At 72.7% G+C, this 55,972-nt stretch carries 52 protein-coding genes and 1 pseudogene (2 of these 53 cut by a window edge); 29 read left to right on the top strand and 24 right to left on the bottom strand.

Annotated elements, in window-relative coordinates; genetic code table 11:
• Window positions 1-3,285, top strand: the 3' portion of a protein-coding gene (locus ACIPSC_RS24965; RefSeq protein ID WP_400828281.1) for an NACHT domain-containing protein. Its footprint begins 177 nt before the window's first position; the window shows 3,285 of its 3,462 coding nt (coding positions 178-3,462); its start codon lies off the left edge, out of view; it ends in the stop codon at window positions 3,283-3,285.
• Here the strand turns inward: ACIPSC_RS24965 and ACIPSC_RS24960 are convergent.
• From ACIPSC_RS24960 to ACIPSC_RS24945, 4 genes and pseudogenes are all read right to left on the bottom strand, one after another.
• Window positions 3,279-3,656: a hypothetical protein gene (locus ACIPSC_RS24960; RefSeq protein WP_400828280.1), complete on the bottom strand. Its 378-nt coding sequence runs from the start codon at window positions 3,654-3,656 to the stop codon at window positions 3,279-3,281. The genes ACIPSC_RS24965 and ACIPSC_RS24960 overlap by 7 nt on opposite strands.
• Window positions 3,657-4,517: 861 nt before the next feature.
• A pseudogene (locus tag ACIPSC_RS24955) lies at window positions 4,518-5,645 on the bottom strand (diguanylate cyclase domain-containing protein); the annotation flags it as partial.
• 488 nt (window positions 5,646-6,133) lie between these two features.
• Complete coding sequence (locus ACIPSC_RS24950) at window positions 6,134-7,258, bottom strand: adenylate/guanylate cyclase domain-containing protein (RefSeq protein WP_400828279.1); 1,125 nt, start codon at window positions 7,256-7,258, stop codon at window positions 6,134-6,136.
• A gap of 168 nt (window positions 7,259-7,426) precedes the next feature.
• On the bottom strand, window positions 7,427-8,320 hold the full coding sequence (locus ACIPSC_RS24945) for a biotin--[acetyl-CoA-carboxylase] ligase (protein ID WP_400828278.1): 894 nt from the start codon (window positions 8,318-8,320) through the stop codon (window positions 7,427-7,429).
• A 266-nt stretch (window positions 8,321-8,586) separates the two neighbouring features.
• Here ACIPSC_RS24945 and ACIPSC_RS24940 point away from each other — a divergent pair, with 266 nt between their 5' ends.
• The 6 genes from ACIPSC_RS24940 (at window position 8,587) to ACIPSC_RS24915 (ending at window position 14,331) form a co-directional block, all read left to right on the top strand.
• Window positions 8,587-10,176 carry an acyl-CoA carboxylase subunit beta gene (locus ACIPSC_RS24940; RefSeq protein ID WP_400828277.1) on the top strand — a complete coding sequence of 530 codons (1,590 nt, stop codon included), beginning with the start codon at window positions 8,587-8,589 and terminating at the stop codon, window positions 10,174-10,176.
• A 41-nt stretch (window positions 10,177-10,217) separates the two neighbouring features.
• Complete coding sequence (locus tag ACIPSC_RS24935) at window positions 10,218-10,439, top strand: acyl-CoA carboxylase subunit epsilon (RefSeq protein WP_238862883.1); 222 nt, start codon at window positions 10,218-10,220, stop codon at window positions 10,437-10,439.
• A 193-nt stretch (window positions 10,440-10,632) separates the two neighbouring features.
• On the top strand, window positions 10,633-10,758 hold the full coding sequence (mmpB, locus tag ACIPSC_RS24930) for a morphogenic membrane protein MmpB (protein WP_400828276.1): 126 nt from the start codon (window positions 10,633-10,635) through the stop codon (window positions 10,756-10,758).
• Between the two features lie 34 nt (window positions 10,759-10,792).
• Complete coding sequence (locus ACIPSC_RS24925; protein ID WP_400828275.1) at window positions 10,793-11,392, top strand: nucleoside triphosphate pyrophosphatase; 600 nt, start codon at window positions 10,793-10,795, stop codon at window positions 11,390-11,392.
• Window positions 11,393-11,579: 187 nt separating this feature from the next.
• Window positions 11,580-12,335, top strand: a complete 756-nt coding sequence (locus ACIPSC_RS24920; protein ID WP_400828274.1) for a hypothetical protein — start codon at window positions 11,580-11,582, stop codon at window positions 12,333-12,335.
• A 220-nt stretch (window positions 12,336-12,555) separates the two neighbouring features.
• Window positions 12,556-14,331 (top strand): acetyl/propionyl/methylcrotonyl-CoA carboxylase subunit alpha, encoded by a 1,776-nt coding sequence (locus ACIPSC_RS24915; protein WP_400828273.1) that lies wholly within the window; start codon window positions 12,556-12,558, stop codon window positions 14,329-14,331.
• A 162-nt stretch (window positions 14,332-14,493) separates the two neighbouring features.
• Here ACIPSC_RS24915 and ACIPSC_RS24910 read toward each other — a convergent pair whose 3' ends face one another.
• Window positions 14,494-15,456 carry a DeoR/GlpR family DNA-binding transcription regulator gene (locus ACIPSC_RS24910; protein WP_400828313.1) on the bottom strand — a complete coding sequence of 321 codons (963 nt, stop codon included), beginning with the start codon at window positions 15,454-15,456 and terminating at the stop codon, window positions 14,494-14,496.
• A 235-nt stretch (window positions 15,457-15,691) separates the two neighbouring features.
• The gene (locus tag ACIPSC_RS24905; RefSeq protein WP_400828312.1) at window positions 15,692-17,167 is read right to left on the bottom strand and encodes an NAD(P)H-quinone dehydrogenase; all 1,476 of its coding nucleotides are present in this window, start codon (window positions 17,165-17,167) and stop codon (window positions 15,692-15,694) included.
• A gap of 77 nt (window positions 17,168-17,244) precedes the next feature.
• Between ACIPSC_RS24905 and ACIPSC_RS24900 the strand changes: the two genes are divergently transcribed.
• From ACIPSC_RS24900 to ACIPSC_RS24890, 3 genes are all read left to right on the top strand, one after another.
• On the top strand, window positions 17,245-17,682 hold the full coding sequence (locus ACIPSC_RS24900) for a gamma-glutamylcyclotransferase (RefSeq protein WP_400828272.1): 438 nt from the start codon (window positions 17,245-17,247) through the stop codon (window positions 17,680-17,682).
• A 218-nt stretch (window positions 17,683-17,900) separates the two neighbouring features.
• Complete coding sequence (locus ACIPSC_RS24895) at window positions 17,901-18,722, top strand: purine-nucleoside phosphorylase (RefSeq protein ID WP_400828271.1); 822 nt, start codon at window positions 17,901-17,903, stop codon at window positions 18,720-18,722.
• A gap of 131 nt (window positions 18,723-18,853) precedes the next feature.
• The gene (locus ACIPSC_RS24890; protein WP_400828270.1) at window positions 18,854-20,575 is read left to right on the top strand and encodes a phospho-sugar mutase; all 1,722 of its coding nucleotides are present in this window, start codon (window positions 18,854-18,856) and stop codon (window positions 20,573-20,575) included.
• Between the two features lie 171 nt (window positions 20,576-20,746).
• Here the strand turns inward: ACIPSC_RS24890 and ACIPSC_RS24885 are convergent, their stop codons facing one another.
• On the bottom strand, window positions 20,747-21,418 hold the full coding sequence (locus ACIPSC_RS24885; protein WP_400828269.1) for a PH domain-containing protein: 672 nt from the start codon (window positions 21,416-21,418) through the stop codon (window positions 20,747-20,749).
• Between the two features lie 140 nt (window positions 21,419-21,558).
• Here ACIPSC_RS24885 and deoC point away from each other — a divergent pair, with 140 nt between their 5' ends.
• From deoC to ACIPSC_RS24860, 5 genes are all read left to right on the top strand, one after another.
• A complete protein-coding gene (gene deoC, locus ACIPSC_RS24880; protein ID WP_400828268.1) occupies window positions 21,559-22,545 on the top strand; it encodes a deoxyribose-phosphate aldolase in 987 nt (328 codons plus the stop codon).
• Window positions 22,546-22,550: 5 nt separating this feature from the next.
• Window positions 22,551-24,032, top strand: coding sequence for an aldehyde dehydrogenase family protein (locus ACIPSC_RS24875; protein ID WP_400828267.1), 1,482 nt, complete (start codon window positions 22,551-22,553; stop codon window positions 24,030-24,032).
• On the top strand, window positions 24,025-24,927 hold the full coding sequence (locus ACIPSC_RS24870) for an aldehyde dehydrogenase family protein (RefSeq protein ID WP_400828266.1): 903 nt from the start codon (window positions 24,025-24,027) through the stop codon (window positions 24,925-24,927). Before ACIPSC_RS24875 ends, ACIPSC_RS24870 begins: the two co-directional genes overlap by 8 nt.
• Window positions 24,928-25,158: 231 nt before the next feature.
• The gene (locus ACIPSC_RS24865; protein ID WP_400828265.1) at window positions 25,159-25,569 is read left to right on the top strand and encodes a hypothetical protein; all 411 of its coding nucleotides are present in this window, start codon (window positions 25,159-25,161) and stop codon (window positions 25,567-25,569) included.
• A gap of 47 nt (window positions 25,570-25,616) precedes the next feature.
• A complete protein-coding gene (locus tag ACIPSC_RS24860; RefSeq protein WP_400828264.1) occupies window positions 25,617-26,255 on the top strand; it encodes an ATP-binding protein in 639 nt (212 codons plus the stop codon).
• Window positions 26,256-26,491: 236 nt separating this feature from the next.
• Here the strand turns inward: ACIPSC_RS24860 and ACIPSC_RS24855 are convergent, their stop codons facing one another.
• Window positions 26,492-27,484, bottom strand: a complete 993-nt coding sequence (locus ACIPSC_RS24855; RefSeq protein WP_400828263.1) for a SigE family RNA polymerase sigma factor — start codon at window positions 27,482-27,484, stop codon at window positions 26,492-26,494.
• 270 nt (window positions 27,485-27,754) lie between these two features.
• Between ACIPSC_RS24855 and ACIPSC_RS24850 the strand changes: the two genes are divergently transcribed.
• From ACIPSC_RS24850 to ACIPSC_RS24835, 4 genes are all read left to right on the top strand, one after another.
• Entirely contained in the window at window positions 27,755-28,432 is a 678-nt protein-coding gene (locus tag ACIPSC_RS24850; RefSeq protein ID WP_238862898.1) for a response regulator transcription factor, read from the top strand.
• Window positions 28,433-28,516: 84 nt separating this feature from the next.
• Window positions 28,517-30,076, top strand: a complete 1,560-nt coding sequence (locus ACIPSC_RS24845; protein WP_400828311.1) for an ATP-binding protein — start codon at window positions 28,517-28,519, stop codon at window positions 30,074-30,076.
• On the top strand, window positions 30,073-30,489 hold the full coding sequence (locus ACIPSC_RS24840) for a hypothetical protein (protein ID WP_400828262.1): 417 nt from the start codon (window positions 30,073-30,075) through the stop codon (window positions 30,487-30,489). The genes ACIPSC_RS24845 and ACIPSC_RS24840 overlap by 4 nt, the downstream gene beginning before the upstream one ends.
• A 139-nt stretch (window positions 30,490-30,628) precedes the next feature.
• Window positions 30,629-31,183, top strand: coding sequence for a VanZ family protein (locus tag ACIPSC_RS24835; RefSeq protein ID WP_400828261.1), 555 nt, complete (start codon window positions 30,629-30,631; stop codon window positions 31,181-31,183).
• Here ACIPSC_RS24835 and ACIPSC_RS24830 read toward each other — a convergent pair.
• Window positions 31,150-32,955, bottom strand: a complete 1,806-nt coding sequence (locus ACIPSC_RS24830; RefSeq protein WP_400828260.1) for a regulator — start codon at window positions 32,953-32,955, stop codon at window positions 31,150-31,152. The genes ACIPSC_RS24835 and ACIPSC_RS24830 overlap by 34 nt on opposite strands.
• Before the next feature lie 33 nt (window positions 32,956-32,988).
• Complete coding sequence (locus tag ACIPSC_RS24825) at window positions 32,989-33,630, bottom strand: PhzF family phenazine biosynthesis protein (RefSeq protein WP_400828259.1); 642 nt, start codon at window positions 33,628-33,630, stop codon at window positions 32,989-32,991.
• A gap of 168 nt (window positions 33,631-33,798) precedes the next feature.
• Here ACIPSC_RS24825 and ACIPSC_RS24820 point away from each other — a divergent pair, with 168 nt between their 5' ends.
• The gene (locus ACIPSC_RS24820; protein ID WP_400828258.1) at window positions 33,799-34,170 is read left to right on the top strand and encodes a hypothetical protein; all 372 of its coding nucleotides are present in this window, start codon (window positions 33,799-33,801) and stop codon (window positions 34,168-34,170) included.
• 140 nt (window positions 34,171-34,310) lie between these two features.
• On the opposite strand, the gene ACIPSC_RS24815 is transcribed toward ACIPSC_RS24820, so the two are convergent.
• Entirely contained in the window at window positions 34,311-34,511 is a 201-nt protein-coding gene (locus ACIPSC_RS24815; protein WP_400828257.1) for a DUF397 domain-containing protein, read from the bottom strand.
• A 10-nt stretch (window positions 34,512-34,521) separates the two neighbouring features.
• Entirely contained in the window at window positions 34,522-35,412 is an 891-nt protein-coding gene (locus tag ACIPSC_RS24810) for a helix-turn-helix domain-containing protein (RefSeq protein ID WP_400828256.1), read from the bottom strand.
• Between the two features lie 248 nt (window positions 35,413-35,660).
• On the opposite strand from ACIPSC_RS24810, the gene ACIPSC_RS24805 reads away from it, so the two are divergent.
• Genes ACIPSC_RS24805 through ACIPSC_RS24790 form a run of 4 tightly spaced genes read left to right on the top strand, consistent with a single transcriptional unit; the run spans window position 35,661 to window position 36,779 of the window.
• Window positions 35,661-36,026, top strand: a complete 366-nt coding sequence (locus tag ACIPSC_RS24805; RefSeq protein ID WP_400828255.1) for an ATP-binding protein — start codon at window positions 35,661-35,663, stop codon at window positions 36,024-36,026.
• A 40-nt stretch (window positions 36,027-36,066) separates the two neighbouring features.
• Complete coding sequence (locus ACIPSC_RS24800; protein WP_400828254.1) at window positions 36,067-36,306, top strand: hypothetical protein; 240 nt, start codon at window positions 36,067-36,069, stop codon at window positions 36,304-36,306.
• Window positions 36,303-36,443, top strand: a complete 141-nt coding sequence (locus tag ACIPSC_RS24795; RefSeq protein WP_400828253.1) for a hypothetical protein — start codon at window positions 36,303-36,305, stop codon at window positions 36,441-36,443. The genes ACIPSC_RS24800 and ACIPSC_RS24795 overlap by 4 nt, the downstream gene beginning before the upstream one ends.
• Before the next feature lie 30 nt (window positions 36,444-36,473).
• Window positions 36,474-36,779 carry a hypothetical protein gene (locus ACIPSC_RS24790; RefSeq protein WP_400828252.1) on the top strand — a complete coding sequence of 102 codons (306 nt, stop codon included), beginning with the start codon at window positions 36,474-36,476 and terminating at the stop codon, window positions 36,777-36,779.
• A 152-nt stretch (window positions 36,780-36,931) separates the two neighbouring features.
• Here ACIPSC_RS24790 and ACIPSC_RS24785 read toward each other — a convergent pair whose 3' ends face one another.
• The gene (locus ACIPSC_RS24785) at window positions 36,932-37,765 is read right to left on the bottom strand and encodes a MerR family transcriptional regulator (protein ID WP_400828251.1); all 834 of its coding nucleotides are present in this window, start codon (window positions 37,763-37,765) and stop codon (window positions 36,932-36,934) included.
• Between the two features lie 304 nt (window positions 37,766-38,069).
• Between ACIPSC_RS24785 and ACIPSC_RS24780 the strand changes: the two genes are divergently transcribed.
• Complete coding sequence (locus ACIPSC_RS24780; RefSeq protein WP_400828250.1) at window positions 38,070-38,252, top strand: PspC domain-containing protein; 183 nt, start codon at window positions 38,070-38,072, stop codon at window positions 38,250-38,252.
• A gap of 113 nt (window positions 38,253-38,365) precedes the next feature.
• On the opposite strand, the gene ACIPSC_RS24775 is transcribed toward ACIPSC_RS24780, so the two are convergent.
• From ACIPSC_RS24775 to ACIPSC_RS24765, 3 genes are all read right to left on the bottom strand, one after another.
• Entirely contained in the window at window positions 38,366-38,719 is a 354-nt protein-coding gene (locus ACIPSC_RS24775; protein WP_400828249.1) for a hypothetical protein, read from the bottom strand.
• A gap of 262 nt (window positions 38,720-38,981) precedes the next feature.
• Window positions 38,982-40,130 carry an adenosine deaminase gene (locus tag ACIPSC_RS24770; protein ID WP_400828248.1) on the bottom strand — a complete coding sequence of 383 codons (1,149 nt, stop codon included), beginning with the start codon at window positions 40,128-40,130 and terminating at the stop codon, window positions 38,982-38,984.
• A gap of 181 nt (window positions 40,131-40,311) precedes the next feature.
• Window positions 40,312-41,277: a LysR family transcriptional regulator gene (locus tag ACIPSC_RS24765; protein WP_400828247.1), complete on the bottom strand. Its 966-nt coding sequence runs from the start codon at window positions 41,275-41,277 to the stop codon at window positions 40,312-40,314.
• Between the two features lie 107 nt (window positions 41,278-41,384).
• Between ACIPSC_RS24765 and ACIPSC_RS24760 the strand changes: the two genes are divergently transcribed.
• Window positions 41,385-42,692, top strand: coding sequence for an MFS transporter (locus ACIPSC_RS24760; protein WP_400828246.1), 1,308 nt, complete (start codon window positions 41,385-41,387; stop codon window positions 42,690-42,692).
• Window positions 42,693-42,835: 143 nt separating this feature from the next.
• Window positions 42,836-43,390 (top strand): Uma2 family endonuclease, encoded by a 555-nt coding sequence (locus ACIPSC_RS24755; RefSeq protein ID WP_400828245.1) that lies wholly within the window; start codon window positions 42,836-42,838, stop codon window positions 43,388-43,390.
• A gap of 27 nt (window positions 43,391-43,417) precedes the next feature.
• Here ACIPSC_RS24755 and ACIPSC_RS24750 read toward each other — a convergent pair whose 3' ends face one another.
• From ACIPSC_RS24750 to ACIPSC_RS24715, 8 genes are all read right to left on the bottom strand, one after another.
• Entirely contained in the window at window positions 43,418-44,695 is a 1,278-nt protein-coding gene (locus tag ACIPSC_RS24750) for a thymidine phosphorylase (RefSeq protein ID WP_400828244.1), read from the bottom strand.
• 98 nt (window positions 44,696-44,793) lie between these two features.
• Window positions 44,794-45,195: a cytidine deaminase gene (locus ACIPSC_RS24745; RefSeq protein WP_400828243.1), complete on the bottom strand. Its 402-nt coding sequence runs from the start codon at window positions 45,193-45,195 to the stop codon at window positions 44,794-44,796.
• Complete coding sequence (locus tag ACIPSC_RS24740; RefSeq protein WP_400828242.1) at window positions 45,192-46,457, bottom strand: ABC transporter permease; 1,266 nt, start codon at window positions 46,455-46,457, stop codon at window positions 45,192-45,194. The genes ACIPSC_RS24745 and ACIPSC_RS24740 overlap by 4 nt, the downstream gene beginning before the upstream one ends.
• Entirely contained in the window at window positions 46,454-47,608 is a 1,155-nt protein-coding gene (locus ACIPSC_RS24735) for an ABC transporter permease (RefSeq protein ID WP_400828241.1), read from the bottom strand. The genes ACIPSC_RS24740 and ACIPSC_RS24735 overlap by 4 nt, the downstream gene beginning before the upstream one ends.
• Before the next feature lie 4 nt (window positions 47,609-47,612).
• Window positions 47,613-49,133: an ABC transporter ATP-binding protein gene (locus ACIPSC_RS24730; protein WP_400828310.1), complete on the bottom strand. Its 1,521-nt coding sequence runs from the start codon at window positions 49,131-49,133 to the stop codon at window positions 47,613-47,615.
• A gap of 341 nt (window positions 49,134-49,474) precedes the next feature.
• The gene (locus ACIPSC_RS24725; protein WP_400828240.1) at window positions 49,475-50,530 is read right to left on the bottom strand and encodes a BMP family protein; all 1,056 of its coding nucleotides are present in this window, start codon (window positions 50,528-50,530) and stop codon (window positions 49,475-49,477) included.
• A gap of 282 nt (window positions 50,531-50,812) precedes the next feature.
• A complete protein-coding gene (locus ACIPSC_RS24720; protein WP_400828239.1) occupies window positions 50,813-52,066 on the bottom strand; it encodes an amidohydrolase in 1,254 nt (417 codons plus the stop codon).
• A 191-nt stretch (window positions 52,067-52,257) separates the two neighbouring features.
• Window positions 52,258-53,847 (bottom strand): methylmalonyl-CoA mutase, encoded by a 1,590-nt coding sequence (locus ACIPSC_RS24715; protein ID WP_400828238.1) that lies wholly within the window; start codon window positions 53,845-53,847, stop codon window positions 52,258-52,260.
• A 140-nt stretch (window positions 53,848-53,987) separates the two neighbouring features.
• Here ACIPSC_RS24715 and ACIPSC_RS24710 point away from each other — a divergent pair, with 140 nt between their 5' ends.
• Complete coding sequence (locus tag ACIPSC_RS24710; protein WP_400828237.1) at window positions 53,988-54,728, top strand: SDR family oxidoreductase; 741 nt, start codon at window positions 53,988-53,990, stop codon at window positions 54,726-54,728.
• 67 nt (window positions 54,729-54,795) lie between these two features.
• Window positions 54,796-55,972: the 5' portion of an alpha/beta hydrolase gene (locus ACIPSC_RS24705; RefSeq protein ID WP_400828236.1), read on the top strand. Its footprint extends 482 nt past the window's final position; the window shows 1,177 of its 1,659 coding nt (coding positions 1-1,177); the start codon lies at window positions 54,796-54,798; its stop codon lies off the right edge, out of view.

The raw sequence follows: 55,972 nt of genomic DNA, 5'->3' as shown, positions 1-55,972 counted from the left end.
CCGGCCACCTGGTCTTCCTGGCGGAAACGGCTGACCTCGATTCCGGCCGTCGCATTCCTGGCGTTCATCGGCTGGTCCGCCTACATTTTCGCGCGCGGCAACAAAGGGTGGTTCGAGAACCGCTGCAGCGAGAGCGGAGCCTGCGGTGTCCTGCTCGGATTCATCACGCCCTTCCTCTCGCTGGCGCTCGCGGCATTCGTCTTCCTGGTCTACCGGAGACAGCGGATCCGTGCGCCGATCGTCCGCAAGGCCCGGCGCGCGCCGCACAAGCTGGTGCCCACCGCCCACACCGCCGTGGACCAGGTCGTCGGCCGGGAGCAGCTCTGCGAGGTCATCTGCCGCTCGTTGGACGACCACGCCGGCCGCCGCCCCTACGTGCTGGTCGGAAGCGTCGGCGCCGGGAAGACCGCCGTGCTCGTTCAGCTCACCCACATGCTGGCACGTCAGCACCGCGTCCCCGTGCCGGTCCGGCTCCGCGACATCGACAAGGACGGTGCCGAGCTGGACTTCCGCGAACTGGCGCGGAAGCGGTTCGCCGAGGAGGCCGACCCGGGCAGCTTCCTCTCCTCCGAGCAGACCGCCAAGGTCTGGCGGCAGCTCTGCGAGGACGGCCAGGCCGTCGTCCTCGCGGACGGCCTGGAGGAGGCCATGGCTTCGAACGGCAACAGCCGGGACCGGGACAACGCCATCCGGAACGCCATCAAGAAAGCCAAGCGGCAGAACCTCCCGCTGGTCATCGCCTCCCGGCCGCACGCGCCGCTGGAGGCGACCGTGGCCTCGATCATCGATCTGGAACCGCTCTCCGAGGAGGCCGCACTCGACTTCCTGGCCCGCGACGATCCCCAGCCCGACACCAAGCGGCTGGACTGGATCGTCGAGACGGCCGTGGTCAGCGAGTCGCCGCTGTACATGGAGATAGCCCGGGAGCTGGGCCGGCACCGCCAGCTGACGCATCTCGACAAGGACAGGGCGGGGAGCCGGCTCGACACGCGCAGCCGGGACCGCTCGAAGCTGCGGCTGGGACTGCTGAGCAGTTGGGAGACCGCTCTCGTCGACGGGCACCTGCGCGACGAGGTCGCCCTGACCGCAGAGGAACGACGGGACACCGTCGACGTGATCTCGATGCTCGCCGCCCTGGGCCTGCTCGGTGACCGCCTGGAGGTTGACTTCGCGGACCTGCTCGGCGGACCGGGCGGGCGGGACGACCCGGCGCGCATCCTCCGGCGAAAGCTGACCGGCATCAACGCCTCCGTGACCGCGGACTGCGAGAGCGTCCTCGCCCTCCACGCCACCCGGGGCGAGCTGCTCGGCCTGGTCGAGACGCGCGGCGAACGGGTGCGTTTCCCGCACAGCATCGTCCAGGCCTATCTCGGCTCGCGGCACCTCGACAGGCTCTGGCCCGCGGTCGGCAATGCCCTTCGCAGCGACCAGCTGGGGCGGGAGCTGCTCATCGCCCTCGTGCTGCGCGCGGCGAACGGCTGCGACGCCCCGGCGCAGACCGCGAGGTGCTCCTCGGAGCTCGCCGTGGCGGCAAGGTCGCGGACCGACCCCAAGGCCCTCGACCTGTTCGCAGCGGCCCTGGAGGTGGACCTGCACGCGCAGCAGGCCTGCCCCACGGCGAGGATCAGCGAGCACCGCAGCATCGCACAGCAGGTCAACGACAGGTGGCTGAAGATCCACTCGCAGGACCGCCGGACCCTCGACGAGGCCAGGGAACGGCTGGTCCACCGCTTCGGCGAGATCCTTCGCGAGATCAGCCGCCTCCAGGAGGACGGCCGCTGGCCGACCGACGTGGCTCCCGCCTACGAGGAGTTCTTCGAGATCGCGATCAAGGAGCGGTCCTACTCCCTGCGGCTGGCCGTCACCCAGGAGATCGGCGCGGGCGGTGATCCGGCCTTCCACGCGGTCCGCGAGCTGGCCCGCGCGCACGATGCGGAGGACAAGGACCCGGTAGCGGCCTACCGGAAGAAGATGGACGTGGAACGCGATCGCGAGCACGCGGCCAGTGATGCGTCGGTCGGCCGGGGCGGCGATCCGAAGCAGCGAAGGCAGAGATACGCGGAGGACGAGGTCAAGCGGGCCTACGAGGCCAAGCAGGCCATCTGGCGCGAGTACGCCACCCGGGCCTGGCTGATCCCCATGCTCGTGGGGTCGGTCAGTATCGAGCGCCGGGCGGACGCCCAGGAGCGGCTGAACGCCTGGCTCGGCCACCTCGACCCGGCGAACGCCCACGGCCGTGCCGACCTGCCGCTCTCCTTCGAGGTCGCCCTGGCCCAGGGGTTCAAGCGCGCGGCCAACCGCCGACTGCGCCACCCCCACACGAACAACGAGACCCGTGGCTTCCTCATCGCCCAGGCCGAGTCCATGCTCGCGCGATCGCGATTCTGGTTCTCCCAGCTCACCCTGATCCACGCGCTCTGCCTCTGGGAGCTGCCCGACCGTTCCGGCCCGGTCTCCGACGACGAGCACGAGGCCGACGAGCAGTCCCCGCCGATCGCCGACGCCCCGCGGGCAGCCGTGCAGCGCTGGCTCCGTCTGGCCGGCAGCGAACGTGCACCCGCCGACCGCCGGCCGGAGGACCAGAGTCGCCACGACACCCGCGAGCGCCTGCACCCCTTCGTGGCCCGCGCCGCCCACCTCGCGGTCCTGGCACTGGAGACCGGGCGCCCCGAGCAGTACATCTGGATCGACGAGAAGGGGGCGATGGAGAAGGTCGGCTCCGATTCGGGCGATCCGCGCTTCTACCGCCGGCACAACCTCTGGATCCCGCCGTCGGTCGGTTGGAGCACACTCGACCCGCGGGCCCAGCAGTTGCTCGCCGACGTCCTCCTGCTACTCAACCTCGCCGAGCGCTGCGGCGAGCCGGACGAGGTGGAGGGCAGGCTCGAGCGTGCCCGCCGCAACTCCCTGCCGCCCTGCCTGACGGACGACCGCGCACCGCTCCAGCCGGGCCACACCGTCGGCAGGGCCAAGTACGCCGAACCCGGCAGCACCTGTCCTCGCGACTGTCCGTTCGAGCTGTGCCCCTACCCTCCGAAGGGCGAACTGCCCCGCGCCGAGCTGACCGAGGTCTTCTGTCTCCAGCAGCAGGCGTTGGTGCGCTGGCGCCGCGGGTCGTTCTACGCCCTCACCCGCAAACGCGCCCCCTGGCAGGGCATGACGGGCAAGGACCTGCAGCTGTTCTGGAGCGGCATGGCGGCCCGGACCCGCACGCCCGAGCCCCGACCGGTCGTCAAACCCCGCTCGGCGCAACGACTCCACCGGGAGCGCCAGAAGAATCACTGACGGTTGCGGCGGCGGATCATGACGATCACCGCGATGATCACGGCGATCACCACCAGCACCGCCACGATGCCGATGATCACGCCGAGCAGCTTGCCGAGACCCTTCTTCTTCTTCTTCTTGGACTTGTCCTTGGAGGCGGCCAGCCGGGTGCCGTCGTGCCGGTCCGCGGCCACCCCGGCGACCGGGGCCGCCTGCGCGCCCGCACCGGCGGTGCCCGCCTGGACCGATCCGGCCGAGGTGGCCGAGGTGGCCGAGGCTGCACCGACCGCGGCCGCGCGCGGCGCGGCCTGGGCCGCCGGAGCGGCGGCGAGCGCGGTGCCGCCGAACGCAAGCACCGCGGAGAGGACAAGGCCCGTCAGACGAGCGCGCATGCTGTGAACCCCTATCCGGTCCGGCCCCCGTGGCCCGCCGACCGCCGAACACCATCCCACGCCCGCCCCCCGCCGCCCAGCCCTGCGGCAAGGTCCGCCCCGGACCGCGACCCGCTCGGAACACCCTGGTCACCGAACCGACACAACCCGCCGGGGCGGCTCCGGGGTGCACGCGTCGCGAGGCGGAGGTGGGGGCACCTCCCGGCCGTCAGGTGTGGGGCGCGTCGCCCGCCGGTGGGAGTTCCGAGGACGGCCCCGGTGCCGCCGTCAGGCCGGCGGAGCGGAGGAGGGGCCGGCGAGGGCGACCGAGACCAGGGCACGCAGCCCGGAGGCCACCTGGCCGAGCGGCAGGGTGGCGTCGTCGGCGAACAGCTCGACCAGCCAGCCGCCCGCCGGGTTCTGGCCGCCGGCCGCCAGCATGCCGCGGTAGCCGGAGACCACCAGCACGGCCTCCTCCGCCGGGTCGTTCCCGGCCGCGCCCGCCCGCAGCGCGAAGGCGCCGCCGCGGACCGCCCCCCGGGTCAGCGGGTAGTGCCGCAGGTCGAAGACCGCGTCCGGGGCCTCGATCTGCGCCCGCTGGGTCTCCGCGCGCGAGCTGCTCGGGCCGCTGGTCATCCGGTACACCGCGTGCTGGACGGTGCGCATCAGCGGCGAGCCGGGCGGGACGTACGACACCCACCAGCCGACCGCGTCCAGCAGCCGGGCCGAGGTCTCCGCGACCACCACCAGCTTGCCGATGGTGTCGGCCGGGTGGACCGAGCGGGCCTCGCCGTGCCGGTCGAGCGCGGCCAGCACCGCGGTGAGCAGCTGGCCGGGGTCGGCGCTGTGCGCCGCACCGCGGAACCGCCGCCGGTCGCCGGCGCCGGCCCGGCCGCTGCGGCCCCGGGCGTCGGCCCGGTGGTGCGGGTCGGCGGCGTCGGCGAGCAGCACGGTCGGGTCGGGGGCGAAGCCGGGGCCGTGGCTGCGCCCGGCGACCACGGGGTGGGCCGAGCGGGCGGCCTTGGCCCGGTACTGTGCGGCGTCGGCGAGCCGGAACAGCCGGTCGGGCGTGGTGACCGGGCCGATCGAGTCCCCGGTGGAGGCGACCCCGCAGGCCACGCCCTCGCCCTCGGCCAGCGCCAGCGCCCGCGCGCACAGCTCCTCGGCGACGGCGACCACCTCGTCCGCCTTCTGGCCCTCGACCAGCAGGCAGAACTCGTCACCGCCGAGCCGGGCGGCCAGGCTGCCGGGCAGCCGGGCGGCGGCCAGCGAGAGCTGGTGGGCGAAGCGCTCCAGCAGCCGGTCGCCCATCTCGTGGCCGAGCTGGTCGTTGACCCGCTTGAGGCCGTTGACGTCGCAGACCACCAGCGAGACGACGGTGTTGTCCCGGTTGTGCGCCTCCAGCGCGCCCTCCAGCCGGGCGTCCACCGCGCGCCGGTTGGCCAGGCCGGTCAGCGGGTCGGAGAAGGCGAGCTTGCGCAGGTCGGCGAGGCGCTCGGTCTGGGCCAGACCGGCCGAGATCTGGGCCGCCAGCAGGGTGGCGTAGTCGGCGTCGGCCTCGGTGAACTCGGGCATCCCGACGAACCGGGCCAGGTAGAGCTCGCCCCAGGCCTGCCCGTGCAGCACGATCGGGGCGACCACGCAGCAGGCCCGCCCGCGCCGGCGCAGCGCCGCGGCGCGCTCCTGGCAGTACGCGCCGGCGGTCGGGTGCGAGTGACCGGCGTGCGGCTCGGATTCCTCGGCCGTCTGCACCCAGGCGCGCGGCAGCCGGCCGGTGGTCCAGCGCTCCTCCAGGTAGGTGACGATCTCGGGGAAGTCGGCGACCGGGTAGGACTCGTCCTCCGGCAGCTCCTCCTCCCCCGGCGCCAGTGCACCGTGGTTGACCAGCACCCGCAGCCGGCCGGACTCCCGGTCCCAGACCGAGACGGCGGCCATGGCCGCGCCGAGCGCCGCGGTGGCGCGGGCGGCGGCGGCCCGGACGGCCTCCAGCGGGGTGAGCGCGGCCGACATGTCCTGGGCGAGCTCGACCACGGACTTCAGCCGCAGGTCGGGGGCGGCGGGCGGCTGATCCGACCGGTCGCAGTCGCAGCCGCGGTCCGCCATGGTCGCCTCACTGCTCACCGGCTCGCCTCGTTCCCTGTGCCCGGTCCTGCCCGGTCCCGCGCAGCGCCGCCCACCGGGGGCGCCCGCTCCCCGCCCGGGCCTGCAGCCACCACCGGGGGCTCGGACCACGCCGGGGCCGTACCGCTCGCATCCGCTTGCACCAAGACTATGGCGGTTTCGTTCGGTTATGCCCCGTTTGCCGGGATCGATCCGTGCCGCTGGACGGGTTTCCACCGTTCGGCCACGGTTCCACCACGTACGCCGGCGTACGCCCCACGCCGGGCGGCAACCGCGCGGCCGGGCGGCCCCGCGGCGGGGCCGGGGCGGGGCGGGGGCGCGCCGGGCCGAGTGCGCCGGGCGGGCACGCCCTGCGCCGGGCGCGGGCAGCGCGCGGGCTACTCCGTACGCTGCCGCCGCGACAGCAGCCAGGGCTCGACCAGGCCGAGCCCGCGGACCGGACGGCGCCACATCGGCTGGAGGTTGAAGCGGTGCCCGGCGTCCGGCCCCGGCACCGGCAGGCCGGAGGCCGGCATCCCGGCGGCCGCCGACAGCGCGTCGGCCAGCCCGGGACCGTCCGCGTCCGCCGGGGCGACACTGCCGTTCTGCTCCAGCGCGATGGCGAACTCGCCGTCGATCAGCACCGCGTCCTTGGGTGCGATGGAGGTGAGCCGGCTGGCCAGGTTGACGGTGGTGCCGAAGACGTCGCCCATCCGCGAGGTGACGGTGCCGAAGGCCATGCCGACCCGCAGGGCCGGGATGGTGTCGTCCTCGGCCAGCGCCTCGATCAGCCCGAGCGCGATCTCGGCGGCGGTCACCGGGTCCTCGGAGACGTAGAGGATCTCGTCACCGAGGGTCTTGATCACCCGGCCGCCCTGGCCGGCGATCAGGTCGGAGCAGGTGTTCTCGAAGGTCTCGACCAGCTCGCCGAGCTCCTCCTCCTCCAGCCGGCGGGAGAGCCGGGTGAAGCCGACCAGGTCGGCGAAGCCCACGGCCAGCCGGCCGCTGGTGATCTCGGTGTCCTCGGCGGCCTGCACCACCCGGCCGGTGACGGCGGCCAGCTGCCGGCGCCAGACGTAGACCAGGAACTGCTCCAGCTCCGGCAGCAGCAGCTCGACGAGCGGGTACGCCACCTCGGCCCGGGTCAGTCCCGGCTCGACGGACTGGGTGAGGTTCTCCAGGAAGGTGTCCATCTGCCAGCCCGCCAGCCGGGCGGTGGTCTGGCCGGTGGAGCGCGCCACCTGGATCGCCATCGACTCGCTCAGCAGGCCCGACTCCACCAGGCCGGCCAGTCGGCGCAGCGCGATCACGTCGCCGTCGGTGAGGGCCCGGGACTGCCCGATGTCGGGGAAGCCCATCGCCCGCCAGAACCTGGTGGCCAGCTCCATCGGGACGTCGGCGGCACGCGCGGCCTGGTACGGGGTGTAGCGGCGCGGCGCGTCCAGGATCAGGCGTTCGAGGTCGAGCGCGACCGTCTGGTCGTGGGTGCCCGCCGCTGCGCCCTTGCTGCCGTCCTCTGCCACCGGTCCGTCCCCGTGCGGTCGCCGCACTTGCCTCGTGTCCTGCGTGTCCGGGCGCGCCCGCCGCCCGCGGGCAGTGGCGCGCCTCACACTCCTGCCAGGTGGAATATTCGCACGGAATCCCGCGATCCGGGGCATCCGCCCGGGTCAAGGGGAGGTGAAGAGTGCCGTTCAGCGCGCCTCCGGGCGCACGTGGACGACGTCCCCCGCGCCCACCGCCCGCCGGGCGCCGTCGGGCGTGCGGACCACCAGCCGGCCGTCGCCGTCCACCGCCACGGCCTCGCCCAGCAGCTCGCGGTCGCCCGGCAGGTGCACCCTGACCTGGCGGCCCAGCGTGGTGCAGCGGTCCAGGTAGGCCGGCAGCAGACCGCTGGCCTGCGGGTCGCCGGCGGCGGCCGTCCACTCCTCGTACAGCCCGGCGAACTCGCGCAGCAGGGCGCGCAGCAGGATGGACCGGTCGGTCACCGCGGCGCCGGCCAGCGCCAGCGAGCCGGCGGTGGGGACGGGCAGCTCGGCCTCGCGCAGCGAGACGTTGAGGCCGAGGCCGGCCACCACCGCTCCGCCGCTGAGCTCGGTGAGGATGCCGCCGATCTTGCGCTCCGCGCCGGCGATCTCGACCTGGAGGTCGTTGGGCCACTTCAGGCCGACCTCGACCTCGGCGACCCGGTTCAGCGTGCTGGCCGCGGCGACGCCGACCAGGATCGGCAACCAGCCGTACCGCTCGACGGGTACCCCGTCCGGGCGAAGCAGGACGGAGAGGAAGAGACCGGAACGGGCCGGGGCCGTCCACTGCCGCTCCAGCCGCCCGCGGCCGGCGTTCTGCTGCTCGGCGACCAGGACGGCACCCTGCGGCGCCCCCTCCCGGGCCCGCGCGGCCAGGTCGCTGTTGGTGGAGCCGGTCTCGGTGACGACGTCCACCGAGGTCCAGAGCCCGCCCGGAACCATCAGGTCGTGCCGGAGCGCCGCAGTGTCCAGCGGGGGCCGGTCCAGATCGGTCCAGGGCGACGGCCCGGCGTGGCCGAAGCCGCGCAGTCCACTACGACGGGGGGTGACGGGTTCGGTCATGGTCCCGAGCCTAGGCGGTGTCGGGCGGTGTGTCGGGGATTGCCGGACGCGCCCAGAACGGCGTAGTCCGCCCCATCGTCCCGCAGAACGCGCGTTAACACACTGTGTCGCTGACCATAACGGCAGGACATTACGTCTGGCCCTCCGTGCTGGCTACGCTACTCAACGGTAGTTCGTTGCGCCGCCCTGCCCTCGTGCGCGGTCCCCCTTCCGGTCCGCGCAGCACTCAACAGGTCGCGGCCCATGGATCAGGGAGAGCCCACCGGATGACCGAGGCGCCGTACGACCCCCACACCACTGCCGGAAAGCTCGCCGACCTGCGCCGCAGGATCGACGAGGCGGTGCACTCCGGCTCCGCCAAGGCCGTGGAGAAGCAGCACGCCAAGGGCAAGCTGACGGCCCGCGAGCGCGTGGTGGAGCTGCTGGACGAGGACTCCTTCGTCGAGTTCGACGAGTTCGCCCGGCACCGCTCGACCAACTTCGGGCAGGAGAAGAACCGCCCGTACGGCGACGGCGTCGTCACCGGCTACGGCACCGTCGACGGCCGCCAGGTCGCGGTCTTCGCCCAGGACTTCACCGTCTTCGGCGGCTCGCTCGGCGAGGTCTTCGGCGAGAAGATCGTCAAGGTGATGGACTTCGCGCTGAAGACCGGCTGCCCGGTCATCGGCATCAACGACTCCGGCGGCGCCCGGATCCAGGAGGGCGTGGTCTCGCTCGGCCTGTACGGCGAGATCTTCCGCCGCAACGTGCACGCCTCCGGGGTGATCCCGCAGATCTCGCTGATCATGGGCCCCTGCGCGGGCGGCGCGGTCTACTCCCCCGCGATCACCGACTTCGTGGTGATGGCCGACCAGACCTCGCACATGTTCATCACCGGCCCGGACGTCATCAAGACCGTCACCGGCGAGGACGTCGGCATGGAGGAGCTGGGCGGCGCGCGCACCCACAACACCAAGTCCGGCAACGCGCACTACCTGGCCACGGACGAGAAGGAGGCGATCGAGTACGTCAAGAGCCTGCTCTCGTACCTGCCCTCCAACAACCTGTCCGACGCGCCCTCCTTCCCCGAGGAGGCGGACCTCTCGGTCACCGACGAGGACCTCGAACTCGACACCCTGGTGCCGGACTCGGCCAACCAGCCGTACGACATGCACAAGGTGATCGAGCACGTCCTGGACGACGGCGAGTTCCTGGAGACCCAGCCGCTGTACGCGGGCAACATCATCACCGGCTTCGGCCGGGTCGAGGGCCACTCGGTCGGCATCGTCGGCAACCAGCCGATGGACCTGGCCGGCTGCCTGGACATCGCCGCCAGCGAGAAGGCCGCCCGGTTCATCCGCACCTGCGACTCCTTCAACATCCCGGTGCTGACCTTCGTCGACGTGCCCGGCTTCCTGCCCGGCACCGAGCAGGAGTGGGACGGCATCATCCGCCGCGGCGCCAAGCTGATCTACGCCTACGCCGAGGCCACCGTGCCGCTGATCACCGTGATCACCCGCAAGGCCTTCGGCGGCGCGTACGACGTCATGGGCTCCAAGCACCTGGGCGCCGACCTCAACCTCGCCTGGCCGACCGCGCAGATCGCCGTCATGGGCGCGCAGGGCGCGGTCAACATCCTGCACCGGCGCGAGATCGCCGAGGCGGACGCCGCCGGCAACGTCGAGGAGAAGCGGGCCGAGCTGATCGCCTCCTACGAGGACACCCTGCTCAACCCGTACCTGGCGGCCGAGCGCGGCTACGTGGACGCCGTCATCGCCCCGAGCGACACCCGCCGGCACATCGTCCGCGGTCTGCGGGCGCTGCGCGGCAAGCGCGAGGTGCTGCCGCCCAAGAAGCACGGCAACATCCCGCTGTGATCGCCCCCACCCAGCAGCGGCCGTCGCGAGAGGATTGAGCCATGGCCCCGATCCACGTGCTGCACGGGCAGCCGACCCCCGAGGAGCTGGCCACCGTCCTGGCGGTGGTCCAGTCCCGGGCCGCCGCCGCACAGGCCGCCGCCGAGGCGGCCCGCCGCGCAGGCGCCGGCCCGGACTCCCCCTGGAACGACCGCGCCCGCCGGCTGCGGGCCACCCCGCGCCCCGGCGTCAACGTCTGGCGCACCTCGGGCTGGGCCGGCTGAGCCGCCGCCCACGCACCACCCGCGGAGTGGGAAGTCGGCCCGTCCGACTTCCCACTCCGCGTATCGACGCACTCCCCACCCGCGCACTCCTCACCGACGCACGCCCCCGCGGCGCGGCACGCGCCCGGATTGCCCCGAAAGCTGAGTACGGATACTCAGGCGTCACCGCGGCCCCGCGGCGCACTCTGGAAGCGTGCTCTGGTCAGACCCCCGCGACGAGCCCTCCCCCGAGGCCCGCCGGATGCAGGAGAAACTGCACCGGGCCGGCCACGTGCTCGCCGTCCTCGCCCTGGTGATCGCCGTTCTGCTGATGCTCTGAACGGGCCCCCGGGCCACCCCCTACCCTGGTGGGCATGACCGACCGCCGCGCACTCGTCCTCGCCTCCGCCTCCCCCGCCCGCCTCGGGCTGCTGCGCCAGGCGGGCCTCGACCCGCGCGTGGTGGTCAGCGGGGTCGACGAGGACGCGATCACCGCCGCCACCCCCGCCGAGCTCGCGCTCGTCCTCGCCGAGGCCAAGGCCAAGGCCGTCGCCGCCGAACTCACCGGCAGCGAGCTGGTGATCGGCTGCGACTCGGTGCTGGAGCTGGACGGGCAGGCGCTCGGCAAGCCCGCCGACGCCGCCGAGGCGCTGGCCCGCTGGCAGTCCATGCGCGGCCGCGCCGGCGTGCTGCGCACCGGGCACTGCGTGATCGACACCGTCACCGGCGAGCAGGCCTCGGCCACCGCCTCCACCACCGTCCGCTTCGGCACCCCGGACGACGCCGAGATCGCCGCCTACGTGGCCTCCGGCGAGCCGCTGCACGTGGCCGGCGCGTTCACCCTGGACGGCCGCTCGGCGCCGTTCGTCGAGGGCATCGACGGCGACCCGGGCAACGTCATCGGCCTCTCGCTGCCGCTGCTGCGCTCGCTGCTGGCCGACCTCGGCGTCCGGATCACCGACCTCTGGGCCTGACGTCCCCGGGCCGGTGGCCGGCCACCGGCCGGGGCGGTCGCCCCTGCCGCCGTAGCATCCCGAGGCCGTCCCGCCGTTGTTCAGGTCGCCAGATGCGGACCGGGAGTGGCTGTGGAGACCGTCCATGGCTGCGGTCGAACACCCCGGCTAGGCTGACCGCCGTTCCGACGGGGAGGAGGCCGAGCGGATGACCGACAGTCTGCTCAACGTGCTGCTGGGCCTGGTGGCCAGCGCGATCAGCGCCGGGCTGGGCTGGCTCGCGCAGAACCTGCGCCGGAGACGGCGGCTGGAGCGGGTCCGCGCGTTCTTCGGCCTGCCGGCCGGCAACGAGTGCCTGATCGTGGTGAACCGGCACGCCGCCTCGACCAGTGGGAAGAGCGTCTCGCGCAACGACGTCTTCGCACTGATGGAGATCGCCGCACTGGTCAAGGAGTGCGGCGCCGAGGCCGACCTGGTCGTCCACGACGAGGTCCGCCAGGGGCTGGGCCACAAGGCCGAGTTCTGCCTCGGCGGCCCGGTCAGCAACGACCGGACGGCGGCCCACCTGGCGTCCTGGCTGCCCGGGGCGGCCTTCCGTCAGGACCTCTCGGGGGCGGCCCCGGTGTTCACCCTGGCGGTGGGCGGCGAGGAGTTCCGGTCCGAGAGCGAGTCCGAGCCGTCCGGCGGCCAGGTCTTCGCCCTGCTCGCCCGGGTGCACCGGACACGCGGCAACCGGCCGGCCTTCCTGGTCGCCGGGCAGAGCGCCGTCGCCAACCACGCCGCCGTGCGCTACCTCGCCGCCAACCACCACCGGCTCGCCCGGCGGTACGGCGAGGACGGCACCTTCGCGCTCGTCCTGAAGGTCGTCAACCCCAAGGCGTACGGGCCGGACGTGGTGGAGCTCGCCGCCGACGTGACCACCCGGGCACTCGAACGGCCGCCCGCCCCGGCCCCCGCCGGCTGAGTGTGGCCAAGGCCACCGCTTCGCCACGCCGCCCCGTCACCGTCCGCACGGACCGCGTGCGGACCGCGGCACCCGCGGCCACCTGCAACGACCCCCGTCCGACCGCGGACCGGCTCCCGGAATCCATCACCCTGCGTGTGGGATAGTTCACAAGCTGGGGCTACTCGCCGGTACCGCCCAGAAATCCATAAACTCGACCAGGTTCAAGAAGGGAGCCACAGTGCGCAAGGTGCTCATCGCCAACCGCGGGGAAATCGCCGTCCGCGTCGCCCGTGCCTGCTCGGACGCCGGTATCGCCAGCGTCGCCGTCTACGCCGAGCCGGACCGGGATGCGCTGCACGTCCGCGCGGCCGACGAGGCTTACGCGCTGGGCGGCGACACCCCCGGCACCAGTTACCTGGACATCGCCAAGGTGCTGAAGGCCGCCGCCGACTCGGGCGCGGACGCCGTCCACCCCGGCTACGGCTTCCTGTCGGAGAACGCCGACTTCGCCCAGGCCGTCCTCGACGCGGGCCTCACCTGGATCGGCCCGCCGCCGCAGGCCATCCGCGACCTCGGTGACAAGGTCACCGCCCGGCACGTGGCGCAGCGCGCCGGCGCCCCGCTGGTGGCCGGTACGCCGGACCCGGTCTCGGGCGCCGACGAGGTCGTCGCCTTCGCGCAGGAGCACGGCCTGCCGGTCGCCATCAAGGCGGCCTTCGGCGGCGGCGGCCGCGGCCTGAAGGTCGCCCGCACGCTGGAGGAGATCCCGGAGCTGTACGACTCCGCGGTGCGCGAGGCGGTCGCCGCCTTCGGGCGCGGCGAGTGCTTCGTCGAGCGCTACCTGGACAACCCGCGCCACGTCGAGACCCAGTGCCTGGCCGACCAGCACGGCAACGTGGTGGTCGTCTCCACCCGTGACTGCTCGCTGCAGCGCCGGCACCAGAAGCTCGTCGAGGAGGCGCCCGCGCCGTTCCTCACGCCCGAGCAGAACGCCGAGCTGTACCGGGCGTCCAAGGCCATCCTGAAGGAGGCCGGCTACGTCGGCGCCGGGACCTGCGAGTTCCTGGTGGCGCTGGACGGCACGATCTCCTTCCTGGAGGTCAACACCCGTCTGCAGGTGGAGCACCCGGTCACCGAGGAGGTCACCGGACTCGACCTGGTCCGCGAGATGTTCCGGATCGCCGACGGCGAGGAGCTGGGCTACGGCGACCCGGAGGTGCGCGGCCACTCCTTCGAGTTCCGCATCAACGGCGAGGACCCGGGCCGCAACTTCCTGCCCGCGCCCGGCACGGTGACGCTGTTCGCCCCGCCGTCCGGCCCGGGCGTCCGGCTGGACTCCGGCGTGGAGACCGGCTCGGTCATCGGCCCCGCCTGGGACTCGCTGCTGGCCAAGCTGATCGTCTCCGGCCGGGACCGCAAGCAGGCCCTGGAGCGGGCCCGGCGCGCGCTGAACGAGTTCAAGGTGGAGGGCATGGCCACCGCCATCCCGTTCCACCAGGCGGTCGTCACCGACCCGGCGTTCGCGCCCGAGGTGCACGGCAGCGACGGGCCGTTCAAGGTCTTCACCCGCTGGATCGAGACCGAGTTCGAGAACACCATCCCGGCGTTCGCCGGCGCTGCCGGTGAGGGCGAGGAGGCCGAGGGCCGCGAGACCGTCGTGGTCGAGGTCGGCGGCAAGCGGATCGAGGTCTCGCTGCCGTCCTCGCTGGGCGTCTCCGCCGCCCCGGCGGCCGGTGCCGGCGGTGCCGCCAAGGCCAAGCGCCGGGTGGGTGCCAAGAAGGCCGGCTCGGCGGTCAGCGGTGACACGCTCGCCTCGCCGATGCAGGGCACCATCGTGAAGGTCGCCGTCGAGGAGGGCCAGGTCGTCGCCGAGGGCGAGCTGATCGTCGTCCTGGAGGCGATGAAGATGGAGCAGCCGCTGAACGCGCACAAGGCCGGCACCGTGGTCGGCCTCAAGGCCGAGGTCGGCGCGAGCGTCAGCAGCGGCGCCGCGCTCTGCGAGATCAAGGACTGAACGGTCCCGGCCCAGGCCTGACGGGCACCGAGTGCTCCGAACCGGTCCGTACGCCCCTCGTGGGTGTGCGGACCGGTTCCGTTTCCGGGTCCGGCGGCCGCGCGGGGCCGCCGGAGGCGGCGGTCACCGCGGGGCGCACCCGGCGCTGCCGGTGCGCCGGGCTCAGCGGACCCGCGGGAGGCCGCCCAGCTCGGCGAGGCGGACCGGGACCGGCCCGCCCGGCCCCGCGGGGCCGCCGTGCGTGCCGGGGCGGCGCTGGCCGGGCAGCGGGGCCCCGCCGGGCGGCGGCGCGGCCCGGCGCGCCAGCGGGCCGGGCTGGGTCTGGTGGACGGGGCCGCTGCCGGTGCCGTGCACCGGGGCGTCGCCGGCCGGGGCGGCGCCGAGCGGCGCCAGGTCGATCTGCACCCCGCAGTCGGCGAGCGCGTCCAGCTCGCGGGCGGTGGTGTCGTCGGAGGTGGCGTGCTCGTCGGTGACCAGACGGGTGATGGTCTCGGTCGGGACGGTCTGGAACATGGTGTCCGCGCCGAGCTTGGTGTGGTCGGCGAGGACGATGACCTCGGCGGCCGACTGCACCAGAGCCCGGTCCACGCTCGCGGAGAGCATGTTCGTGGTCGACAGGCCGCGCTCGGCCGTCAGCCCGCTGCCGGAGATGAACGCCTTGGAGACCCGCAGCCCGTGCAGCGACTGCTCGGCCCCGCTGCCCACCAGGGCGTAGTTGGAGCCCCGCAGGGTGCCACCGGTCATCACCACCTCGACCCGGTTGGCGTGCGCCAGCGCCTGCGCCACCAGCAGCGAGTTGGTGACCACCGTCAGGCCGGGCACCCGGGCCAGCCGGCGGGCCAGCTCCTGGGTGGTGGTGCCGGCGCCGACCACCACGGCGTCCCCCTCCTCCACCAGGCCCGCGGCGAGGTCGGCGATGGCGCTCTTCTCGGCCGCGGAGAGGTGGGTCTTCTGCGGGTAGCCGGGTTCGCGGCTGAAGCCGCCGGGGAGCACCGCGCCGCCGTGCCGGCGGTCGAGGAGCCCTTCTGCCTCCAGCGCCCGCACGTCTCGGCGCACGGTCACTTCGGAGGTCTGGACGACGCGGGCCAGTTCGCGGAGCGACACGGCTCCGTTGGCGCGCACCATTTCGAGGATCAACTGGCGACGTTCTGCAGCAAACACAGAACCGACGGTAACCTGCGTGACCGTCTGCTTTCAGGCGTTTGCAGCTGGTAGCCGGAATTGCTCGCACCCGAGCGGCGCGTGACCGTACAATACGCGCCGTCAGCAACCCCGGACTGCGCCCGCCGTCCGGGTGATGCCCGGGGTGCGCGAAGGGCGGCCGCCGGTCGGCAGCCGCCCTCAACTTCGCGTCGGACGCTCAGCTTTCGCCGTCGGCCCGCTTCCGGATGTGCAGCTGGCGGGCGGCCTCGGCGGTCGAGCCGGAGACGGACGGGTAGACGGTGAAGGCGCTGGCCACCTGTTCGACCGTCAGATTGGCGTCCACCGCGAGCGAGATCGGGTGGATCAGCTCGCTGGCGCGCGGCGCGACCACCACACCGCCGACCACGATGCCGGTGCCCGGGCGGCAGAACAGCTTCACGAAGCCGTCCCGGATGCCCTGCATCTTCGCCCGCGGGTTGCCGCGCAGCGGCAGCTTGACCTCGACCGCGTCCATCTTGCCGCACTTCACGTCGGCGGCGGTGTAGCCGACGGTGGCGATCTCCGGGTCGGTGAAGACGTTGGAGGCCACGGTCTTCAGGTTCAGCGGCTGCACCGCGTCGCCCAGCGCGTGGTACATCGCGATCCGGCCCTGCATGGCCGCCACCGAGGCGAGCATGAAGACGCCGGTGCAGTCGCCGGCCGCGTACACGCCGGGGGCGGTGGTGCGGGAGACCCGGTCGACCTGGATCTGGCCCCAGTCGTTGAGCTTGACCCCGGCCTCCTCCAGGCCCATGTCCGCGGTGTTGGGGATCGAGCCGACCGCCATCAGGCAGTGCGTGCCCTTGATCACCGTGCCGTCGGAGAGGGTCACCTCGACGTGGTCGCCCACGCGCTTGGCGCCCTCGGCCCGGGAGCGGCTCATCACGTTCATGCCGCGGCGGCGGAAGACCTCCTCCAGCACCTCGGCGGCGTCCGGGTCCTCGCCCGGCAGCACCCGGTCACGGCTGGAGACCAGCGTGACCTTGGAGCCGATCGCCTGGTAGGCGCCGGCGAACTCGGCGCCGGTGACGCCGGAGCCGACCACGATCAGCTCGCGGGGCAGCTCGTCCAGGTCGTACACCTGGGTCCAGGTCAGGATCCGCTCGCCGTCCGGCTGGGCGTCCGGCAGCTCGCGGGGGTGGGCGCCGGTGGCGATCAGCACGGCGTCCGCGCGCAGCGACTGGACGCTGCCGTCGGGCGCGTCCACCAGGACCTCGCGGGAGCCGTCCACGGCCTGGCCGCCGGCGCCGAGCCGGCCGCGGCCGCGCAGCACGGTGACGCCCGCCCGGGTCACCGACTGGGTGATGTCGTGGGACTGGGCGATGGCGAGCCGCTTCACACGCCGGTTGACCTTGCCGAGGTCCACGCCGACCACCCGGGCCTGCTGCTCCAGCGGCGGGGTGTCGTCGGCGACGATGATGCCCAGCTCCTCGTACGAGCTGTCGAAGGTCGTCATCACCTCCGCGGTCGCGATCAGCGTCTTCGACGGCACGCAGTCCGTGAGCACCGCCGATCCGCCAAGACCGTCGCGGTCGACGACGGTCACCTCCGCGCCGAGCTGAGCAGCGACCAGCGCCGCCTCGTAGCCGCCGGGTCCGCCACCGATGATCACGATCCGAGTCACGTCCCCCATTGTCCCGCACGCCGTGAGCAGTGCCACGCCGGGGTCGGGGCTTCCGTGCGTTCGCCCAGTCCCCCGGGAGCGCCCACCGACGGTCTAGGCTTCGCCCCATGCCCCTTTACGCCGCGTATGCCACCAACCTCGATGCCCGGCAGATGACCCGCCGCGCCCCGCACTCCCCGCTGCGCGGCACCGGGTGGCTGGACGGCTGGCGCCTCACCTTCGGCGGCGAACACCTCGGCTGGGAGGGGTCGCTGGCGACCGTGGTCGAGGACGGCAAGGACCAGGTCTTCGTCTCGCTGTACGACGTGTCGCCGATGGACGAGGAGGGCCTGGACCGCTGGGAGGGCGTCCAGCTCGGCATCTACCGCAGGATCAAGCTGCGCGCGCACACCCTCGACGGCGACATCCCGGTGTGGACGTACGTGCTCAACGACTACGAGGGCGGCCTGCCCGCGGCCCGCTACCTGGGGCTGATCGCCGACGCCGCGGAGAGCGCGGGCGCCCCGCACGACTACGTCCTGGACCTGCGCCGCCGGCCCTGCTGAACCCCGCCGCGGCCGCGGGCCCGCCCGGCGCCCCGCGCGCCCGGCCACGGCCTGTACGCACGGCGGCTGCGGAGCGCGAGGACGACTGGAGGTTGCTCCCGTCCGAGCGGGTGGAAAGGCGGCCCCGAGCTGTACTTTCCCGCCATCCGGGTAACGATCCGGCACGTCGCACCCGGATCTTCTACGCGCGTAGCCATTTCCCGTCTATCCTCGGATGCGTGAACGCATCTCCTCAGTCGGTCGTCTCCGCCGACCCCTACGCCGCCGCCCAGGCCGCCGCCGAGCGCCTGCGCGAGCTGACCGGTGCCGAGCGCCACGACGTCGCCCTGGTGATGGGCTCCGGCTGGGTGCCGGCCGCCGACGCCCTCGGCGAGACCGTGGCGGAGTTCCCGGTCACCGAACTCCCGGGCTTCCCCGCCCCCGCCGTCGCCGGCCACGCCGGCACGATCCGCTCGGTCAAGATCGGCGAGAAGCGCGCCCTGATCTTCCTGGGCCGCAACCACTACTACGAGGGCCACGGCGTGGCCACCGTCGTCCACGGCGTGCGCACCGCCGCCGCGGCGGGCTGCGGCATCATCGTGCTGACCAACGGCTGCGGCGGTCTGCGCGAGGGCTGGGTCCCCGGCCAGCCGGTCCTGATCAGCGACCACATCAACCTGACCGCGGACTCCCCGATCGTCGGCGCCAACTTCGTCGACCTGACGGACCTCTACTCCAAGCGCCTGCGCGACCTCTGCCGCGAGGTCGACTCCACCCTGGACGAGGCCGTCTACGTGCAGTTCCGCGGCCCGCACTACGAGACCCCGGCCGAGGTCCACATGGCCCGGGTGATCGGCGGCGAGCTGGTCGGCATGTCCACCACCCTGGAGGCCATCGCCGCCCGCGAGGCCGGCGCCGAGGTGCTCGGCATCTCGCTGGTCACCAACCTGGCCGCGGGCATCACCGGCGAGCCGCTCAACCACGCCGAGGTGCTGGAGGCCGGCAAGGCCTCCGCCGAGCGCATGGGCGCGCTGCTGGCGAAGGTCCTTGAGCGGATCTGACCCGGATCCGGCGCACAATCATGAGTGACGGGGCCCGCGGGCGGCTGTGATCCGCTGATCACACCCGCCTGCGGGCCCCGTCCGCATGCGCACCCCCACCACTTTGCGGAACCTCTTCCATCGGAGCTGGCATGACGCAGGCACCCACCACCGACCTCCTCGCCCGGGCTCGGGCCTGGCTGGCCGAGGACCCCGACCCGCAGACCCGCGAGGAGCTGGCCGCGCTGCTGGCCGCCGCCGAGGCTCCGGAGGCCGAGTCCGAGAGCAAGCTCGCCTGGTCCCAGCTGGCCGAGCGGTTCGCCGACCGCCTCCAGTTCGGCACCGCCGGCCTGCGCGGTGAGCTGGGCGCGGGCCCGATGCGGATGAACCGCGCGGTGGTGATCCGGGCCGCCGCCGGCCTGGTCGCCTACGTGAAGAAGGAGAACCTGGGCGACCTCGTCGTCATCGGCTACGACGCCCGGCACAAGTCGTACGACTTCGCCCGCGACACCGCCGCCGTCGTGGTCGGCGCCGGCCTGCGCGCCGCGCTGCTGCCGCGCGCCCTGCCCACTCCGGTGCTCGCCTTCGCCGTCCGCCACCTGGGCGCGGCCGCCGGCGTCACCGTGACGGCGAGCCACAACCCGCCGCAGGACAACGGCTACAAGGTCTACCTGGGCGACGGCTCGCAGATCGTGCCGCCGGCCGACGCCGGGATCGCCGCCGAGATCGACGCGATCGGCGCGCTCGCCGACCTCCCGCTGGCCGCGGACGGCTGGGAGGTGCTCGGCGAGGAGGTCGTCGAGGCGTACCTCGCCCGCGCCGCGTCGATCGTGGACGAGCACAGCCCGCGCGACCTCTCCGTCGTCTACACCCCGATGCACGGCGTCGGCCGCGACACCCTGGTGGCCGCCTTCCACCGGGCCGGCTTCCCGGCCCCGACGGTGGTCGCCGAGCAGGCCGAGCCGGACCCGGACTTCCCGACCGTGGCCTTCCCCAACCCGGAGGAGCCGGGGGCGATGGACCTCGCCTTCCGCACCGCCGCCGCCACCGGCCCGGACATCGTCATCGCCAACGACCCGGACGCCGACCGCTGCGCGGTGGCCGTCCCGGCCAACGGCAACGCCGCGGGGGCCGGCAACGGCACCGGCTGGCGGATGCTCCGCGGCGACGAGGTGGGCGCCCTGCTCGGCTCCGCGCTGGTCGCCAAGAAGGCCGCCGGCACCTTCGCCACCACCATCGTCTCCTCCACCCTGCTCGGCCGGATCGCCGAGGCCGCCGGCCTGGGCTACGCCGAGACGCTGACCGGCTTCAAGTGGATCGCCCGCGCCGACGGCCTGCGCTACGGCTACGAGGAGGCGCTCGGCTACTGCGTCGACCCGCAGGGCGTGCGCGACAAGGACGGCATCACCGCCGCCCTGCTGGTGGCCGAGCTGGCCGCCACCCTCAAGCAGTCCGGCCGCACCCTGAACGACCTGCTGGACGACCTGGCGCTGGAGCACGGCCTGCACGCCACCGACCAGCTCTCCGTCCGGGTGCAGGACCTCTCGCTGATCGCCGACGCGATGCGGACGCTGCGCGAGCAGCCGCCGACCGTGCTGGCCGGGCTCACCGTCACCAGGGCGGACGACCTGACCGCCGGCACCCCGGACCTGCCGCCCACCGACGGCCTGCGCTACTACCTGGCCGGCGACGCCGTGCGCTCGGCCCGGATCGTGGTCCGCCCGTCCGGCACCGAGCCCAAGCTGAAGTGCTACCTGGAGGTCGTCCTCCCGGTGGACTCCGCCGCCGAGCTGGCCGGCGCCCGCGACCGGGCCGCCGAACTGCTCGCCGCGATCAAGCGCGACCTCGCCGCCGCCGCCGGCATCGACGCCTGACGGCGCCGCGGGGTGCGCCCGCGCCGACGACGAAGGGGCCCGCCGTTCCCACGGCGGGCCCCTTCGGTGTGTCCGGGTCGGTGCTGTTCGGCCGGTACTGCCCGGCCGGTGCTGTCGCGCCCGGCGCGACCGGCGGGACCGGCCGGGCCGGACCCGGGTGCGGCTGCTCGGTCAGACCGCGATCACGGTGATCAGCGCGATCAGGCCGACCAGGGTCGGCGCGATGATCCACCAGCACCACGACACGGTCACCGGGCCGGCGGCGTCGGCGCGGGGGGCGTTGCGCTCGGCCATCTCCTGGAGGATTCCGACGACCTGGTCGGACCAGGCGCGGGTCGGGTCCGGCGCACCGGACACCACCGGGGTGGGCTGCCTGCCGACGACCATGCCCAGCCGGGAGACGTGCTCGGTGCCGCGCTCGCGGACGCGGTTGGCCCGCTTGCGCTGGCGCAGCGAGACCGGGACGGCCCAGACCTGGAACTTCCGTCCGTCCGCCAGCAGCTCGACCGAGTACCCGGCCCGCAGCGCGTCCACCGCGGCCCAGGGCGCCGTGATGGTCCGCAGCGGGTTGCGCACCACCAGCCGGCGGTCGTTGGCCAGCACGGCCGGCCGCAGGGTGTAGGCGATCACCGGGAAGGCGAACACCGGGACGGCGGCCAGCGCCACGGCCGGCGTCTTCCCGGTCCCGGTCAGCGCCGCGTCCCCGATCAGCCAGGCGGCCACGGCCAGCAACAGCACACCGGAGATCACCCCGGGAATGGAGCGGTACACGCGGTCGGCGTACACGGGCTCGTCGGCGGAACCGGCAGGGCCCTGGTGGGGCTTGCCGTCGGATTCGGTCATGCCGACGATTCTGCCGCATGACCGAGCCGATCCACAGGGGTGGCGAGTGGGGCGGGAGGGGTTCGCAGATATCGGTCCGGCATCGAAAGGTCGCGGCCCTAGCGGTTTGCTACGCGCGTAGATATGCTGGTGTGGTGACTATGTCCACTCTTGCAGCCAATGCCCCCGGCGTTGCGGGCAGCGGTCTCCAGGACGTCGCGGCGTCCGAGGCCTCGCTCCGTCGCTTCCTGCACGGCCTGCCCGGCGTCGACCAGGTCGGCCTGGAGGCGCGTGCCGCCACTCTCGGTACCCGCTCCATCAAGACCACGGCGAAGGCGTACGCCATCGACCTGGCCATCTCGATGATCGACCTGACCACGCTGGAGGGCGCGGACACGGTCGGCAAGGTGCGCGCACTCTGCACCAAGGGCAGGACCCCCGACCCGACCGACCCGACCACCCCCCGCGTCGCCGCCATCTGCGTCTATCCGGACATGGTCGCCACCGCGAAGGCGACACTGCAGGGCACCGACATCCAGGTCGCCTCCGTCGCCACCGCCTTCCCGGCCGGGCGCGCCGCCCTCCCGGTGAAGCTCGCCGACACCGCCGACGCGGTCGCGGCCGGCGCCGACGAGATCGACATGGTGATCGACCGGGGCGCCTTCCTCTCCGGCCGCTACCTCGACGTCTTCAACGAGATCGTCGCCGTCAAGGAGGCGTGCAAGCGCCCGGACGGCACCTACGCCCACCTCAAGGTGATCTTCGAGACCGGCGAGCTGCAGACGTACGACAACGTGCGCCGCGCCTCGTGGCTGGCGATGCTCGCCGGTGCCGACTTCATCAAGACCTCCACCGGCAAGGTCGCCGTCAACGCGACCCCGCCGGTCACCCTGCTGATGCTGGAGGCGGTCCGCGACTTCCGCGCGCAGACCGGCGTCCAGGTCGGCGTGAAGCCCGCCGGCGGCATCAAGACCACCAAGGACGCCATGAAGTACCTGGTGATGGTCAACGAGACGCTCGGCGACGACTGGCTGACCCCGCACTGGTTCCGCTTCGGCGCCTCCAGCCTGCTCAACGACCTGCTGATGCAGCGTCAGAAGCTGACCACCGGACGGTACTCCGGTCCCGACTACGTGACGGTGGACTGATCACCATGGCCAAGAAGAAGAACACCGAGGAGCCCGTGACCGAGACGCGCGGCGGCCTCTTCGAGTACGCCCCGGCCCCCGAGTCGCCCGCCGCCGCGGGTGACATCGCCACCTCGTACGGCCACTTCATCGGCGGCGAGTTCGTCGACTCCTCCGGCAGCGAGGCCCTGAAGACGGTCAACCCGGCCACCGAGCAGGTGCTCGCCGAGTTCGCCCAGGGCACCGACGAGGACGTCGAGCGCGCCGTCGCCGCCGCCCGCAAGGCCTTCACCGACTGGTCGGCCCTGCCGGGCAGCGAGCGCGCCAAGTACCTGTTCCGGATCGCCCGGATCATCCAGGAGCGCAGCCGCGAGCTGGCCGTGCTGGAGTCGATCGACAACGGCAAGCCGATCCGCGAGACCCGCGACGTCGACCTGCCGCTGGTCGCCGCGCACTTCTTCTACTACGCGGGCTGGGCCGACAAGCTGGACTACGCCGGCTTCGGCGCGAACCCGAAGCCGCTGGGCGTGGCCGGCCAGGTCATCCCGTGGAACTTCCCGCTGCTGATGCTGGCGTGGAAGATCGCCCCGGCGCTGGCCACCGGCAACACGGTCGTGCTGAAGCCGGCCGAGACCACCCCGCTGACCGCGCTGCGCTTCGCCGAGATCTGCCGCCAGGCGGGCCTGCCGAAGGGCGTCGTCAACATCGTCACCGGCGACGGCCGCACCGGTGCCGCGCTCACCGCGCACCCGGACGTCAACAAGGTCGCCTTCACCGGCTCCACCCCGGTCGGCCGGGCGATCGCCAAGCAGCTGGCCGGCACCCGCAAGAAGCTGTCGCTGGAGCTCGGCGGCAAGGCCGCCAACATCGTCTTCGACGACGCGCCGATCGACCAGGCGGTCGAGGGCATCGTCAACGGCATCTTCTTCAACCAGGGCCACGTCTGCTGCGCGGGCTCGCGCCTGCTGGTCCAGGAGTCGGTGCAGGACGAACTGCTGGACGCCCTGAAGCGCCGGATGGCCACCCTGCGGGTCGGCGACCCGCTGGACAAGAACACCGACATCGGCGCCATCAACTCCGCCGAGCAGCTGGCCCGGATCACCGCGCTGACCGCGGCCGGCGAGGCCGAGGGCGCCGAGCGCTGGTCGCCCGCCTGCGAGCTGCCGGGCACCGGCTTCTGGTTCAAGCCGACCCTGTTCACCGGCGTCAGCCAGGCCCACCGGATCGCCCAGGAGGAGATCTTCGGCCCGGTCCTGTCGGTGCTGACCTTCCGCACCCCCGACGAGGCGGTCGCGAAGGCCAACAACACGCCGTACGGCCTCTCCGCCGGCATCTGGACGGAGAAGGGCTCGCGGATCCTCTGGATGGCCAACAAGCTCAAGGCCGGCGTGGTCTGGGCCAACACCTTCAACAAGTTCGACCCGACCTCGCCGTTCGGCGGCTACAAGGAGTCGGGCTACGGCCGCGAGGGTGGCCGCCACGGTCTGGAGGCCTACCTCGATGTCTGATGTCGTGACGCGTCTTGACGTCCTCAAGACCTACAAGCTGTACGTCGGCGGGAAGTTCCCGCGCTCCGAGAGCGGGCGGGTGTACGAGGTGACGGACTCCAACGGCGAGTGGCTCGCCAACGCCCCGCTCGGCACCCGCAAGGACACCCGCGACGCCGTGCTCGCGGCCCGCGCCGCGGTCAAGGGCTGGGCCGGCACCACCGCGTACAACCGCGGCCAGGTGCTGTACCGGGTGGCCGAGATGCTGCAGGGCCGGCGCGAGCAGTTCGCCGCCGAGGTGGCGCTCTCCGAGGGCATCGGCCCGAAGAAGGCCGCGGCCCTGGTGGACGCGGCGATCGACCGCTGGGTCTGGTACGCGGGCTGGACCGACAAGGTCGCCCAGATCGCGGGCGGGGCCAACCCGGTAGCCGGGCCGTACTTCAACCTCTCCACCCCGGAGCCGACCGGCGTGGTCGGGATCGTCGCCCCGCAGGCCGGCTACGGGCACTCGCTGCTCGGCCTGGTCTCGGTGATCGCGCCCGCCATCGCCACCGGCAACACCGTGGTGGTCGCGGCGGCCGCCGACGCCCCGCTGCCGGCCCTGTCGCTGGGCGAGGTGCTCGCCACCTCGGACGTCCCCGGCGGCGTGGTCAACATCATCTCCGGCCGTACCGCCGACATCGCGCCGACCCTGGCCTCGCACCAGGACGTCAACGCGGTGGACCTCACCGGGGCCGTCGCCGCCGACGGACCCGGCGCGGCGGCTGTCCTGGAGGCCTCTGCCGCGGATACCCTGAAGCGGGTGGTCCGTCCGGAGCTGGACCCGTTCGCCCAGGACTGGACCAATGCGCCCGGTACCGACCGGCTACTCTCGTTCCTGGAGACGAAGACGGTCTGGCACCCGATGGGGATCTGACCGTTCCCGTCACCCGCTGACCGACAACTCCACAAGCTGGCCGTCCCCAGTGCCCTCTCCCCCCAGGGCCCGGACGGTCATTGGACGGACCCGCACCTCCCCCCCCCTGGTGCGGGTCCGTCGCTTTCCGTCGACTTTCGTCGCCGCGCGGTTCCGCCTTTCGGCGATCCCGGCGCGGACCCGGCCCGGGAAGAATCGTCCGTACCGGAGACGATCGAGGGGGAGGGCGCCGTGGGGGAGCTCGCAGCCGAGGTGATGGCACTGTTCGCGGACGGGTTCCTGCGCCGACTGCACGTGGCCCGCACCCGCCGACGGCTGGCCGCCGGGCGGTCCGTCCGGGTGCCCTGCTCGGCCCGCTCCGACCGCTTCGGCCGGCAGCAGGGGTACGTCAACGGCCGGCTGCACATCACACCGGGAGCCGCCCACGTCGGCTTCGGCTCGCGTGTCCTCGGCCACATCGAGCTGGCCTGCGGCGGCACCTTCCACGAGCCCGAGCCCGACGCCTGGCACAGCCAGGACTGGGCCGCCACCGCCTACCTGCCGCGCGGGGACGGCCACCCCGTCCACCTCCAGGTCGACAGCCGGTACCTGCCGCTGGTCCGGGCCGCCCTCACCGACCCACGGGCCGTTCGGAAAGGCTGATCCGCCCGGTTTCGGCATCGGGTCCCGATGCGTCAGACTGGTGTCTCGTGAGTGACTCCCCGCTGAACCCTGTGCCGACGACCCGCGCCCGGGTGGTCCTGCTGTCCGGTCCCTCCGGTTCGGGGAAGTCCTCGCTCGCCGAGCGCAGCGGCCTTCCGGTGCTCCAGCTCGACGACTTCTACAAGGACGGGGACGACCCCACCCTGCCGCTGCTGCCCGACGGCGCGGTGGACTGGGACTCCCCGCTCGCCTGGCACCGCGACCAGGCCGTCGCCGCCATCCGCAGCCTGTACGAGACCGGCCGCGCCGACGTCCCGGTGTACTCGATCCCGCACAACGGCCGGATCGACACCCGGGTCCTGGACCTCGCCGGCGCCCCCGCGTTCATCGCCGAGGGCATCTTCGCCGCCGAGATCACCGCCGAGTGCGCCGCGGAGGGCCTGCTCGGCGACGCGCTCTGCCTGCGCAACGGCGCCCTCACCACCGCCTGGCGCCGACTGCGCCGGGACGTCCGCGAGGGCCGCAAGTCGCTGCCGGTGCTGGTGCGCCGCGGCTGGCGGCTGATGCGCGCCGAGCGCTCGATCGTCGAGCGCCAGGTGGCCCTCGGTTCCTACCCCTGTGCCGGGTCGGAGGCCGCGCGCCGGATCACCGCGGCCGCCTGGGCGACGGAGTACTCCGCGGTCTGAGCGGCAGCGCGCCGCTCCCCGCTCCCCCGGCCTCGCGCGGGGCCGGATACGACGGAACGACGACGGGCCCAGTGCGTCTCCCCCGCACCGGGCCCGTCGTCTCCTCCTGGACGGCCGCCGGACTCCCCCGGCGGCGCCGCTCCCCCGAGCCGGCGCCACCAATCCGCTGACCGTCCGCTACCCGTCCCCCGACGGGAGTTTCCGTGGCCGCGTCCCCCGCGGCCGGCCGGTCGCCGTTACGCGACCAGCTCACCGAACGCACGGGCGGTGTCGCCCGACTTGTTCAGGTGCTCGTCCTCGCGCAGCCGGCGCAGGGCGCGCCAGATGCTGCTCTTCACCGTGCCGACGCTGATGCCGAGCACGTCGGCGATCTCCGGGTCGGTCTTGCCCTCGTAGTACCGCAGCACCAGCATGGTCCGCTGGTTCTCCGGCAGCTTGGCCAGCGCCTGCCAGAGCACGGCGCGCAGCTCGGTGCCGCCCATCGCGTCGGTGTCGCCGGCCGTCTCCGGCAGCTCCTCGGTCGGGTACTCGCTGACCTTGCGGCGCCGCCAGGCGGAGATGTGCAGGTTGGTCATGGTGCGGCGGAGGTAGCCCCCGACCGCGGCCTTGTCGGTGATCCGGCCCCAGGCCCGGTAGGTGCTGAAGAGCGCGCTCTGCAGCAGGTCCTCGGCCTCGTAGCGGTCACCGGTGAGGTGGTACGCCGTGGCGTACAGGGAGGCGCGGCGCTCGCGCACGTACGCGGTGAACTCGTTGATGTGGTCCGCCGCGACGGCCGGGTGCTCCCCCTGCGCGCCTCCCTGTCCCGCCTCGGTGGCGCGGGCCGCTGCGGGGTTCAGCCGCAGCAGCGTCGCGCCCGCGGCCTCACGGCCGGCCGATTCCCCCGAATCGACCGTCCGAAGACCGCTCCCCCCGATCCCCCGGGTTCCCCCGTTCCCCCCCAGGGCGTCCTTGCCCTCGACGCGGACGGGGAGGATCCCCCGCAGCGTGAGGGTGTTGGCGGAGTCGACCGCACTCCCCATGCGGCCGATTCCGTGAAGCTCCCCCTGCCTGCTGCCGCCGCTCACCCGGCAGGCAGCAGTGTTTCCACCGGTGCTGTGCGCGCACCCCCGTACGGTCACGGCACCGGAGGCCTCGTCGGTCCTGACCTCGAACCGGGTCCGGTGGGTGGTCGCTGACGAACGCGCGGTGCGGACAGCCGGGTTGGTCCGGGTCTGAAGCGTGGCGTTCATCGTGCGCCCCCTTGGTCGGTACGAGCGGTTCCTGTTGCCGCCTTCCAGCCGGCCGGTTGGCCCGCTGTCCTGCGGCGACATGGAAAATCCTGCCCGCCGGTTGTGATGGGCCTGTCCGCCGACTGTCACAGGGGTGTCACAGGGCCGGGCCTTTCGTCCCGCACTCCCACCCGCCCTCACGGACGCCGGTGGCGCACATTCCGGTTCCCGCCCGGGCGGTGAGCGGTGCCGGGGGGTGATTCGCCGCTCCGGGTGAGCCAGAATGAGGCCGTGCCTTTCCTCCTTCTGATCGAGGACGACGACGCCATCCGCACCGGCCTCGAACTCGCCCTCACCCGCCAGGGCCACAAAGTGGCCACCGCCGCCTCCGGCGAGGACGGTCTGAGGCTCTTCAAGGAGCAGCGGCCGGACCTCATCGTGCTGGACGTCATGCTGCCCGGAATCGACGGCTTCGAGGTCTGCCGCCGGATCCGGCGGACCGACCAGCTGCCGATCATCCTGCTGACCGCCCGGTCCGACGACATCGACGTGGTGGTCGGCCTGGAGTCCGGTGCGGACGACTACGTGGTCAAGCCCGTCCAGCCGCGCGTCCTGGACGCCCGGATCCGGGCCGTGCTGCGCCGCGGCGAGCGCGAGAGCTCGGACTCCTCGGCGTTCGGCAGCGTGGTGATCGACCGGGCGGCGATGACCGTCACCAAGGACGGCGAGGACCTCCAGCTCACCCCGACCGAGCTGCGGCTGCTGCTGGAGCTCAGCCGCCGGCCCGGGCAGGCGCTCTCCCGCCAGCAACTGCTGCGCCTGGTCTGGGAGCACGACTACCTCGGCGACTCCCGCCTGGTGGACGCGTGCGTGCAGCGGCTGCGGGCCAAGGTCGAGGACGTCCCCTCCGCGCCGACGCTGATCCGCACCGTCCGCGGGGTCGGCTACCGGCTGGACCCGCCCGCGTGAGCGCCGCCGACCGCCCGCTCGCCCTGATACCCCGTTCCTCCTGAACTTCCGCTACGACAGGCTCCCGTGACTGACCACCAGACGATGACCAGCCGGTTCTCCTCGGGCCCGTGGCGACGGCTGCGCTCCCTGCGGGTGCGGCTGATCGCGGTGTTCGCCGCCGTCGCACTGACCACCGCCGTCTCGGCCTCCGGCATCGCGTACTGGCTCAACCGCGACGCGGTGCTCAAGCGCGCCCAGGACACCGCCCTCAACGACTTCCGCGTCTCGCTCAGCCGCAACGTCTCGGAGCTGCCGCTGAACGCGACCTGCGACGACCTGATCAAGCTCGCCACCAGCGTCGCCAGCAGCGGCCTCAACTACGAGGTGGTGATCAGCGACCCCGCGCGGCCCGACTGCGTCGCCTCGTCGAATCCGATGGGCTTCACGCTGGCCAACGTCCCGGCGAAGCTGCAGGACACGGTCGCCAAGCCGCGCGAGGTCACCGAGAGCAACCCGTACCCGTACCACCTGTACTGGCAGCGGCAGAACCTGGAGGGCCGGCCGTTCGTGATCGGCGGCACCAAGGTGGTGCCCACCGGTCCGACGGCGTACATGTTCAAGTCGCTGGAGAACGAGCGGGCCGACCTCAACACGCTCGGCTGGTCGCTGGCGATCGCCACGCTGCTGGCGCTGATCGGCTCGGCGCTGCTCGCCCAGGCTGCCTCGGCGACCGTGCTGCGCCCGGTCAAGCGCCTCGGCGACGCCGCCCGCCGGCTCGGCCAGGGCCACCTCGACACCCGGCTGGAGGTCGACGGCTCGGACGAACTGGCCGACCTCGCCAGGACGTTCAACCGGACCGCGGAGTCGCTGCACGAGCAGGTCGAGGAGCTGAGCGCACGCGAGGCGCAGAGCCGGCGGTTCGTCGCCGACATGTCGCACGAGCTCCGGACGCCGCTGACCGCGATGACCGCGGTGACGGACATCCTGGAGGACGAGGCGGAGTCGCTGGACCCGATGATCGAGCCGGCCGTCCGGTTGGTGGTCAGTGAGACCCGGCGCCTGTCCGACCTGGTGGAGAACCTGATGGAGGTGACCCGCTTCGACGCCGGCACGGCCAAGCTGGTCGCCGACGAGGTGGACATCGCCGACCTGATCATGTCCTGCATCGACGGCCGGGCCTGGTACGACGCGGTCGAGGTGGACGCCCCGCGCGGCATCCTGGCGGTGGTCGACCCGCGCCGGCTCGACGTCGTCTTCGCCAACCTGATCGGCAACGCGCTGAAGCACGGCGGCTCGCCGGTGCGGGTGAAGGTCCGGGAGGAGTCCCGCGAGGAGCGCGGCGAGGAGCCCCGCGAGGAGTCCCGCGAGGAGTCCCGTGTGGAGGGCGGCGGCGTGGTCGTCGTCGAGGTCTCCGACAGCGGCCCCGGCATCCCGGAGGACGTGCTCCCGCACGTCTTCGACCGGTTCTACAAGGCCGACAAGGGGCGGGCGCGGTCGGAGGGCAGCGGGCTGGGCCTGTCGATCGCGATGGCCAACGCACAGATCCACGGGGGGACGATCACGGCCGCCAACGGGGAGGTGGGAGCGGTGTTCACGCTGACGCTGCCGCTGACCCCGCCGCCACCGCCGGCGGACGCCGCCACCGAGGAGAATGCGCAGTGAGCGCCGCCACGTCCTTCCGCCCACTGCTGCGCCCCGCCGCGGGCGCGGTGCTGCTGCTCGCGCTGGCGACCGGCTGCGGGATCCGCCCGACCGCCGTCCCGGTGGACGCGGGCGCGCCGGCCAGCCGGACCGCCTGCCCGACCGTGGTGCTCGTACCCACCGCGCCCGCCACGCCCTCGGCGGCCACTCCGGCATCGGCGCCGACCGTCCAGGGCGCGCCGCCGGCCAAGGCGGGCGCGAGCCCGTCGCCGTCGGCGGTCGCGTCCGCCGCCCCTTCCGCCGCCCCTTCGGCCGCCGCTTCGGGGACGCTCTCGCCGACCCCGAAGGCGTCCACCCCGAAGGCGTCCACCCCGCCGGCGGACAACGCGTTCAGCGCGATGCCCTCGGCGTCGCCCACGGCGATCTGCCGGTAAACCTGTCGGCGTGCTCCCGGATGGCCTTCCGGGGGCGCGCCGGAATGTTCGCGCCGGGCGTGGAACCGATGCGCCACCGGCTCACGTCCTTCCCCCCGTGCAGCGACATGGCACCAGGACACGCGACGAGCGTTCCGGCGTGCGGACCGAGACCCGGCCGACGACGGACGTCCACCGGCCCTTCCGCCTGGCGGGGCTCTTCGCCCTCACCGTCCATCTGGCGCTGGCCGGTTGGCTGGTGCTGAGGCCGCTGCCGGTGGCCTGGGTCTACGACGCCAACCTGACGCCGCTGGCCTCGCTCCGCTTCGCGACCGCCTGGCAGGTGCTGGGCGAACTGTTCCTCCTGGCTCCGCTCGGCGTCCTGCTGCCGCTGGCCGGCGGACGGCTCCACGCCCGCTGGTTCCCGTCCTTCCTCCGCACCACCGGCGCCTCGGCCCTGCTGGCCACCGCCCTGGAGTTCCTGTCCTCCTGGACACCGGGCCACGTGCTCGACGTCGACCGGATCCTGTTCGCGGTGATCGGCGTGGCCGGCACCCACCTGGCGATCGTCCCCGCCTCGCGCTCGCTGCTCCAGCGCGCTGCCCACGGCCCCCGGCCGACACCGTCCGCTCCGGTGGTCCCGGCTCCGGCCTCGCCCGCCCCCGCGGCTCCTGCGGCGGTCTACGCGGACCCGGTCTCCTCCCCCGTGCGCTGAGGGCCGGCTGCGGGTTCCGGCTCGTCTCCCCCGCGGCTGTCGGCGGCCCGCCACTCCTCGTGGACCCGGACGGCCTCCGCGAACCGCCACATCGGCTCCGGAATGCCCCAGGTCTCGCCCGGCGGCTCGTCCACGCCGCCGTCGGGCTCCACCCTGCCGCCGTACGTGGGGAACTCGCCGAGTTCGCTCAACGTCTGGCCCAGGTTGAACCAGGCCACGACGCAGAACGCCGGATGGCCGCTCCACAGCCGCAGCGCGGACCTCAGCGCCTCGGCGGCCTCCACGCGCCGGTTCAGTGCCCGCAACGCCAGTCCGCGATCGTGCCAGGCCTCGCCCTCCCGGTCGGGGTCGTCAAGCCGTCGGGCGACCCTGAGCATCAGCGTGGTGGTCTCCAGGCGCTCCTGATCGCCGTACAGCGGGCCGTAGGAGGCGAGAAGCTTGCCGATCCGGAAGGCGGTCGCCCATTCCCCCGTGGCCTCGGCGAGCTGGGCCGCCTCGATCAGGTTGGAGCACTCGTCGCTCACCCAGCCCACGTCCTCGGCGCCCGGGTAACCGTCCGCATCGGGGCCGAGGTGGGCCCGTTCGAACTCGTCCGCGTAGTGGGCCAGCAGGGCGCGCAGGTGCGGCGCGTACCGGTCGCCGGCCGCGCGGGCGTGCCCGGCCGCGTACTCGCGGACCAGGTCGTGCATGCTCCACCGGCCGCCCTCCGGGCTCTGCCGGAGCAGACCCGTGGCGGCCAGCCCGGCCAGCCGACGGCGGGCCTCCCGCGGGGAGTTCGCGGTGAGCGCGGCCGCGGCCGCGGTGGAGATGTCCGGTCCCGGTGCGAGGGCGAGCAGGTCCAGCAGCTCGGTCTGGGCCGGATCGAGCCGGCGGCGGGAGCGGTCGAGGGCGAGCCGGACCGGGCGTTGCCCGTCCGAGAGCCCGTCGATCCGCTCCAGCCGGCCGCCCTCCTCGGACAGTTCGTCGGCGAGCTCGGTGAGCGCGAGGTGCGGATCCTGGACCAGCTCGGTGGCGACGAGGGCGAGCGCGAGCGGCAGGTGGCCGCAGAGCCCGGCGAGCCGCAGCGCGTCCGTGGAGTCGTCCGTGATCCGCTCCGGGCGGCGGCGTGCCGTGCGCAGGCGGCGGGCGATGAGGTCGACGGCGCCGTCCGGAGTGAGGACGTCCAGGTCGACCAGGGTCGCGTCCAGCGCGCTCAGGGTGTGCCGCGAGGTGACGAGCAGGCGGTGCGGCCCGGGCCCTGGGCGCAGGTGCCGGACCTGGTCGGCGGTGGAGGCGTTGTCGGCAACGATCAGGGTGCCGAGACCGCCCGCCGTGCGGAGCCGGCTGCGCAGGAGTGCGGCCCTGCCCCCGTCGTCCGGGGGGAGCTCGGCGGGCGGGATGCCCAGCGCGCGCAGGAGGGTGTCCAGGACCTGTCCGGGGGCGACGGGTGAGTCGTCGTAGCCGCGCAGGTCGACGAAGAGCGCGTGCGCGAACCGGGCCCGGTCAAGGGCGGCGTGGGCCGTGGCGAGGGCGAGCGTCGTCTTGCCGACGCCGCCCAGCCCCGCGACGGACGCCACCAGGACCGGTTCGGCGCTCACGGCCTCCGGGTCGAGCAGCGCCAGCAGCTCGGCCAACTCCGCCTCGCGCCCGGTGAACCCCTGTGGCACGGGCGGGAGCTCCGGCAGGTCCGGCAGGCCGACGGGCCCGCCGCCGGACGCCAGGGTGACATGCGCGTGGGCCGCCATCACCACGTTCTGGAACTCGCCGCCGCTGATCGCGTTCGAGACGTCCATGCTCGGCACTCCCCTGCTCCCCCTCGTGAGCCCTCAGGCCCGCCGGACCCTGCCGCCCACCTCGACGAGGCCGCCGTCACGGATCGCCGTGACGAGCTGCGACCCGCGGCCCTGGGCGATCGCCAGGTCCCGCTGCAGCTGGGCGGTCAACAGCAGGGCCGCGGCGCCGGTGGCCTCGTCCTCGTCGATGCCGTCCCCGCGCCCGGGGAAGGCGCGTGCGCGGACGGTGCCGGCCGGCTCGTCCTGCCAGGCCCAGGCGTAGATCCACTCCCCCGGGGGCGGGACCTCCAGCGCGTCCACCTCGGCCGCCGAGCCGTACTGCCGGGTCGTCCGGGCGGGCGCCCACTCCGGGCGGGCCTCGATCCGGGTGAACTCCCCGTCGTGGCGGACCCGGACGGTGCCGGCCTCGGTCACCAGCCGGTCCGCGCCGAGCAGCCAGGCGGCGCCGACGCACGGGTGACCGGCGAACGGGAGGCGCAGGCCGGGGGTGTAGATGTCGATCGCGCCCTGCTCCGGGTCGTCGACGAACACCGTCTCGCTGAAACCGAGTTCGCGGGCGAGCGCCTGGCGCTGCGCCTCCTCGGGCACGGCCGCGCCGTCGCGCACCACCCCGAGCTCGTTGCCGTGCTCGCCGCCGGGACCGCAGAACACCCGCAGCACCTCGTAGTCCGCCACTCGCCCACCCCTGCCGTCGTCTGCCGTCGTTCCTGGCCCACCCCGCGTGCCCCTGCGCGCGGTCCACCGACCGTACCGCGCGGAAAAGGGGAGGTCAGGTGTCGGTCCACTCCAGTACTGTGCGCCCTCGTCCCCATCAGTAGTTCATCCTCACTCCACAGGATCTCCGTGAACCTCGACTTCAGCGTCGACCCCGTCTTCTCCTGGTACGTCGTCGCCCTGGCGGTCAGCGGCATCGCGATCGTCGCCCTCGGCTCCGTCAGCAACGCACTGAGGCCCGGCGGGCGGCTCTTCTTCGTGCTCGCGGGCCTCGCGTTCATCGGCTACGCCTACTACCTGGCGTTCGTCTTCGAGGGCGGCGAGTACCGCCTGTACTACCAGACGTTCGCCATCCCGGTGCTGCTGACCGTCCACTGGGTGAAGACCCTGATGGCACGCCGCAACCAGGCCCCGCAGCCGGTGCCGTCCGCCGCGCCGTACAACCCGAACGCGCCGCACCCGGGCGCGCAGCCGGTCCCGCCGCAGCAGCCGTCCGCCTGACCGGTCGGCCCGTCCGGCCCCGACGTGCCCCGGCCCGTCGGGGCCGGGGCACGTCGGCCTCCGTCACGGTGCGAGGCGGTGGAGGTCGCACGGAAGGAGGGTGGCGTCCCGCCCGTCCTTGTCATGCTTGGACAGCGCGCTCAGATCAGGTGGTCGAACTCGCCGGCCTTGGCTCCGAGGATGAAGGCACGGAGCCTCGCGGCAGTGGTCGTGACAATGACGTCCGGGTCGTCCGACTCGCGGAGGTGGCGGAGGTCGCCGACACCGGAGGCAAGTTCAAGACAGTTGTCTGCGCCTTCCGCACCACTGAACGATGACTTCTGCCAGGAGAGGTGGAGCATCGTGTGCCTTTCAGGTCTGAAGCAGGTAGAGAAGGTGCTGAATAAGCCCCCATGAGTCACGGGAGGGGAGTTCTCGGAGGGACTTCCTGGTATCGACAGCAGGAAGAGCAATATCACTCAGCTGCGTGAAGGTCTGACGATAGGCGGCGATGTCGACCGGATCGCCGAGGTGCTCGGCTCGCTTGGGCCCGGCAACAACAATCGTCGAGAGGTCCGTGCAGCCGGGGTCGCAGAACAGGAAGGACGCCGACAGCGGCCCGTGCTTCGGTGCGGTGAACGGCAGCACCTGGATCGTGACGTTGGGGAGCTGCGCCATTTCGAGGAGGTGAAGCAGCTGAGCTCGCATGACCGCATCCCCGGCGAATCGCATCCGCAACGCCGCCTCATGGATCACGAACCGGAACGTGCGCTGCTTGCCATCGACGAGGATGCGCTGCCGATCCATCCGGAAACGAACCGAGGCTGCGACGTCCCACTTGCCATCACGGTATGCATCTTCGTAGATGGCTTCCGTGTACGCCGGAAGTTGAAGAACCCCGGGGATGTAGAGCGTGTCGTAGCTGTCGAGACGAACCGACCTGTCCTCGGCCTCTGCCAGGTCGAGCGCGAGAGGCGGGACCTGATCCTCGTACGCTGACCACCATCCCCTGCCCGTGCTGCGCCCCATGTCTGCAAGCGCCACTCGGAAGGCAACATCAGTGCAGCCGTAGGCATCGAGCCAGACTTCCAGGCGCTCCGGGTTCAGGGTGATCCGACCTGCCTCGGTGTGGCTCACCGCAGGCCCCTTCATCCCCACCAAAGTCCCGGCCTCCGAAGCGGACAGCCCCACCGCCAAGCGGAGTCGTTGCAGCTCGTCTCCAAATCGGCGCTGCCGCTGGCTGATCGGTCCCTTGTATCCCACGGCCGTCCTTCCCTGTCCGCGCAGTCTCGCGCACAAGCCGCCCGCGACGCCACCGCATGGGGTCCCACTTAGCGAGACTTATCGATCGGCTTGCAACTCTGACATGCAGCCCCCTACTCTCAGTGTTGCACCGATCACACGATGGAGCGTCAGTAATGCCTGCCCGGGCGCCGCAGAGCAGCCATTCACGGCCTGGCTCACGGTCACGTCTTCGTCGCGAACTCCCTCTCCTCTCCCGGAGGTTCCTCGTGCGTGCCTTCAACCCTCCCGACTGGTCCGCCGCCCGCCACGAACTGCGGGAAGCCCTCACCTTCTCCAACTGGCCGCCGGACACCATCGCCGACGCCGAACTCGCCCTCCACGAACTGTTCGTCAACGCGTGGAAGCACGCGGGCAGTCAGGCGCCCCTAGTCGTCGTCCTGCTCCTCAACCGCACCCTCCGGGTCTCGGTCACGGACGACAGCCCGGTCCTCCCCGAGCCCCGCACTTCCTCCACCCCCTACGAACTCTCCGGCCGCGGGCTGCACTTGGTCCGCTCGCTCACCCACCGGTTCGGCGCCGACCCCCGCAAGAACGGCAAGTCCGTCTGGTTCGAGCTGGACGCCGCCGCATGAGCCGCCACGCGCTCCGCGAAGCCGTGAGAAGGCCGCAGGCATGGGCGTCCTGATCCCCCTCGTCACCGATGCGATCCACACCGAGCGCACCACCGCCGCCTACCTCGCCGTCGAATCCGCCCCCGACGCCGTCGTCCAACTCCGCGTCGCCGTCGACCTCGACGTCCACGCCGCCCCCGGCGAACACCTCGCGCTCCCCCTCACCCGCGACCAGGCGCTCGACCTCCTCCACGACCTCGCCGCCCACCTCGGCCACCGCGTCATCGGCATCACCCGATGAGGGCCGGAACCGCCGACTTCCTCATCGCGACCGCCTTCGTCACCTTCCTCGCACTGGCGATCCTCACCGTCGCCCTCGGCGTCGTCACCGCCCTCCGGGTCCACCGACCCGACGAAAGCGACACCCCTCCCGACTGACCGATCCACCCCTCCGAAGGGCCCACACCCATGCCCGGCCCCGACGCCGCCACCTCCGGCGCCGGCCTCCTCCTCGCCAACGCCCTCGCTGCCACCCACTTCGCCGTGGCCGCCGCCTTCAACGCCCACACCGGCAGCACCCCCGTGCCGCCCGTGCCCGACGACTTCGACTGGTCGCAGCTCGAATCCTTCGTCCACCGGCTCGGCTTCGAGGCCGACCACTCCGACGCCGCCCTCAACCTCTACCGCCTGCTCACCGCCGTCCAGCGGATCGCCTACCGCGAGGCCGCCGGCCGGAACACCGCCTGGCACCCCGCCCGCCTCAACCCCACCTAGGAAGTCGGCCCCTCCGACTTCCTGCTCCCCACGGACGGCCCTGAGACAGTCGTCGATTGCATCCTTGCCATCCGATACATCGCCGGCACGCCCGGAGGCCAGGCCACCACCGGCCCGGCCTCCAGGACAAGCACAGCTCGACCGCTCGGGCCTCAGGCCTCCCCGACCGCCCGGGTGAACACCGCGGCGACGTCCGCCACGTGCTCGCCGTCCTCCGCGGTCGCCCAGTTCGGGTAGAACACCTCGCGCGAGCTGCCGATGCGCTCGTACCCCTGCTCCCAGATCCAGGTGAGCACCGCGTCGTGCACGGAGGCCATCGTCCCGAAGTCGCGGTCGTTCTTCCCCAGTTCGGTGTACGCCTCACGGTGCGCCGGCTCGATCCGCACTCCGATCTCCCCCACCGGCTCGACCGTGTTCATCGTCGGGACGCAGACCTCCACCGGGCCGTCCGAGTCCTCGCTCACGATGCCGTGGTAGATGGTGAAGAGCGGCCCGGACAGGCAGGCGTCCGTCGACCGCAGGTGGTCGAAGATCATGGTGGTGGCCTCGGAGAGGAAACCGAGGAGCTCTCCGCTGGTCACATGGCGCCGGATGAACAGCACCTTCTGCTCGGGCACGTCGCGTTCGGCCATCTCGTACATGCGCGGATTCCTTCCGGCCAGGACCTCTCGGGCGTAGCCCACCGCCTCCCGGCGGGCCTCGTGCACGGACTGCTCCCCCCGCCAGTAGGCGTCGAGCAGCCGGACCGACTCGGCACCGCCCGGGTCGAGCACCCCCGCGATCAGCGCCAGCGGCATCCCGGCGGCGCGCAGCAGCGCGATCCGGCGGGCCCGCTCGACCTGCTCCGGGAGGTACCGGCGGAACCCGGTCCGCGGATCGACGTGTGCGGGCGGCAGCAGCCCCCGGTCCCCGTACAGCCGCAGCGCCTTGTGGCTCAGCCCGGTCCGGGCCGCGAGCTCGCCGATGCCGATCAAGTCCTCGTGCATGCCGCCACTCTGGCCCCTGCCCCAGGGGCAGACGCAAGCGGCCGGCGCAGCCCTGGCCCCGCGCGAGAAGTCGGCCCCTCCGACTTCTCACGCGGGGCCCCACCGGACCGCCCCACCGCGGCACGACGGGCAGAGGCCTCCGGGGCGCCCCTGAGGTGAACCCCGAGAGGACGTCCGTCTTCCCGGTGACGGAGCTCCGGGGCGGGATCGCCATCCAGGCTGAGGATTCGGCGGCCGCGACGGCGGAGCATGGAAGTACGCCAGCCGGAGAGACCGGCCCAGGCGCTACGACACGGAGAACGCCATGAGCCGCCTCGCCCGCCCCCGCCACAACCGCGTCATCGCCGGCGTCTGCGCCGGGATCGCCGAGCGCTTCGGCCTGTCGGCGTGGACCGTCCGGATCATCTTCCTCGCCTCCTGCCTGCTGCCCGGCCCGCAGTTCCTGATCTACCTGGCGCTCTGGCTGGTGCTCCCCCAGGAGCCGTGACCGCGGGGGGCTCGTGGGCCCCGCGGGCTCCACAGCCCCCGACAACGACGGCGGGCCGCCCGCGCCCCGGGATCACCGGGGTGCGGGCGGCCCGCCGTACGAGGTGGAACGCGTCAGCCGCCGAGGCCCGGCAGCGGGAGGGCGCCGGTCAGCCCGCCGAGCGGGGTCTTGTCCAGGCCCGGCACGCTCGGGACGGCGGCCCGGGGGGCCGCGTCGGCCATCGGCGCGGTGGCCTGGCCGGCGGTGGGGGCGAGGGTGCCCAGGGTGCCGGTCACCTTGTCGCCGCCGGGCAGCTTGCCCGCGGTGTCGACGACCGCACCGGTCACGGCCGGGTTGCTCACCAGGCCGGCGGGAGACCCGAGGCCACCGGCGGCGACCGGGTCGGCCGACGCGCTGCCGGCGCCGACCGCCGCGATGGCGAGACCCAGCGCGGCAGTGCCGGCGGCCTTGAGCTTGGCCTGCTTCATGTTCGTCCCCTTGGATCCTCGTCGGTGGCCGACGTCCACGGCCGAACGGCGGGGTCCGCCGCCACGACCGGTCGGCGATGACTGGCACACCGTAGTGAGTGGATCGCACGAGGATCAAAGGCTGTTAACCCACACGAGTGGGTAGTCAGATGAACGTCAATTCCCTTGCGACAAAAGAGTGTTCATCCGACCAGGCGTTCGGGCCGGCGGCCGGCCGGCGCCCCCCGGCACCGGCCACCGCACGACCTCGGGAGCCGCTGCCTCAGGAGCCGCTGCTGAACAGCCACTCCGCCTTGAGCTCGGCGTAGCCCGGCTTGATCACGTCGTTGATCATCGCCAGCCGCTCGTCGAACGGCAGGAACGCCGACTTCATGGCGTTGACCGTGAACCACTCCATGTCGCCCAGGGTGTAGCCGAAGGCGTCCACCAGGTGGCCGAACTCCAGGCTCATGCTGGTGCCGCTCATCAGGCGGTTGTCGGTGTTGACCGTCACCCGGAACTTCAGCCGGCTGAGCAGCCCGATCGGGTGCTCGGCGTACGACGTGGCCGCCGCGGTCTGGAGGTTGGAGGTGGGGCACATCTCCAGCGGGATGCGCTTGTCGCGCACGTACGCGGCCAGTCGGCCGAGCTCGACGCTGCCGTCCTCGTTGACGGTGATGTCGTCGACGATCCGCACGCCGTGGCCGAGCCGGTCGGCGCCGCAGCACTGCAGGGCCTCCCAGATCGACGGCAGGCCGAAGGCCTCGCCCGCGTGGATGGTGAAGTGGTTGTTCTCGCCCTTGAGGTAGTCGAAGGCGGCCTGGTGGCGGGTGGGGGGGTAGCCGGCCTCGGCGCCCGCGATGTCGAACCCGACCACGCCGCTGTCGCGGTGGCGGTTGGCCAGCTCGGCGATCTCCTGCGAGCGGGCGGCGTGCCGCATCGCGGTGATCAGGGTGCCGACGCGGATGCGGTGGCCGGCGTCGCGGGCGTTGCGCTCACCGAGGCGGAAGCCCTCCTGGACGGCCTCGACGACCTCGTCGAGGGTCAGGCCGCCCTCCAGGTGCTGCTCGGGGGCGTAGCGGACCTCGGCGTAGACGACACCGTCGGCGGCCAGGTCCTCGGCGCAGTCGGCGGCGACCTTGATCAGGGCCTCGCGGGTCTGCATGACCGCGCAGGTGTGCGCGAAGGTCTCCAGGTAGCGGACCAGCGAGCCGGAGTCGGCGGCCTCGCGGAACCACTCGCCGAGTTCCTTCGGGTCGGTGGTGGGGAGGCCCTCGTAGCCGACCGCGGCGGCCAGCTCGACCACGGTCTCGGGGCGCAGCCCGCCGTCCAGGTGGTCGTGCAGCAGCACCTTGGGGGCGCGGACGATCTGCTCGGGGGTGGGGATCCGGGGGCCGGCGCCCGCGGTGGTGACAGGGATCTGCTTCTCCATTGCGGGAGTGTAGCTCCTACGCGCGTAGACAGGCCACCGTCCACACGGGCGGTTCGGCCAATGTGCACCGGTAATTCCACCGATCGGACGAGCGCCACTCCCTACCGGCCAGTTACCCCGCCGCCGGGCGGCTGTGTCGGGGCAGGAGCCACCCAGGTCCCCGCCCCGGCCCCCGTCCCCGTCAGTCGTGCTGCAGCAGCCGCCCCCGCCGCGACAGGACGAAGTCCCGGAACGCCGCCACCGGCGGGGTCACCGGCCGGCCCGCCGCCCAGGCCAGGCCGATCGCCCGCCGGGTGCGCGGCGCCGTGACCTCCAGCTCCACCACCCCGGGCCGCGGCACCAGCGCGGGCGGCAGCAGCGCCACCCCCAGCCCGGCCGCGACAAGGCCGCGCAGCGTCTCCGCCTCCTCCCCCTCGAAGGCGATCCGCGGCGCGAACCCGGCCTCCTCGCAGAACCCGTCGGTGATCGCCCGCAGCCCGTAGCCGCGCTCCAGCCCGACGAACGGCTCCTCGGCCACCTCGGCCAGCCGGATCCGGCGCCGGCCGGCCAGCCGGTGGTCGGCCGGCACCACCAGGTGCAGCCGCTGCTCGTCCAGCCTCCGCGCCACCAGCGCCGGGTCGTCGTCCGGCACCGGCGCGACCAGGCAGAGGTCCAGCTCACCGGCGCGCAGCCGCTCCAGCATCGCGCCGACGTAGTCCTGCACCAGCTGGAACCGCACCTGCGGGTACGCCGCCCGGAAGTCGCGCAGCAGCGCCGGGACGGCGTCCGTGCCCATCGTGTGGAGGAAGCCGAACGCCACCCGCCCGGTGGCCGGATCGGCCTCCGCCCGGGCCGCCTCCGCGCCGCGCTCGACCTCGGCCAGCGCCCGCTCCACCGAGGCCAGCAGCAGCCGGCCGGCCCGGGTCAGCCGGACGGTCCGGCCCTGACGGGCCAGCAGGTCCACCCCCAGTTCCGCCTCCAGCCGGGCCACCGACCGGGACAGCGTCGGCTGCGGCATGCCCAGCAGTGTGGCCGCCTGCGTCACGTGCTCCAGCCGCGCCACGGCCGCGAACTGAGCAAGCCTGGGGGCGAGTCGGGCGGTCGGCAGCTCCGGCCCCAGCTCGGCCAACCGGTGCGGGAGCTCGGTCTCCGGTTCGCCCTCGGCCATCTCGGTGCCACCTTCCCCTCGCCGGCCTCTGCTCATGCACTCTCGTATGCATTATCGGCCGATCATGCATTGGACGCATCAACCGCGGCAGGCCTAACGTCGGAGCCATGCAGCCCTCAAGTACCGGGGCATCCGTGGCCACTCCGGATGCCCTCACCCAGCCGTCCCTCCACACCGATCCGGCCCCGCGCACCGCCGCCGCCGACGACCGGCTCCGCCCCGGGCAGCGCGCCTTCCGCCGCGCCAACCTCGCGCTCTTCGCCGCCGGCATCGCGACCTTCGTCCTCCTCTACTCCACCCAGGGCCTGCTGCCGATCCTCTCGGCCGATCTCGACCTCACCCCGGGCCAGGCCAGCTGGACGGCCTCCGCCGCCACCCTCGGCCTCGCGCTCGCCCTGCTCCCGGCCAGCGCGCTCTCCGACCGATACGGCCGCACCGCGGTGATGACCGCCTCCGTGCTGGGCGCCTCCGTGCTCGCGCTGGCGCTGCCGTTCGCCCCGGACCTCACCACCCTGGTCGTGCTGCGCGCCCTCCAGGGCGCCGCGCTCGCCGGGCTGCCGGCCACCGCGATGGCCTACCTCGCCGAGGAGGTCCACCCGTCCGCGCTGGCCTCCGCGATGGGCCTGTACGTGGCGGGCAACAGCATCGGCGGCATGGGCGGCCGGCTGCTCTCCGGATGGGTCGCCGCCGGCTTCGGCTGGCGCTGCGGCCTGGCCGCCTCGGCCGCCCTGGCCCTGCTCGCGGTGCTCGCCTTCCGGCTGCTGATCCCGGCCGCCCGGCACTTCGCCCCGGCCCCGGTGGACGCCCGCGCCCTGGCCCGCACGGTCGGCCGGCACCTGCGCAATCCGCTGCTGGTCCGGCTCTACGCACTCGGGCTGCTCTTCATGGCCGTCTTCGGCGCGGTGTACAACACCGTCGGCTACCGGCTGATCGCCGCGCCGTTCCAGCTGCCGGAGTCGGTGGCCGCCTCGATCTTCGTCGTCTACCTGGTCGGCACCGGCACCTCGGCCGCCGCCGGACGCCTCGCCGGCCGCCTCGGCCGGCGCGGCGCGCTCTACGTGGCGATCGGCGTCACCGCCACCGGGCTGCTGCTCTCGCTCACCGACTCACTGGTCTGCGCCCTGCTCGGCCTGGTACTGATCACCGCCGGCTTCTTCGCCGGCCACGCCACCGCCTCCTCGGCCGTCGGCCGCACCGCCACCGAGGGCCGCGCCCAGGCCTCCGCGCTGTACCTGATCGCCTACTACCTGGGGAACAGCCTCGGCGGCACGATCGGCGCCGACGCCTACCACTCCACCGGCTGGTCCGGCGCGGCCGCCGTCGGCCTCGCCGCGATGACCGTGGCCGCCGCGGTCACCCTGTACGCGACCCGCCAGGCCCACGCCGCTCGGCGGGCCGTGCCCGCGGTGCACTGAACCGGCCCGCCGTCGCCACAACCGCACCGACCTGCCGAAGTCGTGACCGCCCGGCGGATACCTGACGCTCCACGTCAGGTATCCGCCGTAGCGGCAGAGTGAGAGCCGCCCAGCCGTCGGCAGACGTCGATACACTCCGGAACATGAGCGTCGGTCCTGCCGCGTACGCGCGACTGCGCGAGATCGCGGATCAGCTGCCGCGGATCCCGGGCGCAGGGAAGGTCGAGATCGCCGACGGCGGGATCGTGGTGACGCTCTCGCCGGTGCTGCGGCACGAGCTCGCAGTACTGCGCATCTCCCAGCAGCTGAATGCCCGGCTGCCGCGCACTCACCCGGGCTGCATCGCCCACGGCGGAGCGGACCTGGAGGACGTCGGGCTGGGCCTGCGCCGCAACCCCGATCTGATGGTGTTCCCCGAGGCGGCTCTGGAGGGCGAGGACGCGTCACTCGCTCCCCACGAGGTACTGCTCGTCGTGGAGGTCGTCTCCGAGTCCAACCCCGGGACCGACCACCACGACAAGGTCCGCGACTACGCGGCCATGGGCATCCCGTTCTACCTGCTCGTCGACCCCCGCACCGGTACCGGCATCGTGCACTCGGAGCCCGGCTACGACTCCCGCGAGAAGTTCGTCTTCGGCGACGTCATCGCCGTCGGGCCGTGGACCGTCGACACCGGCGTCCTGCGCACGTACGCCTGATCGGCCGTACGTGCGCAGGACCGGTGATCAGGCGATGCGGTCCAGCACGATCGGGTTCGGGGTGAACGCGGTGCCGGCCGGGGAGACCTCGATGCCGCCGGCGAGGGCCTCGATCGCGTAGTCGAAGCGCTCCGGGGTGTCGGTGTGCAGGGTCAGCAGCGGCTGGCCGGCCGCCACGGTGTCGCCCGGCTTGGCGTGCATCTCGACGCCGGCGCCGGCCTGCACCGGGTCCTCCTTGCGGGCGCGGCCGGCGCCGAGGCGCCAGGCGCAGACGCCCACCGCGTAGGCGTCCAGCTTGGTGAGCACGCCGGAGGCCGGGGCCGGGATGACGTGCTGCTCGCGGGCGACCGGCAGCGCGGCGTCCACGTCGCCGCCCTGGGCGGCGATCATCCGGCGCCAGTGGTCCATCGCGGAGCCGTCGCGCAGCGCGTCGGCCGGGTCCTTGCCGTGCACGCCGGCCGCGGCGAGCATCTCGCGGGCCAGCGCAAGGGTCAGCTCGACGACGTCCGCCGGGCCGCCGCCGGCCAGCACCTCGACGGACTCGCGGACCTCCAGCGCGTTGCCCGCGGTGAGGCCGAGCGGGGTCGACATGTCGGTGAGCAGGGCGACGGTGTTGACGCCGGCCGTGGTGCCGAGGCCGACCATGGTGCGGGCCAGCTCGCGGGCGTCGTCCAGGTTCTTCATGAAGGCGCCGGAGCCGACCTTCACGTCGAGGACGAGCGCGCCGGTGCCCTCGGCGATCTTCTTGGACATGATCGAGGAGGCGATCAGCGGGATGGCCTCGACGGTGCCGGTGACGTCGCGCAGCGCGTAGAGCTTCTTGTCGGCCGGGGCCAGGCCGTCGCCGGCGGCACAGATGACGGCGCCGGCGTCGCGCAGGACGTCCATCATCTCCTCGTTGGAGAGCAGGGCGCGCCAGCCGGGGATGGACTCCAGCTTGTCGAGGGTGCCGCCGGTGTGGCCGAGGCCGCGGCCGGAGAGCTGCGGGACGGCGGCGCCGCAGGCGGCGACCAGCGGGGCGAGCGGCAGGGTGATCTTGTCTCCGACGCCGCCGGTGGAGTGCTTGTCGCTGGTGGGCAGCGGCAGCGAGGAGAAGTCCATCCGGACGCCGGAGCGGATCATCGCGTCGGTCCAGCGGCTGATCTCGCGCGACTGCATGCCGTTCAGCAGGATCGCCATGGCGAGCGCGGACATCTGCTCGTCGGCGACCTCGCCGCGGGTGTAGGCGTCGATGACCCAGTCGATCTGAGCGTCGCTCAGCTCTCCGCGGTCGCGCTTGGTCCTGATGACGGAGATGGCGTCCATGTCTTGCTCCAGGAAGAGGTTCAAAAAGCGAAGAGTGTCGCGAGCTGGCCGGGTTTCGGCCTACTCGCGACACTCTACGCGCGTAACAGAGAGACGGACTAGAGCCGCTCCGGCCCGAACGCGTCGGGGAGCACCTCGCTCATCGGCTTCACCCCGGAGGGCAGCTCGACCAGCAGCTCGGGCCCGCCGTGCTCGTACAGCAGCTGGCGGCAGCGCCCGCACGGCATGAGCAGTCGGCCGTCCCCGTCCACACAGGTGAACGCGATCAGCCGACCGCCGCCGCCGGCGTGCAGCGCGGAGACCAGGCCGCACTCGGCGCAGAGGCCGAGCCCGTACGAGGCGTTCTCCACGTTGCAGCCGGTGACCACGCGGCCGTCGTCCACCAGCGCCGCCGCGCCGACCGGGAACTTGCTGTACGGGGCGTAGGCGTGGCCCATCGCCTCCCGCGCCGCGGCGCGCAGCCGCTCCCAGTCGACCGCCGGGGCCGTTCCGGACGTCACTTGCCCTGGCCCTTGCGGTAGATCTGGCCGTCGGCCTTCGGCGGCCGCAGGCGCTGCGACGCCAGCGAGAGCACCACCAGGGTGATCACGTACGGCGTGGCCACGATCAGCGGACGCTGCACCTGGTCGGTGGTGAAGTACCAGGCGAACAGGCCGCCGGAGACCACGAGGGTGATCGCCGCGGAGGTCAGCTTCCGGCGGTAGACGTTCCAGATCGCCAGCAGCGCCATCGCGATGGCGACCACCAGGATCAGCACGTGCACCGACTCCGGGTCGCGCAGCTGGAGGCTGTCGGTGAAGCCGAACAGGCCGGCGCCCATGGCGAGACCGCCGGGCATCCAGTTGCCGAAGATCATCGCCGCGAGGCCGATGAAGCCTCGGCCGAGGGTCTGGCCGTCCTTGTAGAAGTGCGCCGCGACCAGCGAGAGGTACGCACCGCCGAGGCCGGCGAAGGCACCCGAGGCGACGACCGCGTAGTACTTGTACTTGTAGACGTTGACGCCCAGCGACTCGGCCGCGGTCGGGTTCTCACCGCAGGAGCGCAGACGCAGGCCGAAGACGGTGCGCCAGAGGATGAAGTAGCTGGCCACGATCAGCGCGCCGGCCAGCGGCACCAGGACCGAGATGTTGGTGACCAGGCCGCCGAGCACGCCGGCGACGTCGGAGACCAGGAACCAGTGGTGGGCCTCGATGTCCTTCAGGCCCGAGGAGAGGCCCGGGATGGTGATGTACGGCAGCGGATCGGCCGGCGGGGACTGGTTCGCACCGGCGCCGTCGGCGATGTAGTCCTTGTAGTAGATCCGGTTGACGTACGCGCAGATGCCGGGGATCAGCAGGTTGATACCGACACCGGAGACGATGTGGTCGACGCCGAAGGTGACGGTGATGACCGCGTGCAGCAGACCGCCGAGCGCGCCGCCCAGCATGCCGGCCAGCAGGCCGACCCACGGGTTGACCAGGAAGCCGGCCCAGGCACCGCAGAAGGTGCCGGCGACCATCATGCCTTCGAGGCCGATGTTGACCACGCCGGCCCGCTCGGACCAGAGACCGCCCAGACCGGCCATGCCGATCGGCACGGCGGCGCTGAGCGCGGCGGTGACCTGACCGGAGGAGGTCAGCGAGTGGTTGTCGGTGATCATGCCGACGGCGGAGAACAGGACCAGGGTGCCGGCGATCAGCAGCAGCACCACCGGCCAGGACATCTTGCGCTTCTTGGCGGGAGCGCCCGGCGCCTTCGCACGGGCAGCGGTGGCGGTGCTCATGCCGACACCTCCTTCTTCTCGTTGGCCGCGGCCTGGGCGGCGAGCTCGGCGCCCACCCGCTGCTGCTGGCGCTTGAGGCCGTAGCGGCGCACGACCTCGTACGCGACGACGACACAGATGACGATGGTGCCCTGCATGACCGGCACGATCTCCTGCGGGAAACCGCCCTGGTTCGGGAGCAGCGAACCAGTCGTGTCCAGGAAGGCGAAGAGCAGCGCCGAGAAGGCCATGCCGATCGGGCTGTTGCGGCCGAGCAGGGCGACCGAGATGCCGAGGAAGCCGAGGCCGCCCTGGAAGCTCTGGCCGAAGTTGTACGAGTTCTGCAGCAGCTCGGGCAGGCCGATCAGGCCGGCCAGCGCACCGGAGACGCCCATCGAGATCAGCACCATGCGCTTGACGTTCACGCCGGACGCGGTGGCCGCGGACTCCGAGCGGCCGGTGGCGCGCAGGTCGAAGCCGAAGCGCGTGCGGGTCAGGGTGAACTGGAACGCCACGCCGACCAGGATCGCGATGAAGAGGAAGCCGTAGAGCGGGCCGCCGTTGGTGTCGAGCGCGAAGAAGTGGCTGGACTGCGAGACCGGGGCGGTCTGGATCGCGTTGGTGGTGCCGCCCTTCTCCGGCGCGAAGATGCCGGGGACGAGCAGCAGACCGACGATGGCGATCGCGATGGCGTTCAGCATGATGGTCGAGATGACCTCGCTGACGCCGCGGAAGACCTTCAGCAGACCGGCGATGCTGGCGTAGAGGCCACCGACCAGCATGGCGGTGATCAGCAGCAGCGGGATCTGGATGAACGACGGCAGGTCCATCTGGCTGCCGACGTAGGCCGCGAACAGCGCCGCGACCTTGTACTGGCCCTCGACACCGATGTTGAAGAGGTTCATCCGGAAGCCGAACGCGGCGGCCGCGGCGGCCAGGTAGTACGTGGTGGCCCGGTTGAGGATCAGCACCTGGCCGTCGGCCTTGGTGCCGAACGTGACCATCACGTCCCAGGCGTCGAACGCGTTCTTGCCCGAGGTCGCCAGCAGGACCGAGCAGATCGCGACGGAGAGGATGACGGCGAGGACCGGCGCCGCGAGGGCGAGCACGATCTTCTCGACGTTGAACCGCTGCGCCAGGGAGCTCTTGGCGGCGGGGGTGGAACTGGTCATGTGGCTACTCCCCCGCCTGCGGGTCGTCGGCGGTGTCGGTGGGGGTGTCGGACGCGTCGGTGCCCTCGGCCAGCGTCGTGTGGAACTCCTCGACGGCCTCCGGCTCCGACTCGATGTGGCCGCGGGCCGCGCCGGTCATCGCGGTGCCCAGGTCCTCCGCGGTCACGGTGGCCGGGTCGGCGTCGGCGACCAGGCGGCCGCGGTAGATCACCCGGATGGTGTCGGAGAGGCCGATCAGCTCGTCGAGGTCGGCGGAGATCAGCAGCACCGCGAGGCCGTCCCGCTGGGCGGTCCGGATGTGCTCCCAGATCTGCGCCTGCGCGCCGACGTCCACACCACGGGTCGGGTGCGCCGCGATCAGCAGCTTGGGGTCGTGGCTCATCTCGCGGCCGATGATCAGCTTCTGCTGGTTGCCGCCGGAGAGGGAGGCCGCGGTGACCTCGATGCCGGGGGTGCGGACGTCGTACTCGTCGACGATCCGCTGGGTGTCGCGGCGGGCGCCGGCCGGGTCGAGCAGCACGCCCCGGGAGTTCGGGATCTCGGTGACGTGGCCGAGGATCCGGTTCTCCCAGAGCGGGGCCTCCAGCAGCAGGCCGTGCTTGTGGCGGTCCTCGGGGATGTAGCCGATGCCGGCCTCGCGGCGGGCGCGGGTCAGCGTGCCGGAGAGGTCCTTGCCGTCCAGGGTGACGGTGCCGGCGTCCAGCGGGAGCATGCCCATGATCGCCTCGACCAGCTCGGCCTGGCCGTTGCCCTCGACACCGGCGATCCCCAGGACCTCGCCCTTGTGGATGCGCAGCGAGATGTCGTCGAGCACCACGCGCTCGATGCCCTCGGCGTCGGTCTTGGCGATCCGCAGGCCCTGGACGTCGAGCATCTCGCTGGTGGTGACGGTGGACTCGCGGCTCTCCGGGGAGGGGAGCTCGGCGCCGACCATCAGCTCGGCGAGCTGGCGCGCGGTGACGCTCTTCGGGTCGGCGTCGCCGACGGTGGTGCCGCGCCGGATGACGCTGATCGCGTCGGCCACCGACAGCACCTCGTGCAGCTTGTGCGAGATGAAGATGACGGTGACGCCCTCGGCCTTGAGCTCGCGCAGGTTGTCGAAGAGTGCGTCGACCTCCTGCGGGACGAGGACGGCGGTCGGCTCGTCGAGGATCAGGATCCGGGCGCCGCGGTAGAGCACCTTGAGGATCTCGACGCGCTGGCGGTCGGCCACGCCCAGGTCCTCGACCAGGGCGTCGGGGCGGACGCCCAGGCCGTACTGGTCGGAGATCTCCTTGATCTTCGCCTTGGCCTTGGCGCCGATGCCGTGCATGTGCTCGCCGCCGAGGACGACGTTCTCCCAGACGGTCAGGTTGTCGGCCAGCATGAAGTGCTGGTGCACCATGCCGATGCCGCGCGCGATGGCGTCGCCGGGGGTGTTGAACTCGCACTGCTCGCCGTTGATCGCGATGGTGCCCTCGTCCGGCTTCTGCATGCCGTAGAGGATCTTCATCAGCGTCGACTTGCCGGCGCCGTTCTCGCCCATGAGGGCGTGCACCGTACCGGTGCGGACGGTCAGGTTGATGTCGTGGTTGGCCACGACACCGGGGAAGCGCTTGGTGATGCCGCGCAGTTCGACGGCCGGTGTCGCCGTCCCCGCGCTGGGGGTACCGCCCTGGTTCAGGGCGGGATCGGATGCGGTGATGGCGATCTCCTGGTGGTCTGGAGGCGCGACGTTGCGCTGGAGGGCCAAAAGAGAAAACGGTGGGGGGACGGGACGGGGCCCGGGGGTACGCACTGAGCGCACCCTTCCGGGCCCCTCCCTGATGCTGCGTCAATCATCGCGCTGCCGGGCAGGTGGCAGCGGCAGCGACGTCCGGGCGCGCCTTACGGAGCGGTCGGGACGGTGGTGGCGCCGCTCTTGATCGCCGTGGCGGCGTCGTTGAGCTTGCCCTGGATGTCGTCGATCTTGCCGCCGGTGGTGGCGAGCGAGACGCCGTCGGCCTTCAGGTCGAAGTTCTTCACGCCGCTGAAGACGGAGCCCTTCTTCGCCGACTCGATGTAGGCGTAGACGGCCTTGTCGACGTTCTTGACCATGGAGGTCATGATGACGTTCTTGTACTTCGCCAGGGCCGGCTGGGCGGCCTGGTCGGAGTCGACACCGATGGCCAGGGCGCCCGGCTTGTTGGAGACGGCCTCGATGGCGCCGTTGCCGGAGGAGCCGGCCGCGGAGTAGATGACGTCCGCGCCCTTGTCCAGCTGGCCCTGCGCGGCCTCCTTGCCCTTGTCGGGCGAGTTGAAGCCGGAGAAGTCCGGGGGCGTCGTCAGGTAGGTGGTCTCGATCTTGATGTTCGGGTCGACCGACTTGGCGCCGGCCACGTAACCGGCCTCGAACTTCTTGATCAGCTCGGACTGCACGCCACCGATGAAGCCGATGTGCTTGGTCTTGGACTTGAGGGCCGCGGCCACACCGGCCAGGTACGAGCCCTCCTGCTCCGAGAAGGTCAGCGAGGTGACGTTCGCCGGCTGGGTGTCGGAGGCCGAGTCGATGATCGCGAACTTGGTGTTCGGGTTCTCCTTGGCGACCTTCTCGACCGCGGCCTGGTACACGAAGCCGACCGCGATGATCGGGCTGTAGCCGGCGGTGACCAGGTTCTTGAGGCGGGTCTCCTTGTCGGCCTCGGCCTCGCCGGTCTTGGCGTCGGCCTCGGTGACGGTGACGCCGAGGTCGGCCTTGGCCTTGTCGAGGCCACGAGCGGCGGAGTCGTTGAACGACTGGTCGCCACGGCCGCCGATGTCGTAGGCCATACCGACCTTGAGGCCGCCCTCGGAGGAGCCGGAGGAAGCGGTGGTGTCGTTGCTCTTTGCGCCGCAAGCGGCGAGCGAGGCCATGCCCAGGGAACCCGAGAGCACAACCGCGGCGAGCTTAGTTGAACGGCGCAAGGGAATATCTCCTTCTCACACGCACCCGTTTAGCGTGGTCGGACGCCACCGTAACGCGCGTAGAACACGGTTGGGTTACGGGCCGCCGGAGCATTCGGGTTGTTATCAAACCGTGGTCTCACGGCTCACCCGACGCTCCTTTCCGGTACGCGAACAGTGCTTGGTACTGGCCCGGCCCAGTTTACGTAACCCGACATAAAGCCCGTATCGCGACAATCCGCCCCGCGGTTCCCCCGCCTCCCCGGTCCTCCCCGCCCCTCTCCGGGCCGCTCCCGCCCGGGCCTACGACTCCGCCGGGGCCAGCGCCAGGGCCGCGAACAGCTCCACGCCGATCCCGATGGCCCGCTCGTCCACGTCGAACCGCCCCTGGTGCAGGTCGCGGACGGAGGTGTCGCCTGGGGTGCGGACGCCGAGCCGGGCGAGAGCCCCGGGCGCGTGCTCCAGGTACCAGGAGAAGTCCTCGCCGCCGAGGCTCTGCTCGGTGTCCTCCACCACCTGGCGGCCGTCCTGCCCGAACCGTTCCGTCATCGCCGCGTCCAGCAGCCCGACCGAGACCGCCTCGTTGACCACCGGCGGCACCCCGCGGTGGTAGTCGAGCGTCCACTTCGCCCGGTAGGTCTCGGCCAGCTTGGCGATCAGCTCGTGCAGCTGGTCCGGCGCCTCCTGCCAGCCGGCCAGCTCCAGGCAGCGGACGGTGCCCTCCAGCTCGGCGTGCTGCGGGATCACGTTGGGGGCGGAGCCGGAGGCGATACGGCCCCAGACCAGGCTCACGCCCCAGCGCGGGTCCATCCGGCGGGCCAGCGCGGCCGGCAGGTCGGCGGCCATCCGCGCGATCGCGGTCACCAGGTCGGTGGTCAGGTGCGGGCGGGCGGTGTGGCCGCCGGGCCCGTCCAGGTGCAGCACCAGGCGGTCGCAGGCGGAGGTGATCGCCCCGGTCCGCAGCCCGATCCGCCCCACCTCCACCTTGGGGTCGCAGTGCACCGCGAAGATCCGGCCGACGCCGTCCATCCCGCCGGCGTTGATCACGTCCAGCGCCCCGCCCGGCATGACCTCTTCCGCCGGCTGGAAGACCAGCCGGACCGGGCGGCGCAGCTCGCCGGCGCGGGCGGCCTCGGCGAGCACCAGCGCGGTGCCCAGCACCACCGCGGTGTGCACGTCGTGGCCGCAGGCGTGGGCCCGGCCCGGGACCGTCGAGCGGTACGGCACGTCGGTCTTGGCGTCGTCGATCGGCAGCGCGTCGATGTCGGCGCGGAAGGCGAGGAACTCGGCACCGTGCGGGGTGCCCGCGGGCACGATGTCCACGGTCATGCCGGTGCCGCCGGGCAGCACCCGGGGGGCGAGGCCGGCGGCCGTCAGCCGGTCGCGCAGCAGGCCGGTGGTGCGGAACTCCTGGCGCCCCAGCTCCGGGTGCCGGTGCAGATCGCGGCGGAAGGCGATCAGCTCGGGCTCCAGCGCCGCGATCCGGCCGCGCAGGTCGGCGGCGGGGCGGGCAGCGGTGAGCGTGACGGCCGGCTGGGCGGACTCAGGACGGTTCATCTCAACAAGGGTAGGCCTGTTGGGGGGATTTGGCCCGACTTCCCGAAAAGAAGTCCCCGGATGGGCGCATACCGGCCGTGCATGTGGGTATGACATCTCGTTTCAGCCGCCTTCCCCGGGTTGCCTGCACTGTGCAACGACCGCCCGCCCCGGCGGTCACGGCCCCACCCGCTCGGCGGATTGACGTGCCCTCAGAACCGCTCGACGGGGGTGTGCGTCCCCCACACCTGGCGCAGCGCGTCGCAGACCTCGCCGAGCGTGGCCCTGGCGGCCAGCGCCTCCTTCATCGGGTACAGCACGTTGTCCCGCCCCTCGGCGGCACGGCGCAGGGCGCCCAACGCGCGGTCCACCGCGGACGCGTCGCGGGCGGCCCGCAGCCGGGCGAGGCGCTCGGCCTGCTGCGCCTCGATCGCCGGGTCGACCCGCAGCGGCTGGTAGGGCTCCTCGGCGTCCAGCCGGAAGCGGTTGACGCCCACCACGGTCCGCTCGCCGGAGTCGGTCTCCTGTTGGACGCGGTAGGCGGTGCGCTCGATCTCGGCCTTCTGGTGGCCGGCCTCGATCGCCGCCACCGCGCCGCCGAGGTCCTCCACCCGCTCCATCAGCGCGAGCGCGGCGGCCTCCACCTCGTCGGTCAGCGACTCGACGACGTACGAGCCGGCGAACGGGTCGACGGTGGCCGTGACGTCGGTCTCGTGGGCGAGCACCTGCTGGGTGCGCAGGGCGAGCCGGGCCGCCTTCTCGGTGGGAAGCGCGATCGCCTCGTCGAAGCTGTTGGTGTGCAGCGACTGGGTGCCGCCGAGGACCGCCGCCAGCGCCTGCACCGAGACCCGGACCAGGTTGACCTCGGGCTGCTGCGCGGTGAGCTGCACCCCGGCGGTCTGGGTGTGGAAGCGGAGCATCTGCGACTTCGGGTCCCGGGCGCCGAACCGCTCGCGCATGACCCGGGCCCAGATCCGGCGGGCGGCCCGGAACTTGGCCACCTCCTCCAGCAGCGTGGTGCGGGCGACGAAGAAGAAGGAGAGCCGGGGCGCGAAGTCGTCCACCGCCATGCCGGCCGCCACCGCGGTGCGCACGTACTCGATGCCGTTGGCGAGGGTGAAGGCGATCTCCTGCGCGGGGTCCGCCCCGGCCTCGGCCATGTGGTAGCCGGAGATCGAGATGGTGTTCCAGCGCGGGATCTCGGCCCGGCAGTACCGGAACACGTCCGCGACCAGCCGCAGCGAGGGCTTCGGCGGGAAGATGTACGTGCCGCGGGCGATGTACTCCTTCAGCACGTCGTTCTGGACGGTGCCGGTCAGCCGGGCGGCCGGCACGCCCTGGGCCTCGCCGACCAGCTGGTACAGGAGCAGCAGCAGGGCGGCCGGGGCGTTGATGGTCATCGAGGTGGAGACCTCGCCCAGCGGGATGCCGTCGAACAGCACGCCCATGTCCTCGACGCTGTCGACCGCCACCCCGACCTTGCCGACCTCGCCGGCCGCGAGCGGGGCGTCCGAGTCGTAGCCCATCTGCGTGGGCAGGTCGAAGGCGACCGAGAGGCCGGTGCCGCCGCCGGCGATCAGCTGCCGGTAGCGGGCGTTGGACTCGGCGGCGGTCCCGAAGCCGGCGTACTGGCGCATCGTCCACGGCCGGCCGGTGTACATCGTCGGGTAGACGCCGCGGGTGTAGGGGTACTCCCCGGGCCTGCCCAGGCGCTCCCCGGGGTCCCAGCCGGCCAGGGCCTCGGGGCCGTACAGCGGCTCGACGGGGAAGCCCGACTCGGTGCGGCGGGGCTCGGCTGCCATGGTGTCCTCCGCGGGATCGGCGGGACGGTGCACTGGTACCCGCAATGTAGTGGTGCCGGGCGGCCGCGGGCGCCGGCGACACCATTGAGATGATCGGGTCAGCGACCGAAGTGCTTCCACGAATGACCCAGGGAGTGGCAATGACCGAGCAGAAGGTGGCCGTGGTCACCGGTGCCAGCAGCGGAATCGGCGCGGCGACCGCCCGCCGGCTCGCCGAGGAGGGCTTCGAGGTGGTGCTCACCGCCCGGCGCACCGACCGGATCGAGGCGCTGGCCAAGGAGATCGGCGGGCGCGCCCACACCCTGGACGTGACCGACCGGGCCGCGGTGGACGCGTTCGCGGCCGGGATCGGCCGGGTGGACGTCCTGGTCAACAACGCCGGCGGCGCCATCGGCGCGGAGACGGTGGAGAGCGGCGACCCGGCCGACTGGCTGGCGATGTACCAGGTGAACGTCCTCGGCGTGCTGCACGTGACGCAGGCGCTGCTGCCGGCGCTGCGGGCGAGCGGCGACGGCACCGTGCTGCTGATGTCCTCCACCGCGGCGCTGGCCGCGTACGAGGGCGGCGGCGGCTACGTGGCGGCCAAGCACGCCGCGCACACCATCGCCGCGACGCTGCGGCTGGAGCTGTGCGGGGAGCCGATCCGGGTGATCGAGATCGCCCCGGGCATGGTGAAGTCCGAGGGCTTCGCCGTCACCCGGTTCCGCGGCGACGAGGAGAAGGCGGCCGCCGTCTACGCGGGCGTGGCCGAGCCGCTGACCTCGGAGGACATCGCGGACACCGTCGCCTGGGCGGTCACCCGGCCCCCGCACGTCAACATCGACCTGCTGGTGGTCCGCCCGCGCGCCCAGGCCGCCAACCACAAGGTCCACCGCGCCTGACGGCCCCGGGGCGGGCGGACCGAGGGCCAAGATCGAACGTGTCACCCGGCAGTGGTACACACGTGCGATGACATCTCTTCGGGCCGCCCGCCCGCGGCTGCTGCTGGCCGCACTGGCGACCGGCACCCTGCTCCTCACCTCGGCCTGCAACGACGGCCCCGCGCCCGCCCAGGACAAGGCCGCCGGGACCACCCCGGCCACCGCCGCCCCGTCTGCCACCCCCACCGCGACGCTGACCCCGACGCCGAAGCCCACCGGCGCGGACGACCCCGCGCTCAAGCCGTTCTACGGCCAGCAGATCTCCTGGGCCGCCTGCCCGGAGGACCCCCGGGCCGCCAAGGCCAAGATCGACATGTCCGCGATGCTCTGCGGCAAGCTGCACGTCCCGCTCGACTACGCCCACCCCGCCGCGGACGCCCTGGACATCGCGCTGATCAAGCTGCCGGCCGCCAAGCCGGACCAGAAGCTCGGCTCGCTGATGGTCAACCCCGGCGGCCCCGGCGGCTCCGGCATCGAGATGGTCAAGTACGGCGCCAAGGAGTACGACGGCGTCCTGCACAACCGCTTCGACGTGATCGGCTTCGACCCGCGCGGCACCGGCGAGAGCTCGCCCGTCGTCTGCTACGACGACAAGCAGCACGAGGAGTCCAACCAGCGCGACACCCCGATGGAGCCGGCCGCCCGCAAGGCGCAGCACGTCAAGGGCGCCACCGAGCACGCCGCGGCCTGCCAGGCCAAGGCCGGCAAGCTGCTGCCCTTCGTCGGCACCCGCAACACCGCCCGCGACCTGGACGTGCTGCGCGCCGCCGCCGGCGACAAGAAGCTCAACTACCTCGGCATCTCCTACGGCACCTACCTCGGCGCGCTCTACGCCGAGGAGTTCCCGAAGAACACCGGGCGGCTGATCCTGGACGGCGCCGTCGACCCCGCCCAGGACCGCCTGGACCACGGCATCGACCAGCAGGTCGCCTTCGAGAAGGCCTTCCGGCGCTTCGCCGCGGACTGCGTCGAGAACCACCCCGAGGACTGCCCGCTCGGCAAGGACCCGGACGCCGCCGCGAAGAAGGCCGCCGACTTCCTGGACGGCCTGTACGAGCACCCGATGACCGCCAAGGACGGCCGCAAGCTCAACCGCGACCTGGGCTGGACCGGGACCGTCTCGATGCTCTACGGCGACGAGAAGACCTACTGGAAGGCCCTGCGGATCGCCCTCGGCTGGGCGATGAAGGGCGACAAGCCCGACT

The organism is Kitasatospora sp. NPDC090091 (assembly GCF_044747365.1).
Classification (GTDB): Bacteria; Actinomycetota; Actinomycetes; order Streptomycetales; family Streptomycetaceae; genus Kitasatospora.
The sequence above is the reverse complement of the archived record's forward strand: the minus strand, read 5'-3'. Positions and strand labels throughout refer to the sequence as shown.

Bases quoted from the DNA above. Each gene is read 5' to 3' on its own strand.
- ACIPSC_RS24720 (WP_400828239.1), bottom strand. From the start codon at position 52,066: ATGAACCGTCCTGAGTCCGCCCAGCCGGCCGTCACGCTCACCGCTGCC.
- ACIPSC_RS24875 (WP_400828267.1), top strand. From the start codon at position 22,551: ATGGCCAAGAAGAAGAACACCGAGGAGCCCGTGACCGAGACGCGCGGC.
- ACIPSC_RS24910 (WP_400828313.1), bottom strand. From the start codon at position 15,456: ATGGTGCGCGCCAACGGAGCCGTGTCGCTCCGCGAACTGGCCCGCGTC.
- ACIPSC_RS24960 (WP_400828280.1), bottom strand. From the start codon at position 3,656: ATGCGCGCTCGTCTGACGGGCCTTGTCCTCTCCGCGGTGCTTGCGTTC.
- ACIPSC_RS24890 (WP_400828270.1), top strand. From the start codon at position 18,854: ATGACGCAGGCACCCACCACCGACCTCCTCGCCCGGGCTCGGGCCTGG.
- ACIPSC_RS24770 (WP_400828248.1), bottom strand. From the start codon at position 40,130: ATGGAGAAGCAGATCCCTGTCACCACCGCGGGCGCCGGCCCCCGGATC.
- ACIPSC_RS24845 (WP_400828311.1), top strand. From the start codon at position 28,517: ATGACCAGCCGGTTCTCCTCGGGCCCGTGGCGACGGCTGCGCTCCCTG.
- ACIPSC_RS24735 (WP_400828241.1), bottom strand. From the start codon at position 47,608: ATGACCAGTTCCACCCCCGCCGCCAAGAGCTCCCTGGCGCAGCGGTTC.
- ACIPSC_RS24760 (WP_400828246.1), top strand. From the start codon at position 41,385: ATGCAGCCCTCAAGTACCGGGGCATCCGTGGCCACTCCGGATGCCCTC.
- ACIPSC_RS24755 (WP_400828245.1), top strand. From the start codon at position 42,836: ATGAGCGTCGGTCCTGCCGCGTACGCGCGACTGCGCGAGATCGCGGAT.
- ACIPSC_RS24935 (WP_238862883.1), top strand. From the start codon at position 10,218: ATGGCCCCGATCCACGTGCTGCACGGGCAGCCGACCCCCGAGGAGCTG.
- ACIPSC_RS24800 (WP_400828254.1), top strand. From the start codon at position 36,067: ATGGGCGTCCTGATCCCCCTCGTCACCGATGCGATCCACACCGAGCGC.
- ACIPSC_RS24920 (WP_400828274.1), top strand. From the start codon at position 11,580: ATGACCGACAGTCTGCTCAACGTGCTGCTGGGCCTGGTGGCCAGCGCG.
- ACIPSC_RS24945 (WP_400828278.1), bottom strand. From the start codon at position 8,320: ATGACCGAACCCGTCACCCCCCGTCGTAGTGGACTGCGCGGCTTCGGC.
- deoC (WP_400828268.1), top strand. From the start codon at position 21,559: ATGTCCACTCTTGCAGCCAATGCCCCCGGCGTTGCGGGCAGCGGTCTC.
- ACIPSC_RS24790 (WP_400828252.1), top strand. From the start codon at position 36,474: ATGCCCGGCCCCGACGCCGCCACCTCCGGCGCCGGCCTCCTCCTCGCC.
- ACIPSC_RS24830 (WP_400828260.1), bottom strand. From the start codon at position 32,955: ATGGACGTCTCGAACGCGATCAGCGGCGGCGAGTTCCAGAACGTGGTG.
- ACIPSC_RS24775 (WP_400828249.1), bottom strand. From the start codon at position 38,719: ATGAAGCAGGCCAAGCTCAAGGCCGCCGGCACTGCCGCGCTGGGTCTC.
- ACIPSC_RS24780 (WP_400828250.1), top strand. From the start codon at position 38,070: ATGAGCCGCCTCGCCCGCCCCCGCCACAACCGCGTCATCGCCGGCGTC.
- ACIPSC_RS24885 (WP_400828269.1), bottom strand. From the start codon at position 21,418: ATGACCGAATCCGACGGCAAGCCCCACCAGGGCCCTGCCGGTTCCGCC.
- ACIPSC_RS24870 (WP_400828266.1), top strand. From the start codon at position 24,025: ATGTCTGATGTCGTGACGCGTCTTGACGTCCTCAAGACCTACAAGCTG.
- ACIPSC_RS24740 (WP_400828242.1), bottom strand. From the start codon at position 46,457: ATGAGCACCGCCACCGCTGCCCGTGCGAAGGCGCCGGGCGCTCCCGCC.
- ACIPSC_RS24855 (WP_400828263.1), bottom strand. From the start codon at position 27,484: ATGAACGCCACGCTTCAGACCCGGACCAACCCGGCTGTCCGCACCGCG.
- ACIPSC_RS24940 (WP_400828277.1), top strand. From the start codon at position 8,587: ATGACCGAGGCGCCGTACGACCCCCACACCACTGCCGGAAAGCTCGCC.
- ACIPSC_RS24925 (WP_400828275.1), top strand. From the start codon at position 10,793: ATGACCGACCGCCGCGCACTCGTCCTCGCCTCCGCCTCCCCCGCCCGC.
- ACIPSC_RS24710 (WP_400828237.1), top strand. From the start codon at position 53,988: ATGACCGAGCAGAAGGTGGCCGTGGTCACCGGTGCCAGCAGCGGAATC.
- ACIPSC_RS24785 (WP_400828251.1), bottom strand. From the start codon at position 37,765: ATGCACGAGGACTTGATCGGCATCGGCGAGCTCGCGGCCCGGACCGGG.
- ACIPSC_RS24815 (WP_400828257.1), bottom strand. From the start codon at position 34,511: ATGCTCCACCTCTCCTGGCAGAAGTCATCGTTCAGTGGTGCGGAAGGC.
- ACIPSC_RS24900 (WP_400828272.1), top strand. From the start codon at position 17,245: ATGCCCCTTTACGCCGCGTATGCCACCAACCTCGATGCCCGGCAGATG.
- ACIPSC_RS24765 (WP_400828247.1), bottom strand. From the start codon at position 41,277: ATGGCCGAGGGCGAACCGGAGACCGAGCTCCCGCACCGGTTGGCCGAG.
- ACIPSC_RS24795 (WP_400828253.1), top strand. From the start codon at position 36,303: ATGAGGGCCGGAACCGCCGACTTCCTCATCGCGACCGCCTTCGTCACC.
- ACIPSC_RS24715 (WP_400828238.1), bottom strand. From the start codon at position 53,847: ATGGCAGCCGAGCCCCGCCGCACCGAGTCGGGCTTCCCCGTCGAGCCG.
- ACIPSC_RS24730 (WP_400828310.1), bottom strand. From the start codon at position 49,133: ATGGGCGAGAACGGCGCCGGCAAGTCGACGCTGATGAAGATCCTCTAC.
- ACIPSC_RS24750 (WP_400828244.1), bottom strand. From the start codon at position 44,695: ATGGACGCCATCTCCGTCATCAGGACCAAGCGCGACCGCGGAGAGCTG.